This is a genomic window from Vibrio porteresiae DSM 19223, assembly GCF_024347055.1.
Classification (GTDB): domain Bacteria; phylum Pseudomonadota; class Gammaproteobacteria; order Enterobacterales; family Vibrionaceae; genus Vibrio; species Vibrio porteresiae.
In genome coordinates this window covers 230,687-288,357 of record NZ_AP024896.1, presented here as the reverse complement: position 1 = coordinate 288,357, position 57,671 = coordinate 230,687, and the positions used below count along the sequence as shown (strand labels likewise).

Below are 57,671 nucleotides of genomic sequence, written 5' to 3'. Positions count from 1 at the left end.
TCGTCATCTTGTTCACTCCACTGTTGAGTGCAAAGAACAAAATTTCTCGCTCAAGTATTCTCAGTGTCGTTGTGGGCTTTCTCGGTCTAGTTTCGCTTTTTGCACCAGATATAATAGAGGGTAATAGCTCGTTAAGCGTTTGGGGCCCCTTATCTATCCTTGCTGCATCTGCCTCTTTTGGTGTCGCGCTTCTCCTACTGGTTAAATGTGGAGACGAGCACCCACTCATTGTGGCAAGGAATGTGTTAGGCTCCGCTAGTCTACAAATATTACTGATATCCATAGTTACTGGCGCCCAAATACCAAGCCATCTAACCATAGATTCAATGCTATCTATCACCTACTTGGGCGCAATGTGTGCCGGAGTGGTGTATTTCCTGTATATGATTCTTATCTCTGAAGCAGGGCCGGTATTCACCTCACTCACCAACTACTTAGTACCCACATTCGGAGTTCTGATCGGTGTTGTGTTTGCTCACGAGCAGGTAGGACTAAATACTTGGATTGCGTTGGCGATGATACTTATTGCGGTAACATTTAATCAAGGGAACGGCGGCAAAGCAGAAATCGAAAAAGTTAAAGACTAGTAAAGATATTCTTTGAAAAAAACAGGTTCATGGCGGCTTCCAGGAGAAACCGCCTCGCTCGTTAAAAATAAGTAATCTGTATTTCGATAGTAATATTCCATCCGTTTTATTGACTTTGTCTTGTTGCTTATCCCTTCAGGGGTACTGGTAGCTCAGAGTATATTTTGGACAAAAACAGGTCAGAAACATTACCGTAGCTGGGATATTTCAGATAATAAAATGGATGCAAATATTTTTTAAATAACAGCTAATTTTCGTCGACCGAAAAGTATTATAGATTTCCAACTCCACCATCAATCAATAGCTCAGATCCAAGCATGTAAGCTGATTCATCTGATGCTAGAAAAACGGCTGCTTTTGCCAATTCAAGAGGTGTTCCCAAACGTTTCATAGGAACCAGTTCTTTAACCTGATTTATTAGCTCAATTTGTTCACTTTTAGGCAAACCAAATTTATCAAAAGCATCTGTCTGAGTAGGTCCTGGACTAAGAGCATTGACTCTAATACCAAGATGTTTCAGTTCTCCTGATAGTGTTCTGGCAAGTGATATCAACGCGGCTTTACTAGCAGAATATACACTACTTTTCGGTAGCCCAATTTGGGCTGATACACTACCGCAAAGAATGATAGATGCCGAATCAGATAATAACGGCAATAGTGAACGAATTAAAAAGAAAGGCCCTTTTAAATTTGTATTTATAACACGATCGAAACTCTCTTCATCCCATTCTTCCAAGGATTTGTGGGTAACATCGCCAGCATTGATATAAAGTATATCTAACCTCGGAAATACAGACTTTATTTTTTCAGCCAACTGGTATTGCTGCTGGATATCAGACGAATCATTTTGAATAAGGATTGTATTTTCTGCTAACTCACCTTCAGCTTTTACTAAGCCCTCGGCACTACGTCCTGTGATTGCAACGCTGGCACCTTCTAAACAAAACTGTTTTGCCGTTTCCAGACCTATACCAGCGGTCCCTCCCGTTATTAAAGCGTATTTATTCTTTAATCTTAATGACATTACATCTCCTATTGTTTTTCGTCATTCTGGAGAGCATTATTGGATCTATAGTTTCAATTGTATAGTAGGTACCAAATGGATACTAAAGAGAAAAATGAAAATAGTACTTTTATCAATAAATCTTCATGCCCGATGGTGGACTTCGTAAATATTGTTTCAGGGAAATGGGCGATCCCAATCCTATACAGATTAATAATCACTAATGATTTAATACGTTTTGGTGAACTGCAGAGAGCAATAGGTTCAATTACACAAAAAGAACTTACAAAGCAATTACGTGCTTTTGAAAGCTTGGGCCTTGTTAAAAGAACAGTCTATCCTGAGATGCCTCCTAGAGTTGAATATTGTGTTACAGATTTAGGGATGACATTAAAGCCAACACTAGACTCACTCGCGAACTGGATGACTCAATATCGAGATCAGCTTACCTCTTAACCAATATGACGCTGGGAATAAATAATTCAGGGTTCAAGTTGATTAACTTCTTGTCGAATGAAAAATTGCCTTGTCAACGACGCTCGACAGCCTGAGTCACAACTCACCCATTGCAACGCTTTCGTGTGCTGCTGATGGGCATTCAATACGGCAACATCAATAAGCTATTAATAGAACATCAAAACGCAGTGGATGTTCTGCTCCACTGCTTGTATTACTTAGGGTGACAACTATGTACTATATCTATGTTCCGCACTAACGCGGTTTACTAATACCAAACTGATTTAATGTGGGCGACACCGTATGATCAAAGTCGCGTCGCTCACGTCGTTTCTTAGCTTTATTCTTAAAGAAACTGACCAGTTCTGAAATACCAAACCCGATACTGACCGCAGCGCCAACCGCCCACCCCACTGGGCCTGCCACCGAACTAATAGAACCTGCTAACGCTGCACCGGCAGCTTCCCCAGCCACCGCTGCAGCTGCGCGCCCTGCTAATGAGGCAGCCATACGCACTGCAAATTTGGCGCCTTGTTTGGCAACAAATTTTGCGCCTTTTTTGATCGCCATTTCCTTTAATCGGTCCAGCGCCGCATTACCATTATGGTGTTCTGCGCCTTGAATACCTATCGGTGTCATATTGGTCTTCCCATTTAATAACGCCTTTAGGGTAGTATCGTTAATTGCTCCCTGCATCTGCGAATTAACACCCGCGTTTTGCAGCGCTTGTTGAATCACTGCGGTTTGAGGAATGCCAATGCCACCTTGCGCCGTTTTCGATAGAGCATCATCCATATACGCCAATGAGTTCCAATAAGAGTTGAGCGCCTGCTCTGGCGAGGTCTCTTTTTGTGTTGCCAATTGAGTTAATAGCGTGCCGTCACTAATTGAAGTAGCAGTACCTCGCAAAGACTCTGCCAAATCGGGATAAAATGCGACGATATCTGCCACACCTAACTGTTTTCCGGTTATGTCCTGATAGAGCTGCACATCATCATGAAAATTTTCCAAAGCCGCGGTGGCTTGTGTTACATCAGCAGCTTGCCCTTGCTCGTTTCTCAGCGCTTCACGTAATCCATCTCCCGTTAAAACTTGAGTCTTAAGATGGTGGTTTACACTACGGGATAGGTCAGCGGATGAGTTGATGATCTCCTTTTTGCTGATTTTGCTCTGCTGCTCCAAATAGCGTTGAGCATCCTTATCGTTCTGTAACTGCTCTATTTTTTCATTGAGTTCCTTTTCTGTTTGTTCAGTATTACGAATCGACTCGCCGGCGATAACGTATTGCAGCGTGCGTTGCAGTGTCACTAATACCGCCGCTTTTTCTGCGCCACTGTATTGATTAGGTTGCTCAAAAATATCTTGGTTTAATTTGGATGTATCGACTTTATCAGCAGCATTTGCCATCGAAACATAGGAGATAAAATCATTAAACTCCGCGCTGTTGGTTGGGGCAACCTTGTCAATAAAGGCGGAATAATCGGTAAGATCAAGCAAACCATCACCGCCGTGGCGTGCCACATCTTTACCATTAAGGCCCATATCTTCCAAGGTATTGAACATACCCGGCTTGCTCCATAAACGAGCTGCATCGGTAAGTAATGGCGAGAGGTCGGGATTATTGTTTGAATCCGATAGAGTTTTGAGGTCGTCAATATTCGCGTACTTGGTGTCTTGTTGATCTTTAACGCCCGGTTGCTTGAGTGCCGAAGCCGAACGGGTAAGCGGATCGTTAGCATACAAAAGCGCCGAGGAACGGACCAAACTTAAACTTTGCTCATCCGCATCGGGATGTTTCTGTTGATAATCGGTCACCATCTCACTGGCCTGATTCGCTCTCTCTTTCATGGTCCCAGCAAACACTTTAAGGTCTTTATCAGAGAGTGAACCATCAGCCATGACATGGCGGTTATCGCCCGCTCCTGCTCGTGTTTCTATCGCAGTAAATAGCGCTTGGTTGGCATTGATGTATTCAAGCGCTTTGGCTTTTTGTTCATCGGTGCCTTCGAGTGCTAACTTGGCCGCCGCATACGGGCGATTTAATACCTTTTCAGCAGCTACTCGCTCACTCTCCGGTAGATGGCCGACCATACTCCCCCAACGCTTTAACTCATCGGCACGACTAAACTGCGAATTATCAATCGCAGCTAATACCGCAGGATCAGTAGAACTAATAGAGTTCAGTTTCTCCGTTGCAACATTGGATGACACAGGTGACGCTGCCGTAATACCGGCTAATGGCATTGAGGCTACGTTGCAACGAGCGCTAGATTGCAAGAGAGCATCGCAATTTTGGCTGCTTTCTTGCAGCTTTGACTCACGTTTCTTGAACAAGGAGAAAAGCGCTGGTGATTGCCCAAGCCAATCCATTTTTTCTGACGGATTTGGCTCGTCTAAATGGCGCGTGGTCGATGCGCCGAATTGGATTCCATCCCCTTTAACTGCTGCCCTAGAAGCACCAATTACCGGTGGAGTTTGTGTGAGTGGAGCGTCATTGAGCCCGCTCGAAGCCACCACATTACTATCGATTCGCACAATATTGTTTCCCTATCATCTGAATGAATTCATCTGGTGAATTGGTCACCAATATTCTCTGAGTAGGGAAAGGTTCTTTAGGGTTCCTTAAAACGCGCGAACTAAGAAAAGTGGATTGAGAAAACTCTAGTTGTCAGACGTAATTTCACCCAAGCCCATCACTTGATAGTGACGTTCGACAGCCTGAGTCACCGCTCCCCATTGCGACGCTTTCACGCGTTGCTGATGGGAATTAAATGCGGCTGCATCAATAAACTCTTCATACACATCAAAACGCAGTGGGTTATCAGCATTTTGTGTCACTTCAAACACCAGACAACCTGCCTCTGCGCGGGTTAGCGCTTTATGAACCAGTAACTCTTGTTGAACTACTGCCAAATCATCTGCAGGCACTATGATGTACCCACTTAAAACTACTTTATCCATATGTTGCCTGTCCTTATAAAAGTGCTGATTGAAATGGGAACTTGGTGTGCCACATTAGTGGTTTAGATAATACTGAGATGAAAAATAAAGTGAAGGGAAATAGTGAGTTACAGGACAATACTTTAGTTAAATAAGCCTTGAGAAGTTTTATACACCGTTTAAATCAGCGATTAAAACACTGTATTAATAATCAGTATTAGATTACCATTACTACCGAAATCTACCGGAGAAAAAGGATTAGTTATTCCATGAAAGAGTTCAAATTGAACGGATGCAATACACGTTTGCGCTACCACGATCTGCCAGGTAACGATACACCTATCCTTTTTATTCACGGACTTGGATGCGCATCTTCGTTTGATTATCCACAAGTCGTATCAACTGGTGGTTTAGAGTCTCATCGACGGATACTAGTCGATATGGTTGGATCTGGCTTTAGTGATAAGCCCGAGGATTTTGATTATTCCATTGCTAATCACGCCAATTGTTTGGCACAACTGATCAACCATTTAGGTTTATCAAAAGTGATCATATATGGGCATAGCATGGGGGGCGCTGTGTCGATTTCATTAGCCAAGCAAATCTCAGATCGGGTGCAAACTCTAATTCTCAGTGAAGCCAATCTCGATGCTGGCGGTGGCTTTTTTAGTCAACGAATTGCGAGTTTTAGCGAAAGCGATTTTCTCCATTCAGCCTACACAAAGATCATCCAAAAAAGTATTGAAAGCGGCAATACAGAATGGGCAGCAGGTCTTTCAAATAGTCTTCCCCTAGCCATTTATAAAAATGCACTCTCGCTAATTGCCGGAGAACAACCGAGCTGGCGTGAGACTTTCTATGCTTTACCCGTCTCTAAAACCTATATTTTTGGCAGCAATAGTTTGCCAGATCCTGATGCTGAGATATTAGCAAACCATAAAATCCAGATTGAAATCGTCCCAGGTGCAGGACATTCAATGGCTTGGGAAAATCCAGAAGGCTTAGCGCGGGCTATTAAGAAGTCGATTGTTTAGTTGACTATTATCGGTAGCAATAAGTGTCCCAAGCTCTTGGGTCACTTAGTTCGAAGGGCACAGACTATTAAACATCACTCTGTGTCCAAAACTGTCATTTCTGTATTTACTTGGCGTCTGATTAAACATCTTTTTAAATGCGTAAATATAAGCGGAGTCAGAACCGTATCCCAACTCAAGTGCAATATCTTGAACAGTTAAGTTTGAATCAAGCAATTGTAACGATAAAACCAAACGCACATGCTGTCTCCACAATGAAAATGACTGTCCAAATTCATTCGCACACAACCTCGATAAAGTTCGTTCTGATGCACCTACCTGCTTAGCCCACTCCTTCAACGTAAACGACGTATCTGGCTGTTCTTTTAATTGACTAAAAATAGCTAAAAGACGCTTATCCCTAGGAATTAATAACGGAATCTCATAATTGGGAGCTATCACGATTTGATCTCTGAGCACCGTCAGTAAATTAGTGATACTTGAATCAGAAGATGAAGTGCTACTTTGTTGAAAAAGTAGCAATATCAATTCTTTGATAAAGGGGCTTACCAGACATGATTTTGGCTGCGCAGGATAATCAACAGATTGATTCGGATTTAGGTAGATGGCTAGAAACTCAGTATCGGTTATCGCTTCAGACTTATGAATTCGATCTGATGGGATAAATAGCATGGCGTTATGAGGAACTACAGTACAAATATCATCAATATTCGATTGTAGTAATCCCTTTACAGGAAACACTATTTGATGCCAAGAATGTTCATGCCAATCATCTAAGTAACCCGCGGTCATAAGCATGGCCTTCGTCAAAAATTGACGCTCTGGTAATGTTTTGATCAGCTCATTAGCTAACATAGTTGGCGACTTATCGATGTTTTATGTCTCATAGTATAAATAAGGCCAAAGCAAATTAGTATAGGATTGTTGTTCATTTCAGCATTAGAGATTGCAGCATGCACATTCACTTTATTATCCATGAGGCATTTGAAGCTCCAGGAGCATACGAGACTTGGGCTAAACAACGGGGGCATTCGCTCAGTTTTACTCGTGTTTATTCTAGAGAGGCTCTCCCACAAGACGTCCAAAACATCGATTTTCTCATCGTAATGGGAGGCCCTCAGTCACCATCAACAACGTTAGATGAGTGTCCTCACTTCGATGCTCATGCCGAACAAGAATTGATATTAAAAGTCATCAATGCTCAAAAAGTGGTTCTTGGTATCTGTTTAGGTTCCCAACTCATCGGTGAAGCGCTTGGCGCTCAATATGATCACAGTCCAGAGAAGGAAATAGGGAAATTTCCTATTACTCTGACAGAGGCTGGGTTATCTCATTCGCTATTTAGCCATTTTGGCTCAACCTTGGCAGTAGGTCATTGGCATAATGACATGCCAGGACTTACTCCAGATGCTGAGATAATAGCTTTCAGTGAAGGTTGTCCAAGACAAATCGTCGCCTATCGTGATTGTGTATTTGGATTGCAATGCCACATGGAACTGACTAAAGAAGTGGTCGAACTACTGATTGAGAATGATGACTTTAGTGATATAGAACAACATCGTTTTGTCGAATCACCAGAAACATTGTTAAACCATGATTATGAAGAAATGAATCAAGTACTTTTTACTTTCTTAGATAAGCTCGAATTGCTCTATTTAAATACGAAGTAATAGTGCATTCACTGCGAACTGCAGCGGCAGAACGTTTATGAAAAACTTCGCCTGCCGTAGCAGTAACCACAGCGGCCATAATATTGGTCGCTGTGGTGAGATGGGTAATTAGCTAATGACTTTCACGTCAGTTTTCGGCACGCAGCAGCAGGCGAGCACCATACCTTGTTCGCGCTCATCATCAAACAGGGCGGCGCTATCAGATTGAGTGACTTCCCCTTCCAATAGTTTCACTTTGCATGCGCCGCAGAATCCAGCGCGGCAGCTATTTGCGACAGGAACGCCGGCATTTTCTGCTTGCTCTAAAAGAGTGTGTTGGTTATCGCCTTTAAATGCCACGCCGTCGATCTCAAGTTCAACAGTGGCAAAAGGCTCGCTGGTTGAGGTAGTAATCCCAAATGCTTCTTGATAAATATCCGCATCTGCAACACCTTGTTTTTGCAGAAGGTTACGCGCTTTTTGCATAAACCCATCTGGGCCACACATGTACACTTTACGTTGGTCTACATCACGAATTTGTTTGAGATGAGAAAGCGACAAACGCCCTTTTAGGCCAAACCAATCCATCGGCGCTTGAGTTAAACACAAACGAACTGAGAGCCAATCATGATCATGGTTAAGCTGTTCAAGCTCTGCGCGGCATGGAATATCTTCAATCGAGCGACATTGATGGTAGAACACCACATCGGTTTGATTACCAGAATCGACCAAGTAACGCAGCATTGAGAGCATTGGCGTTACGCCGCTACCAGCAGAGAGCAGTAATAGAGGTTGCTCATTTTGCTCTTCAAGATGAAATGCGCCCGTTGGCATTTGCGCGCTGAGCTTATCGCCTTCGTGCAGATGCTCCACCAGCCAGTTCGATACCATGCCACCATCAATGCGCTTAACAGAAATCGCTAAACGATCAGGGCGAGATGGCGAAGAAGACAAGGTGTAGTAACGCACAATCGATTGACCATTGAGCTCCAGTTCAATTGGCAGATATTGCCCCGGAAGATAACTTGGCACTAAGCCACAGCAAGGCTCAAACCAGAAGGTAATAAAGTCGCGCGCCATCTCTTCACGCGCGACGCAGCGCAGTGATATTCCAGAGCGACCGTGGTCTTCATAAACCTCTTTGTCTTTGTATTCGAGCACTTCAATCACATCGCCCGCACTGATGCGGCCTTCATTTTTTGCCACCAAGTTTTGGCCAAAGAACACACCGCCCTGCTCATTGGCACGAAACTGCGACAAGGATCGAAGTGGTTCTTTGTTAGCACGAAAATCGCCTTTCACCACATCCACAGTAGTAAGAATACAGCGTTCACAAGGCTTAACAGCTTCAAACTCCACTTCACCAATACGAATGCGTTTCCAGCTGTCTTCAGCAAACGGTTCAGTGCCGCTTGCCACAAGGTTGGTGCGAAATTGATCCATACTGTGAACTTCACTGCTGCGACGGTTTAGCTCATCCAATGAGGCTTGGCTAATAATCAGCAGCGGATAACCATCGGCGAAACTCACGTTATTCCCGACTTTTTCACGGTAGCGATTGGACTGTTCACCGCAAAACAGCAGCTCGACGTTAACACCTAGAAAATCGCTAAACCAATCATTGGCATCATCGGTGGTGGTATAGGCAGTAAAGGTGTCTTTCCAAACCGTGGCGTTTGCCTCTTGGCGTTTGAAATCGGTATAACGCAGTGACAGCGCAGCTTTGCCGGGCGCGGTAAACATCAAACCATCAGGCATTAACATTGAACGAATCGTTACCATTTGCGGGTATTTGCGCGCCGTTACCATCGAACCATCACTGAGTGCCAGCATGAAACGTCGGTCAAACGTCAAACCTTGACGCTCTACCCAAGCATTAGAAAGGGATATTCCCCCTACGGATTTCACTGGATAAACATGGATATCGGATAACGTGGCTAACGACATGAACAACCTACCTGTAATAAATGGTGACTGACTGATTTTATTAAAATAGAGAGAAAGTAAGGGAGTCCTATTCCTCACTTTTGAGCTTTGGCAAAGTACCACGAATTTATGAGAAAACAACCCATAAGCCTGCTTGCATCGCGCAATTTCATTGGGATTTGATACACAATAACAATTAAAGGATGCAATCGGTTACCATTTCCTCTATCATCCTGTCGCCTAAACGTAAGCGTTTGCGTCGCAAGGCAAACCTTAGGTGCAGGCTCCTCAATTTTAAACTTTTGTCGGTGGGAGCAAACTATGACAACTCTAACGATCACTCGTCCAGATGACTGGCACGTTCACCTTCGTGATGGCGAGGTGCTTGGTGATACCGTTCGCGATATTAGTCGTTACAACGGACGCGCGTTAATCATGCCAAATACTGTTCCACCCGTCACCACTACTGAGCTGGCGCACGAATATCGTGATCGTATTATGGCGCATGAACCAGCAGCGCATTTTCAGCCTCTGATGACACTGTATCTCACTGATAACACAAGTCCTGATGAAATCCGTAAAGCCAAAGCTTCTGGCATCGTTGTCGCTTGTAAACTCTACCCTGCTGGTGCCACAACCAACTCAGATTCTGGCGTAACCTCTGCTGAAAAAATCTACCCTGTTCTGCAAGCAATGCAAGAAGAAGGCATTTTGCTTCTGGTTCACGGCGAAGTAACCACTAACGAAATCGACATTTTCGACCGCGAAAAGATTTTCTTAGAGACCGTTCTCGCACCTATCGTGCGTGATTTCCCAAATCTTAAAGTGGTACTCGAACACATTACCACCGCAGAAGCAGTGAACTTCGTTAAACAAGCCAACGACAATGTTGCAGCAACCATTACCGCGCACCACCTGCTTTATAACCGTAACCACATGTTGGTTGGCGGAATTCGCCCACACTTCTACTGCTTGCCTATTTTGAAACGTGCTACTCACCAGCACGCGCTTGTGGCGGCGGCAACATCAGGTAATAAGAAGTTCTTTGCGGGTACTGACTCAGCGCCACACGCTAAAGGTCGTAAAGAGTCCGCTTGTGGCTGTGCTGGTTCTTACACCGCTCACGCAGCATTAGAACTTTACGCTGAAGTGTTTGATAAAGAAGGTAAGCTGGACAAATTAGAAGCGTTTATGAGCCACAATGGCCCAGACTTCTACGGTCAACCACGTAACCAAGATACAGTCACGCTTACCAAAGCAGCATGGGATGTGCCAGCCACCATGCCATTTGGCTCAGACATCGTTGTGCCAATTCGTGGCGGCGAGAAAATTGAGTGGACGGTAATTGAATAATCTCAGTACAAATAACCGGTCAGCGATAAAGCTCATTGATAATGCTAAAAGGAGAACCGAAAGGCTCTCCTTTTTATTTATCAATAATTCAATAGTTAGCGATAACTATACAAATACTCTGCAACCATTTCAGCATTAGCTAACGTCGCAGTTTCAAACCCATAGTACTGACCATATTTGGGGCGAAGCTCTTCTGTTGCCAGTCGAGAAATTTCACCATACCAAGCAGGTAGCATCACTGTGTGTGCGTTGATCTGATCCATTTTCACACCGAAGCCGAACGGTACTTTTTGCATTGCATTGGCGACAGCCGATTTCAAATCGGCAATAAACTGTAGATAAAAAGCAAAGTCTGCATGAGAACCAATATTGCCATGCCCACCACTAAAATACGTCCAATCTAACCCATTTGCTTGTTCTAGGTTTTGTACTAAAAATGTGAAGCGCTCTGAGCCGCCAAAATTCCAAAATGGAGGTTGGTCTGGATTAAGTAAATCAGGAGCATGCAGTACATGTTCGCCGACCAACAACCACGCAGAATGGTCATCTGTATGGGCAGCATGTTCAAAACCATACATTTGTACTGTGAGGTTCTCGAATGTAAATGAACCATTTGGCCAAGAAATGACTTTCGTTGGTCGGGGCAATTGACTATCAAGCAGCTGCATTTTGTCCGCTGTTGCTTGGGACGCAATAATCTCAGGCTTTGTGTTCTGTGTCTTTACGAGTAACTGTAAAAGCGCTGCGGTAGAACCAATATGGTCACCATGATCATGTGAGTACACTATGGTATTAATTGGTTTATCCGTTACTTGCCTAATCGCCTGCAGAATTTTGTCAGCTCGTTCTTCTAGAGGGTCAAACAGCATTACGCCTTTATCACCCACATAAAATAGCGTGGCGTAAAACCCGGACTCATACCAATAGGTTCTTTGCGTTACACGCTGCAAAACATAAGGTGTTTTCATATTCAGGGTAAATAAGTTTGCCACTTTCTCTCCAGGTGTGAGTACCTGAGTCGATGACGGTGTGACATATTTCGCGTTCACCGTTGAAGGCGCTTCTTTTACTGCACCCATCGCATTAGCAGAGAGAGCCAACAATCCAGTAAAAATAACTGAATAACCAAATCTGGGGGATTTTCTCATAACAATAACCTTATAAATCTGAATGTTATAACGCGTGTCACTGTATAGAGGTTATTACTTTTGATAAATTCCATTCCAGTCAATTGATTATTGCGTGGATTGAAATAATGGATCGTTTAACCGCTGTCGAAGTCTTTATTGAAATTGCAGAAGTGGGGAGCTTGACCAAGGCTGCCGAAAAACTTGGCATGTCTACAGCGATGGTGAGTCGCTATTTATCTTCTATGGAAGAATGGTTTGGTACCCGATTATTGCATCGAACAACACGAAAGATCAGCTTAACTGAAGCCGGATTTGCTACTTTGCCGCAATGTAAAGAAATACTATTCAGCGTTGAAAACGCCAGAAACATCGCTCAAGAACACAGCAATACGCCATCTGGAGTATTACGGGTGGCCGCTTCAGGAACCTTTTCAGATGCCCAACTAGGAATGGCGCTGGTCGATTTTCAGCATTTGTATCCAAATATTGATATCGTCCTTCATGTGGGCCATCACCTTGATAGCCTTGTTGATGACCGCATTGATTTAGCCATCAGAATAACCAACACTCTCGATGAAAGCTTAATTGCTCGCCCGCTAGCCAAATGTTATTCCGTTCTATGTGCAGCCCCGAAATATATTCGCAAGCATGGGGTTCCACGTAACTTAGAAGATTTACGTAACCATTACTGCATCACCAATAGCTCTGGCTTTCATAGAAATTATCGTTTCATTCGAGGTAAAGATGTCATTGAAATTCCGATCAACCCACATTTTCAAAGCAATGAAACTAATGCTATTTGTCGAGCCGTATTAAGTGGGGCAGGCATAGGCATGCTCCCCACTTTCTATATCAATGAGCGAATTACGAACGGAGACTTAGTACCACTATTACCCCACGAACAACCCGAAGTTTTAGGTATTCACGCTGTCTACTTATCTCGTCAATATCAGCCACTAAAATTGCGCCTATTAGTCGATTTTTTGGTGTCCCGATTTGGTGGAGATATAGCCCCTTGGGATAAATAGTTATGATGAATTCGCTCAAATATCTATTTATATCGAGCTGCAGGCTCATCTTGTTTTAAACCACCGAGCAGCGCCATACGCGCAGCCTGCAGTTCATCCCAACACTCTGGTGCGTGTAATGGTGGAATCGTCACAGTCTCTTTACGATCAAAACCAACTAAGGCGGCATCCACCAAATCTGCAACTTCCATCACTTCTGGCAACGTATTCACATCAATACCTGAGTAAGCCCAAATATCGGTGCGCGTTGCCGCAGGCAGAACCGCTTGAACGTAGACGCCACTTGGCGACAACTCTTGATGCAGGCTTTGCGACAAAAACTGCACATACGCTTTTGATGCTCCGTAAAGCGTTGCGCCAAACTCTGGCGCTAACCCTACTATCGAGCCAATATTGATGATCGACCCTTTGCCTTGTGCAACAAAGCGTGCAGCGACTGCAGCTGCTAATTGGGTTAAAGCATTAACGTTTAATTGAATCAGTTCACTAATCAATTCCGGTGTTTGCTGCGTAAAATTGCCACGTTGAGCTAAGCCCGCATTGTTCACCAGAATCTCAATCTGTGTATCGTTTTTAAGCTTTTCAGCCACACGCGCAATATCAGCCGCGAGGGTAAGGTCCGCTGGCATAATTTCCACGTTAACACCGGTCTCTTCACGAATATCCGCCGCGACTTGCGTCAATTTTTCTTCGGAACGAGCGACAAGCACCAGTGAATAGCCACGTTGAGCAAAGCGTTTAGCATAAGTAGCACCTATGCCGCGAGAGGCCCCAGTAACAAGAACTTTAGTGACTGAGTTATCTGTTGTAGGTATGGTTATGGTAGACATAATGACTTCCTTTTTTTAGATTTCAATTAGATTACGATCGAAATCCAAAACACTCAAGTTTTGATGATGAGAATAATCTATATATACTGTAAGCAGATTTTTAGTAAGGTTTCCCAATGAGAGTATCTAAGCAGCAAGCGGAAGCAAACCGCGCCCATATCGTTGAAACATCAGCTAAGCTCTTTCGGGAAAATGGCTATAACGGGATTGGCGTTGCAGATTTAATGGCAGAAGCGGGATTTACTGCTGGCGGCTTCTATAAGAACTTCGCCTCCAAAACCGATTTGATGGTCGAAGCCACCGCACTTTGTTTTGAGCGAACAAAAGAAAAAAAGATAACACTTAATAAAGAAGAGTTCATCAAACGCTATTTATCACCAGAGCATCGTGATAACACCGGAACTGGCTGTGTATTTGCCGCGCTTAGCCATGATGCTGCACGTCAAGACGATTCAGTTAAGACATTGTTTGAAACAGGATTAGAAGCGGTGATCCAATCTCTAAGTGTGAATAGCCCCGCTGAACGAGAAAAAAATATCGCTCTTTTTTCTCAAATGGTGGGCGCAATTACGTTAGCGAGATCTTGTCCTAAGAACTCGCCTCTTGCCGATGAAATCTTGACGGCTTGTTTACATCAGATTTTCGGTGAAGAGAAAAGCAGCGAATCAGCAGCACCCGATGAGGAATAACGTCGTGCTTAGTACCACTACTTTGCGTCTAATGCTAGACTGTGCCCTCGTTTACTCAGTAGTGGAAAGGTAGAGTTATGAACCCTATTATTGCGATGTTAAAAGAAAACAATATTAGCGACGCACAGATCAAAGAGGTGTTTGTTGCATTGACATCAAATCCTCTAGCCGCAATGGCTACCATCAGCCAACTTGGTTTGCCACAAGAACAGCTCCAACAGTTAATTGGTCAAGTAATGCAAAACCCAACCTTGATTAAAGAAGCCGTAACTGAGCTAGGTCTTGATTTTTCAAAAGTGGTTGAAGCTCAAGCGAAAATGCAAAAATAGTTGGGTTTATCCATTACCCAGAATGAATAAAAGCCGCTCAGTGCCTGACACTGAGCGGCTTTTATATTGATAATTATGCTCTTAAGCACAGCACTTCTTGTACTTTTTACCGCTGCCGCAACTGCATGGGTCATTACGGTTTGGCGTTTTTTCGAAAGTGATAGTTTTTGGCTTATTTAATAGCGTATCCAATTCAATGGTGTTCTCTGCTTGATCCGCATCGACAACCACATGCGCCACGATTGAGTGCTCAGCAACCAAAGCTTCGATCTCTGCTTTACGCGCTTCAGTTTGAACAACAACATTGATTGGCGCTTCTTCAGTGCCTGCTTTTACATCACGATTTACGTTATAGCCAGAACCGACGTAGTTTTCTCGAGGATCGATACGGCCTTTAAAGAATAATTTGGACATGTGCAACTCACTGATAGGTTGGAGTGGTGTAATTGGGCAGCGATTATACGGGAGTTTAGCAATTGATAAAGAAGTTCCTATCATCTGCCCGCATTAACGATAGAAAAACCACCGGCGCTGACTATTGCCCCCTTGATGAACACTGAGGCACTCAGCCATGCGTCACTATGTACCAAGATAATGGTCATGGAGAACAGGCAAACAAAAAGCGCCACTGGGGCTCCTTACTAAACTCTCACGGTAAAACTCACCACAGTGCGGTTAAGACTTTCTCACTAACAGCCCCATTGCTTCAACGTGGTCGGTGTGCGGGAACATATCAAACCATTTCATGCGTTCAAGACGATAGTGACTCATGCCTTGAATGTCTTCTTTCATGGTATCTGGGTTACAGCTTGAGTAGATGATGTACGGTGGTGCTAGCGCTTCCAAACGATCGGTTAATGCTTTGCCCAAACCGCGGCGAGGTGGGTTAACCAGCACCACTTGCGGTGCTTGCTCTTGTCCTTGCGAATATTGTGCAGAATCGAGAGCGGCAAAACTTAAATTCGTTAGCCCCATTTGATTGGCAGAATATTGCGCGCTGGCAATCGCCTCTGGTTCGATTTCAATACCAGTAACTGAGGTGTCAGGGCTAGCACAATGCAACGCAAAGCCGCCCACACCGCAGAACAGATCCCACATGTGATTCGGTTTGATTTCGCGCACCCACTCACGCGCCGTCGCATACAGTTGCTCCGCTACTTGCGGGTTAGTTTGGAAAAAGCTTTTCGGGCGAATCACGAGCGGAACGTCATTAAACGTTTCAGTAATGCTCTGTTTTTCGGTTAGGAAAATCTCTTCATCCCCTTCCAAACGCGCCATATGCACTGGCTGGATGTTAGCCGAAATCACCTGAATATTCGGAAAACGTGCTTGCAATTCCGCTAGATTATTTTCAATCCGAGGCAGCGCTTGGGTAGAGCGCAGCACAAAACGCAGCATGTATTGCTCGGGTTTTTGCGCTTGCGTCAACAGCAAAAATTTCAGCTCGCCTTTCTTTTTAGCAACGTTGTAAGGGGGAATACCAGCGCGACGAATCCAATCTTGTAGATAGATGAGGATCTCTTGCATCGGCTTGGGGTACAAAGGGCAGTCGACCAGCGATAGTGCCTCTTTACCTTGAGTGGCAGGTAACCCCAAAATTGGCTGATGCGCAGCACCCGATACCACCATTTTTGCTTTGTTGCGAAAGGCACTATCAGCACTTGCTACCGGCTTTAACCACGTAATGCTGCTGGATTCATTGTCATTTCCCTTATCGGTATCGAGGTGAGCCCATGAGGAAAACTGGATTTTCAGCTGTTGATCTTTACGCTCAACCTGCTCAGCGTAATCGGTCATGCAGTGATGACAAGAAGAACAACGTTTTTGAATGAAATGTTCGCAATGCATAGTGTGTCTGGTAGCTAAATGAATATCGGAGATGGCTTGCTGTGCTAGCAAGTCAACAGTGCGGTGCATAATAATGGAAGCGGCGCTTGAAGTCACACTTCATTGCAGCTTAATGAGCAAATAGAACCCAAACAAAAAGGAGAGCTGCGCTCTCCTTTCAATGGGTAATGATAGTAAAGATTATTCACTTCGCCCATGACGAGCCCAGTTCACCAGATTCATCACCGCTACCAAAATGCAGCCAGCCAACAAACCGATAATGCCATTGAGTAGCGGATTACCAATCGCGTCAGCACCAGGAAGAGTTTCAAAATGCCCCAGCAGCGCTTCAACACCGTGGTGTAACATCGGCACATTGTGCACCACGATGCCACCACCGACCAAAAACATGGCAATTGTGCCAACCACCGTTAGCAGTTTCATTAATTTAGGCGCAAAGTTAATTAGGCCTTCACCAATCACCGAAATCACGCCTTTACCTTGAGAGCGACGATTGAGGTAGAAGCCAAGGTCATCAAGTTTAACAATCCCAGCCACGATGCCATAAACACCAATGGTCATGATGAATGCGATAAAGCTAACCACAATCAGTTGATCAAGAATATTGGCGTCACCTTGCACTGTGCCCAGGGCAATCACAATGATCTCTGCAGAGAGAATAAAATCGGTACGAATCGCGCCTTTCACTTTGCGATTTTCGTACTCTTTCATATCGACATTTTCGAGCTCGGCGACCTTCTCTTCGATGGAAGGCTTAGATTCGTGGCTGTGAAACAGCTTTTCAATCACCTTTTCCGAACCTTCAAAACAGAGGTACAAGCCGCCTAACATCAACATAGGCATAATGAGCCAAGGGGCAAAAGCACTAATGATAAGTGCGGCGGGTACTAAAATGCATTTATTGCGCAGTGACCCTTTTGCCACCGCTAGCACCACTGGAATTTCACGTTCTGCAGAAACACCCGACACTTGTTGCGCGTTGAGCGCTAAGTCGTCGCCTAATACCCCTGCGGTTTTCTTTGCTGCCACTTTGGACATGACTGCAACATCATCGAGCACTGTTGCAATATCATCTAATAGAGTGAGTAAACTCGCACCTGCCATACTGAAATCTCATTATCGTTGTTTATATTTTGCGGTTGTCCAAGAAAAAAGCCTGCCATAAGTGGCGAGTCATCCTTCAAGTTCGCTTAATCTATCATTAACTCACGAGTGAAGTCAGTTGTTGCGCAAAAATTTCACCGAGTTCTCACGCAAGGGAAGATTGCACTTGAAGGCGGCTCTCATTACTCTTGGAACATGGTTTCTCAAATTGGAACAAATATGTCTACTCAATCACACTGTTCTATCGGTCAGCCTGGGGTTCCTTGGGGTGACAATGAGCGTTTGCAATGGCGCGCACAAACTCGTATCCATCGTGAATATCAAGCGGAAGTAGTGCCAAAGATTCAAGCACTGGCGCAGCATTTCGAACTCTCGCAATACGGCGCGCTTTCATACGATGTCGACCGCTATCCTCTGTTTTGCTTGAAAACACGTCAATGGGATAACAACAAGCCAACCGTGTTGATCACCGGTGGAGTCCACGGTTACGAAACCAGTGGTGTGCATGGTGCGCTGCAGTTTTTGGCAACCGAAGCGAAGCTGTACGAAGCGCATTTCAACATTGTCGCAACACCTTGTGTCAGCCCTTGGGGATACGAAACCATCAATCGTTGGAACCCCAATGCGCTTGATCCAAACCGCAACTTTGTCGCTAACAGCAAAGCAGAAGAGTCAGCGGCTTTGATGGCATTAGTGGCTCAGTTACCACAGCCTGTGCTGGTACATATGGATCTTCATGAAACGACTGACACCGACGAAACCGAGTTTCGCCCTGCCCTCGCCGCGCGTGATGGCATCGCATACGACGCGGGCACCATACCCGATGGATTTTATACCGTTGGTGATGAACAAAACCCGCAGATCGAGTTTCAAACCGCGATTATTGAAGCAGTGCGCAAGGTAACTCACATTGCCCCAGCTGACGAACACAATGAAATTATTGGCTCATCAGTGGTTGCAGATGGTGTCATCTTATATGACATGAAAAAACTTGGCCTGTGTGGCGGCATCACTACCTGCCAATACGGTTCGACCACCGAAGTCTACCCAGACAGTGACAAAGTAACCGATCAAGAGTGTAACGACGCACAAGTGGCAGCAGTAAAAGGTGCACTTGATTACGTACTTGCCCAGTTATAACAAGCGGTTCTTATATTGCTCCGGTGTTTGGCCGGAGTATTTTTTGAACATCGCAATAAAGGGGCTGGCTTGGTTATAGCCCAATGTCAACGCCACCTCTTTTACCGAATGGCCGCTACGCAGTAACTCCATAGAATAGAGATAACGCACCCGCAAACGCCATTCAGTGAAACTCATCCCCAACTCGGTCTGACAACAGCGTGCTAAAGTACGCTCAGTGGTATGTACCTGCTCTGCCCATTGTGCCAATGAGGTACTGTCGGTAGGATTTTCTTCCACTTCCGCCAAAATAGGCGCGAGATATTTATGATGGCTAGACGGCAAAAAGTGGTGCTCTGTTTCCTGAGTGGCTAATTGATCGAGCAACACTTGCACTAAACGAACGTCTTGGCTCTCTTTAGCGATATTGATATTGCGCTGGCGAAAATCATCCACAATAGCAGAGGCGATGGCGGTCACTTTAATCAAGCTCGTTTTGCTTGGAAACGACTCGGTCATCGCCGTGGCGATATTGATTGAACAGTACGCCAAAGGCTTACGGTTGTAACTTTTATGCCTAACTCCGGCCGGAACCCAAATTGCCAAATGCGGGGGAGCAAGGAAACGCGTCTCTTCCACTTCCATCTCTAATATGCCGCCAGAGATAAGCTGCACTTGTCCCCAAGGATGACTATGAACTCGAGTCTCCGTATTGGAGAGAAACGCTTCGAAATTCATAAATACGTCTGATGGTGGCTGCTCGATCCCTAAAGAAGGATGTACATGACGAAGATTTTTTTTCACCTTTTGTCTTCCTATCGCTCGTAATGTCTGTTTAGAGATACATAGTATTATAAAGACCTGTCAAACTTTGCGCTATCCCATCTTTACCCCGGTCTTTTCATGATTTATCTACTTCCATTACTCACGGTTGTCATTTGGAGCGGTAACGCCATTGTGAACAAAATGGCCTCCGTTGCGATTGAGCCAGGAGCGATGAGCTTTTATCGCTGGGCACTGGCGATCGTTATTCTCACACCTTGCTGTTTACCTCATGTGATTCGTCAATGGAAGGACGTAAAGAAACACTTACCACAGCTGGCGATGCTTGCTCTACTGGGTATGGCATTAAACCAGTCGCTTGGTTATTACGCAGGATTAACCACGAGCGTTTCCAATATGGCGCTGATTTCATCGCTGGTTCCGCTTTTTAGCGTTTTCGCCAGTGTGCCTTTGCTCAAAAAACGCATCTCTACACTAAGCATTGTTGGCGCGACAATATCGCTGCTCGGCTTAGCCTATATGCTAGGCAAAGGCGATATGTTCTTCTTCTTACGCCAAAAATTGGCGCAAGGAGATGCGATGATGTTGGTCGCTGCTTTAGTCTATGCGTTTTACTGTGTGCTACTGAAAAAATGGAAGATGCCATTTGGCAACTGGACACTGATTTATCTGCAAGGCCTTTGCGCTCTCGTGATGTTGGCGCCCTTATGGCTAACCAGCAAACATCTGTTGCCTTCAGCTCAAGCGGTGCCACTCATTGCTTACGCGGGTATAGCCGCATCCGTCATTGCTCCTTGGATGTGGGTTAAAGCCATTGATGTATTGGGCGCTGATTCCACAGCCATGTTTATGAACTTACTGCCGGTAATTGCTGTGGCACTGGCTGCCGTGATGTTGGGCGAAACCGTGCACCTTTTCCACGCTGTCGGTGGCTTTATGGTGATTACGGGTGTGGCATTATCACAAATCAAAGTGAAACGTCGCACCACGCTAACCGTACAACCTGTCTCTCACGCCTAAATCAGCATCTTGGTTAAACGTGTGTGTTACGCAACGCAATACGACGTAACGCACACCCTACTTGCTAAATCATTAAGAACAGTTTGAATTTCAAGCGCTAAGCCGTACACTTGTAACGGTTTCAAGTTAAGGGAAGCGCCGTGAAAGCAATTAAACGTCACCAAGAGATCATTGAACTCGTTCAAGCTCAAGGTTTTGTCAGTACAGAAGAGTTGGTCGATAAGTTTCAAGTGAGTCCACAGACGATTCGCCGTGATCTCAATGAGCTGGCTGACGCGAACAAAATTCGTCGTAACCACGGTGGCGCCACCATTGCGACCAGTTCGGAAAACTCTTCTTATCACACCCGCCAAGTGCTGCTCCTCGAAGAGAAACACAAAATCGCCAATGCCTTAGTGGAACACATTCCCGATGGCGCGACTTTGTTTATCGATATTGGCACCACCCCCGAAGCGATTGCGCGCGCGTTAATGACGCGTCACCACAATCTGCGCATTGTTACTAACAACTTAAACGTCGCGACGCTGCTAATGAGTAAGCCAGATTTCAGTATCATCTTGGCCGGTGGTGAAGTACGCAATAAAGACGGTGGAGTAACAGGCGAAGCAACGCTCGATTTTATCTCTCAATTTCGCCTCGACTTTGGCATATTAGGTATCAGTGGCATTGATTTCGACGGTTCACTGCTGGATTTCGACTATCACGAAGTGCGCGTCAAACGAGCCATCATCGAAAACAGCCGCAGTGTTTTCCTCGGAGTCGACCACAGTAAATTTGGTCGTAACGCCATGGTAAAACTCGGCACTCTCGCCGACATTGACCTCATTATCACAGACAAACAACCGCCCAAAGAGATCGAGTTGTTTGCCCGCGAACATGAAGTGAATTTGTTGGTGGTGTAACGCCCCAGCCCACGCGATTCATCGTCATTTCCAATACCTTGCCTGCGTTTAACGCGGTATCCCTGTGTCTAAACATCAAGAATCTAGCGGATATCTGGTGGATTGATGCGAATCTACGCCTCATTTCTTATTTGCATATATACTGAAAATAACGTGTTAGTTCAGGGGAATAGCTATGCAACATGGAAGTCGAGATATTACGCTGCGCTTTTTGGCCGAGCCTAGCGACGTGAATTTTGGTGGTAAAGTGCATGGCGGTGCCGTCATGAAATGGATTGATTTGGCGGCTTATGCCTGCGCCGCCGGTTGGAGCAAGAAGTATTGCATTACCGCTTATGCTGGAGGCATTCGCTTTGTCGCTCCCATCTTGGTTGGGAGCTTAGTTGAGGTGAATGCGAAGATCATCTACACCGGCAACACCTCTATGCATATCGGCATCGATGTGCAAGCCAGCGATCCGAAAGAGGTTAATCAACAGCTAACAACGCACTGTATTGTGATCATGGTGGCTGTCGATGAAAACGGCAAACCAACACCTGTGCCCCAATGGAACCCGGTCACTCCCAATGATATTTTCTTGCGCGAATCGGCCATCCGCTTAATGAATATGCGTAAAGAGATTGGCGAAGAGATGGCCGCTCACGTGAAAAAGCCGTGATCGAACGCGGGCTCAATCTAAAGCCGCAACGGTTAGTAGAATCAACTTGGCTAGGTAAGTGAATGACGGGCAACAAAATACTGTCATCTAAATTTAATAAGTCTTTGCTCTAATTCAACAACCTAGATAGAGACACCATAGCCAAGAATGACAACAACTGTGAAAGTGACCTTAGCGGAAACGAGCCTTGCTGACCCTAAGGCTATTGAGTACCAATGGGTACGAGCTCTTTATGTTGAAGGTTACGAACCTTCACAAATTAACCATTACATTCGCACCTGCTTTGGCGGTGATGCCCACTTTGCCGACCTGTTTCGTAAAGTCGCCTTGTATGAAGAGAGTACTGTTGTGTTGCTACAACATCTGCGGACACTCTTTTGACATTAGGCTCTCGAAAACCGATCGTTGCTTGGGGTAAAGTAGTACCCATTCACGAGTAGTTTAGGATAGAACGATGCGGTTTAGCTTTAATACCGAAGATGCCATTCAAGTCTGTGTTGGCGCTTTTGCCCTCGCCGTTCCAGTGTCGTTCTCTCAAGAAGCCTGGCAACTAGGTAACACGTTACCGTTAGCTAATTTGCTGCTGTTAATGGTGTTATCTCTCTGCTTTTTAAGCGCATTTGCCTACCAAAGTGTTTTTCAATCTAACATTCACCATCGATATCCCGTGTTCTTTTTTCGAGTGATTATTGCTTACTCAATTGCCGCAATCGTGGTGGCGCTGGTTCTACTGTCGTTAGACAAATTGCCTTTACTGAGTGAGCCCATCGTCGCTTTAAAACGGATTATCGTAATTAGTATGCCAGCCTCAATGGGTGCCATTGTGGTTGATAGTTTTGACAAGGAATAATTGAGAATTGCCTATGAGTACAACCCTAAGTTTACGTGCTTTAGAACGTGGTGACTTACGCTTTATCCACGACTTAAATAACAACCGCAACATTATGGCGTATTGGTTTGAAGAGCCTTACGAGTCGTTCGACGAGTTGGAAGAGCTTTACAACAAGCATATCCACGATAATGCTGAGCGACGCTTTGTGGTAGAGAACGAAAACAAAGAGCTCGTAGGGTTAGTGGAACTGATTGAAATTAACTACATTCACCGTAGCGCTGAATTCCAAATTATTATTGCACCGGACCATCAGGGCAAACGCTTTGCGACTACGCTGATCAACAAAGCGCTCGACTACTCATTCACTATTTTGAACCTGCATAAAATCTACTTACACGTTGCGGTGGAGAATGAAAAAGCAGTGCATCTCTATGATAAATGTGGTTTTGTCGAGGAGGGGCATCTGGTGCAGGAGTTCTTCATTAATGGTCGCTATCAAGACGTTAAGCGCATGTACATTTTGCAAAACGACTACCTTAACCGCATCAGAAACAACTAGCTTCATCTCTTTGCATTGACTACTGAATGGTTATTAAGCCAATAAAAGAATAAAAACACAGCGATAAAAAAACCGCGCTTTAGTGATAAAGCGCGGTATTGGTCAACATGATTACCAGGAAGGAAACAGCGATTTGGCAATCAGTCGACGAGCATCGAAGAATCATTAAGGGTCAACGCCCCTCATCTTCCGAGACCACCTCACATTTAGCGGGCAATATCTAAGCGATCTTCCGTCACACCGTTAATGCGAAACCATCCAGCGATACTGTAACGCTGCGCATGGCTAACACACACTTCATGCGGAAACTCTTCCGACAAGAACACAATCAATCGCCCAGCTTGAGGTGCAAGTGTATCAATCAACCTATCTTGTTTATCGTAGATTTTAAGCTCGCCACCGTTTTCCTCCGTCCAATTTTCATTTAGATAGAAAACAGTCGTCAGTCGACGGTTGGTATTACCTTGAAAAGAGTCGTAGTGTTTTTCATAGAAATCACCGGCTTCGTATTTAGCAAAATGCGCTTCGTACTCAAACAAGCCTAAGAAAAATTCACGGTTCACTTGCAGTCGAATCTGCTCCATCCTTTCGAGATAGTCCTGCACTGGCAGACCCATATCGGTCTTCAACCACTGAATTTTGTCACTACGACGTTCACTATCACGATGAGCGTCATCATTACGGCCAATTTTAGCTTTATTCCAATTGGCAGGAATGGTCTCACGTAACTCACGAACTTGTTGCGTCGTCAGGAAATCATCCCAAACGTACCAACCTTGATCAGCAATAGCAGTCATCAGTTTATCTAACGACATACTTTACACTCCAAAACGACGAAAAAGCGGTTTATAGCGAGCGTTAAGCCTCCCCACAACTCGTAACCATAATCCTATTGACAAAAATTACTAATCGAAATTTTGAAACAAATTAGTTCCATAGAATCAAAGTGTTATTTGTCAATAAATCAAAGGCGTTACGCGATGTTGGAAATTAGCGACAAATTAATTTTTCTAGGCGAGGAGAATGGCCTTTAAAAATGGTTTTAAGCTGGGCTATCAATAACTCAGCAGTCGCTAACGCATCGATCCCTGCCGAATGAGCGGTGTAATTCGGTAACCGATAATCTGCGCGCAAATCACTGAGCTGTAAACTGGTATGAGCGTGAGTTTTTCCAGAAAAAGTGAGCTCTTTCTCAATCATTAACGTATCCACCCACAAGCAAGGCAGGCACTCAAAACCAAAACGCGTTTGCATATAGTGATCAATAAACGCTTTCTCGATGGAAGCGCCATGCACCAAGGCCACTTTACCCGCGAGTTGGGCAAAGAGTTGATCCATCGCTTGGTCAAGTTCGATGCCGTTAGCTAACGCATGAGGCGTCAATTGATGAATCTCAGCCGAGCGGGCATTAACGTATTCAGTGTGACGCACAAACAGCTCTTCACTGGCGCCAATATCAATGGTTTGCTGAGCTAAAGGCACCCAACCGATACTCAAAATCTGATCGTGTTGCGCGTCCACACCTGAGGTTTCAAAATCAAACGCCAACAGCGACAATTCACCGATAAACTCCTTCACATCGGGTAACGGCGTAGCAAAAAAATGGGCTAGCCCCTCTGGCCAATCGCCTCTTTGTGCTCCCAACTCATGGTATTGGTAAATACGGTGAATAGGACTGAAATGACGTTTGATTGCTTGTAACATAGCTACCCCTTCAAGAAGCGCAGTTTCGCGACATCTTGTAACTCACTGATGATTTTGAATGCATCTTTTAAATGCTTACGTTCAAAGCTACTAAAACTATCCGGTGCAATATGATTGTCTGGTGTACGGCCTTCTTTGAGAGCCTGCAATTGGTGCTGAAAACGAACTTGAGTGATGAATTTGTACGCGCCAATAATGTTCTGGCAGCTGTCATCCGACATTGCACCATGGGCTGCAGCGTACTGAAAACGCTCCTCCGTCCCGGTCATGGAACCGCCCGCCGACAGCGAGAAAATACGGGCTAAATCGATGATCAAGTTCAGCGCATATTTTTTGATATTCAGTGTCTTACTGTTATCGCCGCCTTTTTCGAGCACTAAGTTGTTGAAGATGCCCAACGGTGGCTGGGTATCGATGGCATCTTTGACCAAGGCCGGTAAAAACTGACTGCTTTTTTGCAAGCAATCATGCAAGTGACGCTGCATTTGATCCACCAGCTCAGTATTGCCATAAATCGCACGAGTTTCTAAAAAGACACTGATACTCAAAAGCTTATTGTATTCAGGGCTCGCTACCCATTTACGGTAATACTCTTTCCAAACACTCAGTGGTTGACACCATTTCGGTGAAGCGGCCATGTATTTGCCATCACACAGCGGATAACCGCAGGCTTCTAAACCATTACACACCCGCATAGCAAGATGGCGGAAATAGAGTTCATATTCTGGCTTCATCTCATCAGACAGCACTAACGCACTGTCTTGATCCGACAACACATGTACTTCATTACGCGCATGTGAACCGGCCACCACCCAAGCATAATCACAAGGCGCAGGACCGAGCAGCTCTTCGGTAATTTGCAGCAAACGGCGCGTAAAGGCGTCCATGATCATTGACATCACGCGACCTTGAATTTCGGCGCTGATGCCACTTTCTACTAGCGATTGGAAAATACTGATCCGCTCTTCTTTCAACGCGGCTAGCGCTTCGACCGTGCTCGCGTATTTGATTTTCTCAATCAAAAACAGCGCTTGAGTTTTATGGTTGTGCACAAGATGGGAGGTTGTCAGTAGGCCAACCACCTCTTTGCCTTTAACCACAGGCAAGCAGCGAATGTTGTATTGCAACATCACCGAGATGGCTTGAATGACTTTGTCATCGGCGTGGATCAATTGAGGATTCAGTGTCATCACCAATTTTATGGGTGACGCGGTATCCACACCTTTCGCCACGACAGAGCGTGTCATATCACGATCGGTGACGATCCCAACCAACTCACCTTGATCCATCACCGCTGCACAAGAACTATGGCTACGCTTATCGTTTCCGCACATCAGTTCCGCAACGGTACGAATCGGTGTTTCAGGATCGACTATAGTGATGTTTTCACTGGCGATCTCTTCAACACGACGATAAAACAGCCCTTTCTCTTCTTCACGGCACGCGTAATCCACCGCAGACGTTAAACGGAATTTCGCTTGAGAAGCAAAATAGTCGGCGAATTCAGGATGTCGCTGGCAGATATTTTGCACTTGCTCATGGGGGATGAGATAAAGCAGCGCGTCTTCAATCGCCTCAGCTTGGTAGCCATCTTCGGAATCTTTAAGCGGATCTAAAAAAGTGAAACCAAATTGGTCTTCCGCCCCTAAACGAGCACGTAACTGCCCATCGCGGCGACGCTGTTCGATAGCTCCGGTGCGAATAATATAGAGGTATCGGTCATGACAAAGCGCACTAAATTCAATCCGCTCACCTTTGGCAAGATAACGTACTTTCACCTGCCCTGATAACGCGAGCACCATCTCTTGTGGCAACTTGTCAAATGGGTCCAAGCGAATTAGAAAATCATAAATATTAGGGGTTAACGAGGATCCCAAGATAATCTCCAAATCAAAACAGCGTTTCAATAAAACCAATATTACAAAAAAAAGCAGCGGTAAAGCTGCTTTCTTTCTCACATTTCTGTTATGCCGGATAATCGGTATAACCCAAATGTTCAGAGACATTACGACCTGCATTTTGCAGCATGGCTACGTATTCCCCTTTACGCGATTCTTCAAAGCGAATAGTTGGGAATGACATAGAAATAGAAGCAATGATGTGTCCGAAACGATCATAAATCGGCGCAGCGATACAGCGCAGACCCGGCTCTTGCTCTTCATTATCTTCTGCGAAGTGTTGCTGACGAACCAGTTTTAGCTCTTCTAGCAATTCGTCCACATTGCCGTGGGTACGTTCAGTGTGTTTGATGAACTCAACGTCTTTCAAAATGTTGCGCACAAAACTTTCATCGCGCTCAGCCATCAACACTTTACCGATAGCGGTACTGTACAGTGGGTTACGACGACCAATACGAGAATACATACGTAAGTTGTATCCTGAATCGATTTTGTGGATGTAAATAATGCTATCGCCATCGAGCGCACCTAAGTGCAACGCTTCGTTGGTTTTATCAGCAATAAGCTGCATCTCTTTATTCGCAAGGCCGACTAAATCCACGTATTCCAGTGACTTAGATCCTAGTTCAAACAGTTTTAAGGTCAGAGAATATTTATCCGCTTCCCCTTCTTGTGCAACAAAGCCCAAGGTTTTCATTGTTTGTAAAAAGCGGTAGGTGGTCGCCTTGGACATCATCAGACGTTGTGACAACTCTGATACGCCAATCTCTTTTTGTTCACCCAGAGCTTGTAGAATACTGAATACCTTCATTACCGACGATACGGATTCCGGTTGTGTTTGTTTTTCCATTCTCAATCCCCTTATCTAACTTAAGCCATTATAGCCGCTCAAGATTTACGTACCACTAATTTTAAAAAGGCTTTTCATATTTTTGAAACCGCTCAAATTCAAAATCAGAAAAAGCAGATCGGAATCAAGATTTATAAAACAGCTTTTCAAAAAAAATTGCCAAGCGTTTTTTTTTGTCTCATGATGACTTCAACAAACGAGACGACGAGAGCAACGTTTGTCTTTTTACCAGTTAGCTACCATTGAGGATAAAAACTATGGTTCTTGAAGCATTCAATCTTGAAGGCAAAGTCGCTATTGTGACCGGCTGTGATACAGGTCTTGGTCAAGGTATGGCATTGGGCTTAGCTCAAGCAGGTTGTGATATTGTCGGCGTCAACATTGCCGAACCAGTTGAAACAAAAGAAAAAATTGCTGCTACAGGTCGTAAATTTCTCGACATCCGCGCCAACCTTATTTCTCTTGAAGATGTTCCATCTATCATCGACCGCGCAGTGACTGAATTTGGTCACATCGACATTCTGATCAACAACGCAGGTATCATTCGTCGTAACGACGCAATCGACTTTAGCGAAAAAGATTGGGATGACGTAATGAACATCAACGTCAAATCTGTGTTCTTTATGTCTCAAGCGGTAGCGAAACAATTCATCGCTCAAGGTACTGGCGGCAAAATCATCAACATCGCTTCTATGTTGTCTTTCCAAGGCGGTATCCGCGTTCCTTCTTACACTGCAGCAAAAAGCGGCGTAATGGGCATCACTCGTTTGATGGCCAACGAATGGGCACAACACAACATCAACGTGAACGCAATTGCCCCTGGATACATGGCAACCAATAACACAGCAGCGCTCCGTGCTGATGGTGACCGCAGCGCAGAAATCCTAGATCGTATCCCAGCCAACCGTTGGGGCTTACCTTCTGACTTGGCAGGTCCATGTGTGTTCTTGGCATCATCTGCTTCAGATTACGTAAACGGTTACACCATCGCTGTTGATGGTGGTTGGTTGGCTCGCTAATACCAACTAAAAAGCAGTTAAGGAACCGATAGTGACCCTATATGAATTTGCACAAGCTCTTGGTTTTGTGAGCTTTGCACTGGGAATTTCCACCTTTTACCAGAAGAATGATCGTCGGCTAAAAATTGTTATGTTGATTTTTAACCTCAATCATCTGGTTCACTATCTGTTGCTCGGCTCGATGGTTTCCGCTCTCAGTATCGGACTATCGGCGCTAAGAACGGCGAGCGCGATTTATACATCGTCAAAATGGGTTGCCGCGCTCTTCGTTATCGGTGGTATCGCCTTCGGGGTGTCTATTGCCGATGATTGGTGGGATTTATGGCCAGTAGTAGGCACTACTATCGGGACACTGGCCATTTTCACCCTGCAAGGTATCCCAATGCGTCTCGCCTTTATGCTTGGCGGAGTGTGTTGGTTAATTAATAACATTTTAGTGGGTTCGATTGGAGGCACTCTGCTCGAAACCACATTACTTTCAGTTAATTGCTTGACGATTGGTCGCATACTTCGCGACAAGAAGCGTGCTCTGGCAAGCCAAGCATTGTGAGCATAAGAGGAACACCATGTTTGTATTTAACAAAGACATCAAACTCGACGACTTAGGTGATGGCGTATCACGTAAAATTCTAGCCTACAGCGATAACATCATGTCGGTAGAAGTGCATTTCGAGAAAGGGGCAATTGGCCCTATGCATAATCACCCACATGAACAGCTGACCTACGTCCTTTCAGGTTCGTTCAAATTCACCATTGGTGACGAAACGAAAGTGGTTAACGCCGGCGACGTTTTATACAAACAACCTAACATCATGCACGGTTGTGTGTGTTTAGAAAAAGGGGTGTTACTCGATAACTTTACCCCAATGCGCAAAGATTTTATTCAATAGCGTTCGCGAGATATTTGATAACAACAAGGCGATGTTAGCGGATACGGCTTTTGTATCACTCATATAAGCAACATCGTCGATTAGTGAATCCCTTTAAAACGCGGCTCATCCCGCAGGAGAAAACGGTTATGAAAATTGCACTTATGATGGAAAACAGCCAAGCGGCTAAAAACGCAACTGTATTAAAAGAGCTCAATACAGTAACTGAACCGCTAGGCCACGCAGTTTACAACGTGGGTATGAGTGACGAACAAGACCACCACCTGACTTACATCCACCTAGGTATCATGGCAAGTTTGCTATTGAACTCTAAATCAGTTGATTTCGTTGTTGCTGGTTGTGGTACAGGACAAGGTGCAATGATGTCTTTGAATATCCACCCAGGAGTTGTTTGTGGTTACTGCCTAGATCCATCTGACGCTTTCCTATTCAACCAAATCAACAACGGTAACGCTCTATCTCTTGCATTTGCAAAAGGTTACGGTTGGGGCGCAGAACTGAACGTTCGTTACATCTTTGAAAAAGCGTTCACTGGTGAACGTGGTGAAGGTTATCCAAAAGAACGTGCAGAACCACAAAAACGCAACGCTGGCATCCTGAACGAAGTGAAAAAAGCCGTTGTGAAAGACAACTACCTAGACACATTGAAAGCGATGGATCAAGAGCTAGTGAAAACTGCAGTAACTGGCCCTCGTTTCCAAGAATGCTTCTTCACTAACTGCCAAGTTCCTGAAATCGCAGAATACGTGAAATCATTACTGTAATACGCATAAAAGACGAATCCCTCCGATGATTCGTGTTTCCCAGCCAGCCGAAAGGCTGGCTTTTTTCATGGGAAAGATTAGAGTTGCAAACGTAACGATTTGAAAAGACAGGGAGACATTACAATGTCTGAAACGAGTATCCCATTTCACTCCTTAACTCAGCTCAATTTGCCCGCAACCATTTATCCCCTTTGGCCTCAGCCATTGCATCACGCCACACTCACCCCGCTTATCATTGAGCGCGGCGATGCACACTTACCGGATCGCCTGCTGACTCAAGTCATTACTCCTGAAATGGCACACATTGCACCCGAGCAACCCAATGGCATTGCCATGCTCATTTTGCCCGGAGGCGGCTATACCCGCGTTGCTTGGGACAAAGAAGGGATGGAGACGGCGTATGCCATGGCAAAGGTCGGTTACACCTGCTTTGTCCTTAACTACCGAATGCCTGGCGATAACCACCCACTCGGAAGTTTGACAGCTTTAGCCGATGCCCAACGTGCGATGCGGATGATTCGCGCTAAATCGGCGCAGCTTGGCATTAATCAGGTGGTGATTACTGGCTTTTCCGCCGGCGGACACCTAGCGGGTTGGCTGGCAACACAAGCGGATCGCGAATGTTATGCAAAGCAAGATGAGATAGACCAGTTCAGTGCTCGCGCAGACCTTGCCGCCCTACTCTATCCAGTCATCAGTATGGATCCCAGCATTACTCATTTGGGTTCACGTCAGCAGCTACTTGGTACTTTGGCCGATCAAGCACTGCACCCTGAATTTTCCGTTGAAACCATGGTTACTCGCGAGACACCACCTTGCTTTTTACTCCATGCCAGCGATGACCCATCGGTCAGTGCCGATAACAGTGTGGTGATGTGGCAAGCATTAAAAGCTCAGAAAGTACCGGTTGAAATGCACATTGTAGAGGAAGGCGGACATGGATTTGGCTTGAGAAAGGCACAGGGGTTGCCGGTTCAAGCGTGGCCACAGTGGCTTGATCGCTGGATCCGACAACATCTGTTGAATAATAACTAGTAGGTATCTGAACTTAGGAGTGTTGTTCAGTAAATGCTGGGCGACGCTCTGCGTAGCGTTCAAACCACCACGACCCCAACATCGCCAAAAATAGCACCACAAAACTGAGCACCAATGGCGCTTTAAAACCAAAGTATTGAGAAATCACGCCCATTGAACTGGTACCGAGCATGGTGCCAACCAACATCGAGTTGGTGTAAAAGGCAGACGCCTTACCAATTGTTTTAGGTGCGTAATCTTGCATAATAGTCACGCCAAGGCCGACAAAAATACCAAAGAACAACCCATTTAATAGCTGCAGCGCAATACAAATCGCTAAGTGATCAGTAAAGAACATCCCAACATAAAACAGCATGCCAAAACCGTAGCCGATGCGCATCATAGGTAACTTACCAAATTTTTGCGACCAACTTGCTGCGAGCAACATCACTGGAATTTCAACCGCAGCGGTGATGCCAAGTAACATGCCAGGAAAGGCGGTAGAGAGCCCCATATCGCGCGTTAAAAACAGCGGCATCGACGTTACATAAATACTGTTAGACATATTCGCCATCAACATAATGATGCCAAGTAACCAAACTTCTTTAGGCAGCGCTGGCGCTTTAGGCTTGTCGGCTGCTTTATCGTGTGCTGGCGCTTGTGGCTCTTTTAACTGCCATAGCACCAACACAATCACCATTAATGCCACAAAGGCCGAAAGATAAAAGTTAGAGCGAAAACCAAGGCGATCAACAGAGAAGAAGGCAACTGGTGGACCAACAACCCACAACAATGAAACTGAAGAGCGCATTTGCGAATTCAATTTGGTGCTGCTTTTACCCGTAGAGTCGGCATAACGACGAATGATGGTGAGTATTACCGGAATCGATGACGAAGCCAGTGGCATAATCACACAGCCCACAATCAATACATGCCAAAAATTGCGCGATAACGCAAAGCCAGCTGACGCAGCAACAATGCCGCACAAAGATAAAACAACCAATAATTTGGCAGAGACACCTTTATCAATAAAACCAGTAATTTGTTGGCTAAACAGTACCGTCATACCTGAAGTAATCACGGTGTAAACGCCGATCAAACCAGGTTCAACATTCAGTCCATTGACCAAATAAAGACTCATCACTGGCAGAATCAGAGCAAAAGCTAAGGCGGTTAGACCGTTGGTACAAAACAGGACCGTCGTCTGACTTTTCATGGAACAACCTATAGTGGGTAGAAACAAATGTGATAGCGCGCAGAAAATGCGCACGCCTAATGTCGCTCAAAGTAGGGCCAATAACAAGTGCTCTAGGCGACAAATCCTTGGAAAAATCCCGCCATTGCTCCTCATTACCGTCCTCCATCAAACGTCAATTCTGTGAAGCACAGCGCCCCTTTTTCACAATCAAGACGACTGGCAATTTGAATTGGCGAAATTGCAAAGGTGACCGAAAACGGAAATAGCGATGATAGCTAGGTCAAGTCACCCAACGGATTCTAATAATTGCACTTAAGTGCCCCGTCGTGACCGCTGTATCACTCTCTACTCTACAGGAGGATTTATGTCCCGAACTTACTTATCTTGGCTGATTTGTACTGCTCTACTGGTACCACTTAGCCAAAGTGCTCAAGCGCAAACAGTATTGAAACTTGCCTACGCTGAAAACAGTCAACCGGTGAAAGAAGCATTGCAATACATCGGCAAAGCGGTCGCAGAAAAAACCAATGGCGAAGTAACTATTCAATACTTTCCTGACAGTCAATTAGGTGGGGAACGTGAATTAGTGGAGATGGCGCAAGTGGGCGCAATCGACATCACCAAAGTCTCCTCTGGATTACTAGAAAGCTTCTCCCCCCTCTACGGCGTATTTGCTCTGCCATATCTTTTCCCAAGCGAAGAGCGTTTTTACCAAGTGATGGACAATAACGATGTGATGAAAACCGTTTATCAGTCCACTGCTGCACAAGGATTTACCGGTGTGGCTTGGTATGACTCTGGAGCACGTAACTTCTACATGACCAAAGGTCCAGTGAAAACATTGGCTGACCTCAAAGGCAAAAAGATTCGCGTGATGCAGAGTGAAACCTCGATTAACACCATGAAACTGCTCGGCGCTTCCCCTATCGCCATGAGCCAAGCGGAAGTCTATACCTCGCTGCAACAAGGCATTATTGATGGCGCAGAAAATAACGAATTCGCAATGACGATTGCTCGTCACGGTGAAGTTGCCAAGTACTACTCCTACGATATGCACACGCGTATTCCTGACATCGTCGTGGTCAGTAATCTCACCCAAGCCAAACTCGCCCCCGCAGAATACCAAGCGCTGATGGAATCGATTAAAGAGTCAGAAGCCGTCGAGAAAGAAGCGTGGCAAAAAGAGATGGATAAAACCCGTAAGTTGGCCGAAAGCCAATTTGGTGTGCAGTTCTATCACATCGACCAAACCCCGTTCAAACAAGCGGTGCAACCTATCTATGACCAGCTAGAGCAGAAACCAGCCGTTTATCAGCTCTATAAAAAGATCAGCAAATTGACTCAATAAAACGCTAGGAGAGGCAACTCTCCTATTTGTGAGGTGATTTATGGATATCATCAGAAAATGGTTAGATAGAACCATTGAATTTTTTTGCTGTGGGCTCACCGCCATTATGGTGGTGGTCGCCTGCTGGCAAGTGATTAGCCGTTATGTTTTTAACGCGCCAAGTACGTTTTCCGAAGAGTTCTTACGCTTCTCTTTGGTGTGGCTATCCGTTATCGGTTTAGCCTATGTCGCTGGACGTAAAGAGCATATCGCGCTCACTCTGTTTTTGGATAAATGCCCAGACAAACTTAAAACCTATTGGAACATTCTGATTCAAATCGTGTTTGTCTTTTTTGCCGGTTACATCTTGATCGTTGGTGGCTGGCGCGTCTCGCACAATGCGATGATGCAGATTTCTCCAGTGCTGCAAATCTCGATGGGGAAAGTCTATTACGCTCTCCCCTTGGCTGGCGTCATTACCATCGTTTATTCCGTCATGAATATTGTCGATATGATCAAAGAGATTCGTCAGCAACGCGAAAGTCATACTAAGCAGCCTCATATGGCCGGAGGTCGTTATGATTGATCCTATGATAGCTGCCAGCTTACTGGTGGGGTTGTTTGTTGTCTTGCTGGTATTAGGTACGCCGATCGGGCTCTGTATCGTGATCTCATCTGGTGCCACCATCATGTTGGTGCTGCCTGCCGATATTGCGATGTTTACTACCGCGCAAAAAATGTTCTCCAGTTTGGATAGCTTCGCGTTACTCGCCGTACCCTTCTTTATCCTATCCGGGGTAATAATGAACAACGGAGGTATCGCGACTCGGTTAGTGAATTTTGCCAAGCTCTTTACCGGACGAATCCCAGGTTCACTCTCTTACACCAACATCGCTGGGAATATGATGTTTGGCGCAGTGTCTGGCTCGGCCATTGCGGCTTCGACTTCGATTGGTGGGGTAATGATTCCGATGAGTGCCAAAGAGGGTTACAACCGTAACTTTGCCTCTGCGGTGAACATCGCATCAGCGCCAACAGGCATGCTGATTCCACCGACAACGGCGTTTATTTTATACGCTCTTGCCAGTGGTGGCACCTCAATTGCGGCGCTGTTTGCCGGCGGTTTTGTGGCAGGGAGTCTGTGGGGTGTCGGCTGCATGGTCGTGACTTATGTGGTCGCCAAACGCAATAATTACACCCATTTCTTTGCCTTACAAAAAGGCATGGCGTGGAAAGTGACGCGCGACGCTATCCCAAGCTTATTGCTGGTGATCATCATCGTCGGTGGGATTGTTCAAGGGATCTTTACAGCGATAGAGGCTTCTGCGGTTGCAGTGGTCTATACCGCCTACCTCACCTTGATTTTGTACAAAACACTGAAATGGAAAGACGTACCAAACATTCTGATCCAAACCGTTGTAATGACCGGTGTCATCATGTTCTTACTGGCGACCTCATCTGCCATGTCATTTGCCATGTCGATGACGGGCATTCCAACAGCATTGAGTAACATGATCTTGGGGATCTCCAGCAGCCCTGCCGTCATTATGTTGATCATTACGGTGTTTTTATTGGTGGTCGGAGCGTTTATGGATATCGGTCCTGCGATCCTCATCTTCACCCCCATCCTGCTACCGATTGTACAAAAAGTGGGAGTTGACCCAGTCCATTTTGGCATCTTGCTGGTGTACAACCTGGCGATTGGCACCATCACGCCACCCGTGGGAAGTGGACTTTACGTCGGCGCGAGCGTTGGCAAAGTGAAAGTGGAAAATCTGATTAGGCCCTTAGCACCTTTCTATGCCTCGATTATCGTCGTGCTACTGCTCATTACTTATGTTCCTGAATTAACGCTATTTCTACCAAGACTCCTTGGTGTTATGTAATTTACTTGTGAGGATATTATGACCATATTCCCTGTAAAACAGAGTCCATTACTCCGCCGAGTTGAGCGGACACATGCTCGCCAAGAGGTGGTGGATAAAATCGAATCGTTGATCAATAACTTAATCAATATTCAAGACAAAACCGGCGAGTTTCTACTCCATCTTGATGACGGCCGCACCATTGATACCAAAGGCTGGGCCGGATGGGAGTGGACCCACGGGATTGGATTGTATGGGATTTATCGTTATTACCAACTGACCAACGACATAGGCGCTCTTAATATTATCGATGAGTGGTTTGAAGATCGGTTTTCGGAAGAGCAAGCGACCAAAAACGTGAATACTGTCTGTCCATTTCTCACCTTGGCTTATCGCTATGAAGATACTAACGACAGAACGCTACGCCCTTATCTAGAAGCGTGGGCCGATTACGTGATGTATCAAATGCCCAGAACACAAAGCGGCGGCATTCAACACATTGTTTATAACAGTGAAAACCACCAGCAGCTTTGGGATGATACCTTAATGATGAGCGTTCTGCCGCTCACCAAAATCGGTCAGATCCTTGATAAACCTGAATACGTAGAAGAAGCCAAATATCAGTTTTTAACCCATATTGAATATTTGATGGATCGCGAAACTGGGGTGTGGTTCCACGGCTGGACCTTTGATGGCAACCATAACTTTGCTAATGCTCGTTGGGCGCGCGGCAACAGCTGGGTCACAATCGCTATTCCGGATTTTCTTGAACTGCTTAACTTGCCAGAGCATGACGCCTACCGTCGTCATTTATTGCATATATTAAATCGCCAAGTCGAAGCACTCGCCAAATACCAACAAGAGAGCGGATTATGGTGCACTCTGCTCGATGACGCGGAATCCTATGTTGAAGCCTCATCCACAGCGGGCTTTGCTTACGGCATTTTGAAAGCGGTGCGTCTGCGCTATATCGATGAAAAATACGCAGCGATGGCATATAAAGCGGTTGATGCTTTAATCAGTGATTTTATTAATCCATCAGGAGAATTGATTAATGTGTCCTTTGGCACAGCGATGGGTAAAGACTTAAATTATTATCGTCAGATTCCTTTAACATCTATGCCTTATGGACAAGCAATGGCCATATTGTGTCTCTCCGAATATTTACGTACTTATATTTAGCAAAATAAATAAATCAACGTAAGAAAAAGAGAAAATGTAAGGAAATAGGAAAAAAGACTTAATGACTGAGCGACAGCCATTTTGAACATTGAGGGGCTATTTGGTCTGATCATATCAAATTGAACATAAGCCTTTGGTTTTCAATTTGATATACCCTACATACATCAGCCCTTTTGACAAACCTCGAAAACAGCTTGGCCCCTAAGGGATAAGGTAACTTATCCCTTCTTTTTATAACTCTTTAATTGTTTTGAGTTATTCTCAGTCTTGCGCACAAAAAATACTCTTTTTCAACCACCCGTAAATCATCTTACTGTTTTGCTCACGCTCATGACTAAATAATTTCAAACAAGATCACAAGGTGCAAATCGAGTTGGTTAATTAATTATGATTATCGATCGCAGTCACTATATTTAAAATCCAACTTTAATAGATTTTAAAATACTATACCAACAGGTTTAAAATAATGTTTCATCTAAGTAGTGAAGAATTTTTTTTAAGTTCTGATGCCACCGTATGTACAGAAGTTAGAAGCCCTCAGCCTAATTATCCTGAGCACTCTCATGATTTTCATGAGTTGATCATTGTAAGCAAAGGGGCGGGTCAACATGTGCTGAATGATCATGTCACTAACTTGGCGCAAAACTACATTTGCTACATTTCACCCAAAGATCGTCACCTATTCGATCAAGTCGAAAATCTCTATCTTACGAACGTGCTCTATCGTAAAAATCTCTTAAGCTATTCACCCTTGTTAAAGCAGCTTTTGCCTCATGGCCCTAACGACTCGCCCAGTTGGTATATTTCTACCGAAACCATGCGCCGCGTTCAGCCTTTGTTACAACAGCTCAGTAATGAGTGCCGTAGGCAAACCATTGACGCCAAAGTGATGACAGAAGTGCTGTTTCAGCAACTGGTGGTTGAACTTGCGCGCGGACGCTTAACCGCTCGTTCCAATAACGAAACCGACAATAAAATCCTTAATGTGATCGACTGGATTCAGAACAATTACGCAGAGGAGATGAGCGTGGGCGACATCGCTGAACAATTTCACCTCTCTTCACGTACGCTCAGTCGCCATATTAAGCAGGTCACTAACCTCTCTTTTAACAACTATGTGCACCGTGTGCGAATCAACCATGCCATGAATCTGCTTAGCTACTCTGACAAGTCAGTCACAGACATCGCTTTCGAAGTGGGTTACAAAGACAGTAATTACTTTAGTACTAAGTTTAAGCGCTTCACTAAGCAAACCCCTTCCGACTTTCGTTAATCTCCCAAGAGACTGTTCGAGCGCAAGCGCTCTTTTCTTCAATCTAAAGATCTAACTCACAAAATAAATGAACCATTGTTTTATTTTAATTGTGTAATTTTTTTATTAGCGTAATAATCGCGCTTAGAGAGAATTAAGGAGAACTGCCATGAAAGCAAATCGCGTCGCCATCATCGGCGAATGCATGGTTGAACTGCAAAAATCTGGCGATACCGTTAAACAAAGTTTCGGTGGTGATACGCTCAATACCGCAGTGTATCTATCACGTTTGACCTCCCAACACGGGATAGAAACCTCCTACATCACTGGCTTGGGTAAAGACCCTTTCAGTCGTGAGATGCTTGAGGCGTGGCAAAAAGAGAAGATTAATACTGACCTTGTACGCATTTCTGAGACCAAACTGCCTGGGATGTATGCCATTGAAACCGCACCAGATGGCGAACGCAGTTTCTACTACTGGCGCAATGATGCAGCCGCTAAATTCTGGTTACGCGATATTGATATTCTCCCACTCGCCAATGAGTTATCTCAATTTCAATGGATCTACTTAAGTGGCATTAGCTTGGCGATTTTGCCTGAAGAATGTCGCGAAAAATTGTTTGATACGCTACTGCTTTGCCATCAAGATGGCGTGAAAATCGCGTTTGATAATAACTATCGTCCAAAACTTTGGGATAGCGTTCAAACAGCGCGTGATACCTATTTGAAATTTATGGCACTGACCGACATGGCCTTTTTGACTTTCGATGATGAAGTGATGCTTTACGGTGACACCAAAGTTAACCAAGCCATCGAACGTGCGGAATACTGTGGTATTAAAGAAATTATCGTCAAACGTGGCGCAGAACCTTGCCTTGTCGTTAACGCAGGCGAGCGCGACGAAATCGCTGCAACTAAGGTAGCTAAAGTCGTCGACACCACTGCCGCAGGCGACTCATTTAGCGCTGGTTATTTAGCAAAACGTTTAACCGGTGGTACACCCCATGAAGCAGCTCAACTTGGTCATCAAGTTGCAGGTACCGTGATACAACATCGTGGCGCAATTATTCCGCTCGATGCTATGCCTCATCTTTAAAGGATAGTGAACTATGAAATGTTTTAACGAACAACTAAGCAATATTAAAGTTGTGCCAGTCATTGCGATTAAAGACGCAAACAAAGCGGTTAAATTGGCTCAAGTACTAAGCGAAAATGGCTTGCCATGTGCTGAAGTCACCTTCCGTACAGAAGCCGCTGTTGAAGCCATCAAACACATTCGTGAAGCTTATCCTGACATGCTGATCGGCGCTGGTACAGTTCTAACTCCACAACAAGTTGACCAAGCCATTGAAGCTGGTGCCGACTTTATCGTGAGCCCAGGCTTTAACCCAACCACAGTAAAATATTGCCAACAACGCGATATCACTATCATCCCTGGGGTTAACAACCCAAGCCTTGTTGAACAAGCGATGGAAATGGGCCTAAGAACATTGAAGTTCTTCCCAGCAGAACCATCAGGTGGTGTGGGCATGCTTAAAGCAATGAGTGCTGTTTACCCAGTGAAATTTATGCCAACCGGTGGCGTAAGCCCTAAAAACGTAAAAGATTATTTAGCATTGCCTGCCGTTATCGCTTGTGGCGGTACTTGGATGGTGCCAAATGACCTGATTGACAACGAGCAGTGGGACGAACTTGCCGCTCTTGTTAAACAAGTCGCCGAAGTGATCGCGTAGGGCGAACACTTTGACGAAAGTCGAAACGAAGATCTTTTGTTCTTATTAAACACGTCATCATGAGTGTTGTTAGCCCGTATAATCCGCGATATACGGGCTTTTTTTATAAGGACAGGCACCACAACCTTCCATTCTGCGAACGCTGACTTACAGGGACAGACGCTTCAATTTTCAAACCTTACAGCACTTTCTTACAAGGACAGGCACTTCAATTTCCACGCCGACACTCCCTTGCGGGCACTTACGGGGACAGGCACGTTAATTAAAAATTTAAGAAAGTATTTGCAGTCTGATACAATGCCGCCATATACCACTAAAGTAGAATATGAGACGTGAAAGTATCAAAATCAGTCAGCATTTTCATCGCCACATCGATGTTATTAATATCATTATCAACTAATGCAACCCAAGCTGAAAAAGCAACAGCAGACTTTCAGCGAGTTCTGATGACCCCTCTGGTTGCAGCGTTTGTCAAAGCCGATTGCAATTTCCAGCAGTTGGAGAAAAATTCTAAGCCGGTGATAACGAAAAAATGCGTCAAAGATGTTATTGCTATTCGAGATAAACTGGTTACTCCAACGACGAAGTAACACAGGTGTTGTTCGTCAATCGGTCTTAAATACTGCAGTATTGAATCAATAATTTAGTCAAATAGTTCTAATAGCATGTTTGAATTGTGCTTGAGTCCATATGTGGACAGGCACGCCAATTCCTTGAACTCACTCGCAGCAAAGTCGCACCATACTCGCCTTGCGCTGTCATTATTTGCACACTCAGCATCAAGCTAATATTAACGAGCACCCTGCTGATGACCATAGCCAGACGCCAACAAGTCGACCTCACTGTTACGCCTTATTATCACTGCGTTTCCCGCTGTGTTCGACGCTCTTTCTTATGCGGTCAAGACCCTCTCACCAATCGCTCTTATGAACATCGCCGCGCTTGGCTGGAAAAGCGGATCCACCAACTCGCCACTATCTACTGCATTGATATTTGTGCTTATGCGGTGATGAGTAATCACTATCATCTGGTCGCACATATCAATAAAGAAAAGGCTCTGGCGCTATCCGATCAAGAGGTTATCGAGCGTTGGTCACAAGAGCACAAACTCGATCCTTTTATTACTCGCGTACAAAACATGAAACAACCTAATCATCTGGTACTGGAACAATACCATCAGCTTATCGAAAGCTGGCGTGAACGGCTTTACTCACTAAGCTGGATGATGAAAGAACTCAATATGAGTATCGCTTGTTTGTCAAATAAGGAAGACGAATGCACGGGGCATTTTTGGGAAGGGCGTTATAAGTCTCAGGCCCTGCTGGATGAAAAAGCTTTATTGGCGGCAATGACGTATGTCGATTTAAATCCAGTACGAGCCAAAATAGCCAACGCGCCTGAAAAGGCCGAGCACACGTCACTCAAACTGCGCATTGATGCCTTGCAACAAAACCAGCCAAATCCCGCATCACTCTTGCCTTTCGTGGGTATTCAAGAGCAAAAGCAAGGCTTGCCGTTTCGTTTAATAGATTATCTCGAATGGGTGGATTGGATTGCCAAAACAGTGGTTCATCAAAATGCAGAGGTAAAAAACCAACCGCATCTAATCCAACGGTTAGGTATTGATGGCAGTGACTTTTTCTCTGCTTGCACTCAGATAGAGAAACGCCGCTGCCTGTGGGTAGGAACCCCCGATAACCTTAGTAACGCAAAGGTCAGTTTGAACAAGCAGCGTATTCAAGGAGTCGCGGTGTAGTATCAGCTAGTGATAATGAGTCATCGCGTGTAACGCATCTTCCACCAGTTGATCCGATAGGTTTTCCAATCGCTCAGACAGGCTATTATCAAATTCCGCCAGTCCGATACTGATGGATACTGGCTGGTTATGAAATTCAATATGATCTTGAATTTGATGATGAATTCTATCTGCTACCATCTTTGAAGATTGATGATTGCAGTTATACAGCAGCAACGCGAATTTATCTTTATCAAAGTGCGATAACACATCGCTATCTCGGGTGACCTGTTTAAGCAAATTAGCACTGGCTTTAACTACGATATCTGTCTCTGAAGATTCCATTTCATCAAAACGATCTAAACTAATCATCGCAATACACACTGGCATTTTCTGTCGAATCGAAATGCGCAGCAGCGCGTTTGATACCTGAATAAACAAATTGCGATTATACAAATCGGTCAATGGATCATAGATGCCAGAGAGCGCAGAATGACTGTTACTGCTCAACATCGATTCATTCAAAGACATACCTTTCTTACTCCTCTACCTACTATCGACTAAAGCATAGTCGAAAAATGCCTCGACTTCGGCTCAAGTGCTTGGCGTCTATCAAATACAGCGATGTTTCAGAGCATTTCTTAAATAGCGTGCGGTATATCTTTAAAGTGCAAACAAAAACAGCCCACCGAAGTGAGCTGTTTTATTTGTGGTGCCTTTCCTTTTATCGCTGCGTTTTATTGCTTATATCGCGCTTACAGCGCCTGTCCTCTCATAAAGCTGCCTGTCCTCACAAGTGTGGACGAAGAGGAAGCTATCGGGTGGTTGTGGTGCCTGTCCCGATAAGGGTAGCTAACGGTTTCAACGTTGGTTGCGTTTGAATGTCTTGCAACACTGTGTGGGCAACCATGTTAGCGCCGCGCAGTTGGAAGTGCGTGGTATCTGGTTTGGTTAAGCTGCCAGAGCGTCCTTCGTAGTAAGGATATTTATCTGGGTTGATCGCCAGCCACAACGTTTTCCAATCCGCAGACTGGTCGGCCAAATTGATCATCTGTTTTTGAATATCAATCAAAGGCACCCCGTTTTTCTCAGCAGTTTGTTTAACGGTATCCGTGTAGCTACCAACAAAAGCAAAGCCCTTGCGTGCATTTTGTTTAGTGACATGTTGCACTGGGTTCAGTGGCAAGCCATTTTTATTGGCTCGTGGTAACGATGTTAAAAAGACCGGATGCATCTGATGTTCTTTGGCAAACGCAAGGTACTTCTCAAGGTTATTTTGCAATGACATCTCTGGATGACCAGCCGGATATTGCGGTTCACCTTTGGCATTGTTTGGATAAGTACACAAGTTAGCCACGTCGATTGGACCACGACCTGCTTGAGAAGCATCGCATTTTTCATCGTTATGACTGAACTGAATGAACAGATAGTCACCTGGTTTAACGCTTTGTTCTAAAAGGCTTAACCAACGACCATTCATATAGTCACGAGAACTGCGACCAGAACGAGCAGCGTTCACCACCATAACGTTCGGGTTGTTGCTCAATAGAGAGTTAAATGCCTGTCCCCAGCCAGTACGAGGGAACACATCAGGTTCATAGTAAGACGCGGTTGAATCCCCAACGATGAAAATGCGAGTTTTCGCTGTTGCCAAACGTTGCGCAGTGCTACCTAGCTGATCACGGTCCAGATAGTAGATAGGATTACTATCTAAGCTAATCAATGGCTTAAATGCCAAATCGGTTAGTGTAGTGCCATTTGCCAACCCTGTTTTGGTATCGTAACCACGGTTATGTAGCACCTGCTGAGCCAATGCCGCCATGACTGGATGATACTGTGCTGGGTAGCTGACAGGGTCTAAAGCTTGCTCACCTTTCAGTCCATAATGGCTAAGTAAGCTGTGAAACGCTTGATCGAAGTGTTGATTTGCCTTCACCCACTCTTGATGAGATAACGCAGGCAGTTGTTTGGCTTCGGTTAACTCTTGAGGACCAAGCAAACCTTCTTGTCTTGCCAGTACAGAAGCAATCAAATCTGAGAAGGGGTTAACGTTACCTACTGTTACGCCATTATTATTCACATCAGCCACCACTGCCGCTGCGCAAATAGAGCGTTTAGATGAACTGGTTAAACACGATGTGCCACTGTGATCGTCAACGCTCACCAACAACGGCGCTGTCATCCCCGCAATGCTGGCTTGATAATGCCCAGAGCGGTCGGTTTCTGTTTGTACTACTTTGCCAAGGCTATCTTTGATGGTCACTTTGGCTGGGAACGTCATGGTGTTATGCAGCACTTCTCCCTGCAATTCACTCTTAGCTGCTAACGAAATCTCTGGCTGCCAACCACTGAGGACCGCTTCATCGGTATATTGAGCAGCTTGTGTTTGGGTCAGTTGAGGACGCTCATCACTGGCTTTCGCCCCTTTACCTTGGCTACCAAATTCCCAGAAGCGCGAGTCTTTTGGATAAAACCACACGGTTTGATTTTGTTTATCATGGCCGCTCATTTTGTCCCAACCATAAATATGGTCGTCCATGGTACAGTCGATAAACGTTGAGTTACCGATGGCATTCGGGTCAGCATAACGACCATCGGCAAAGGTAGTGGTAGGATGCCAAGGACGGCCTAATCCATAACTGTTGGCAGGAACGCCAGCTTCTTTGGTCAAATGGCAATTTTTAAACACCAAACCAAACGGAGTTTTTATGTCAGTTGCTGGCGCGGTAATGTAGCCTAAAGGTTCTCCTGGAGCCGCATCAGAACGTTGACGAGCAATAATATCGCTGTCTTTAATCAGCGCCGTACCAAGCCCGAAAATGAAATCGATATTGCCCGCGATTTTGGATTGGTCAAAGAAGCTGCGCCCAGCGCGGACATACAAGGTATCTTGATAACTCACTAAACTGACATCTTTAAATTCAGCGCGATCGCCATGGTTAGACACCAATAGAGCCACGGCTTGCGGACTCTTGATTTTGGTCGGGTCACTCTCTTTTTTCGCTTGGTTAGCAGGGTAATCAAAACTGTTTTCGATGGTCAGTGAACGCGCCTGAAAACCTTTAGCATCAATGCTGACCGTACGGCTACCAAAAGTACCGAACTTTTTACCATCAGGTCGCAGAGTCCCATTGGCGGTGGCAGCTTCAATGACGGTACGATCTCGGTCTTGACCAATCAGATAAATATTGGGTCTCGTGACTTCGAGCTTTTCTTGATAGACCCCGTTACGAATGTAGATAACGTAAGGTGAATCCCCATCCGGTGCATGATCAATCGCCGTTTGTATTGAGGCGTAATCGCCAGAACCATCTGGTGCGACAACCACATCATATAGAGGCACTGCGAATGCGGAGGAAAAACAGAGCATGGTGGCAGCACCAATCCCTAAAGTAACCCGATTTATTTTCATTCTAAATGTCCTTGTAAAGAGAGCGTTCAAAGCGGCAGATTTAGCCCACCGCTTGATCGTTATTAACGGAAATAGGCGACCTGACTTTGGAGCTGATGGGCCTCTTGCTGCAGCGATTGAGCACTTTGCACCGTCTGCTGACTGGTCTTCTGATTTTTCAAATTGAGATCGTTGATATCACTGGCGTTCGACGCCACCAGTTGGGAAACATTCGCTTGTTCTTCCACTGTCGCCGCAATTGCCTGAGTTTGATCGGTAATGGTATTGACCTGAGAAGCAATCGCGCGAAGCGTCTCTCCCGCTTGCTTGGATTGATGATAAACATCATCCGCTTGTTGCTGACTCTGCTGCGTCAACTTCACTGTTTCTTGCGTCGAATGGCGCAATGTTGTGATGATCTGTTCCACGTTTTTGACTGAGGTTTGGGTACGGTGCGCTAAGGTGCGCACCTCATCAGCCACAACCGCAAAGCCGCGACCTTGCTCACCAGCCCGAGCAGCTTCAATCGCTGCGTTAAGAGCCAGCAAATTGGTTTGTTCGGCGATTTCGCTGATCATTGTGGTAACTTGCTGAATTTGATGGCTATTGCTGTCTACCACGGTAATCGCTTGATAGGTCTGTTCCAGTTGATGATGGAGCTGCTCCATCGCAGCAGAGACCGAGCCGACCAATTGGCTGCCAGCATTAATGTCTTGATTGGCTTCCACAACACTGGCCACTATGGTATCGACCTGCTGGGCGACTGAGTCGGCAGAGGTCGCCATCTCTTCAATGGCTGTCACCACCTGCTCTACCTGCTGTTGCTGCTCATGAGATTGCATCAAATTGCGTTTGGCATCTTGCGCGACATCGGTGGACTGCGTTTCGACCGCCACACTGGATTTGCGAATTTGCTCAACTAAGCCAGCCAAGCGCTCAGCCATTTGACTTACGCTGTTAGAAAGCTGCGTCATCTCATTATTACCCGCATCGGCTTCACGAGGAATCACCACGCTCACTTCGCCTTGCTCTAAACGATGCATGTACTGGGTAATCGTGCGCAGCGGACCAAGGAGACGTTGGATTAACCACGTCATCACCCCATAAGTCGCTATACCGACAGTGACGGCAAATCCAATAATAAGCCACAGCAAGTCGCGGCTCTGTTGGGTCACTTCATTCATCCAAGTGCCACCGACTAACAGCCAGTTCCACCCTTTCACTGCGGTGTAAATAACAAAACGTTGCTCGACACTCTGACCATGTTTCGTCTCAATGGTCAGCAGTCCGCGAGAAGAATCTGCCAATGTAGCAAAGGGCTGATGGCCATCTGCATCGACAAATTGAAAGAAGGTAGTTGCACCACTTAGGGAACCCAACAGAAATTCGCCGTGAGTGGCCTTATTACGATCCACAACCAGCGTATCACCGGTTTTCCCCCAATGAATTTCTTGTAAAGAAGCGAGAATTTGTTGAGTGGCTTTTTCAACTGACAGCGCGACCGACAGCACACCAGCTGGCTGTTTCTGTCCATCTAATAGTGGCTGGTAATAAACAAGAAAGGCTTGCCCAGCATGAGTTTCCTGAGCAACAAAAGGTTGACCTGCCGTTAAGTTGCTGTAGCCAGCAAAAGATTGACCCAATACCGACTCGGTATCGCTGCTGCTTGTCGCTTTTGAGCTGCCCGCAATCGCCACCCATTCGGAACCAGAACGTGAATAGAGCTGACCAATAGCGCCAGTATCGGCGGTAAAGGTATCGAAAATATCGTGATTATTAACGAGAGGTAAGCCGTATTGCTCGATATTGCGAATCGAACGACCGGCATAATCAACAGAATCGGTACTCACTTCCAACCCAGCCAAATAACCGTTACGTAAAGTGGAGTTGAGAACCTTAGTCGTTGAAACATAAGCGTCGTACTGCCCCGCAACCGTCGTTGCGATGGCATCTAATTTGGATTGCTGCTCTTGATACGTTTGAGTTAACAGCGCTTGCTGCGCATTGTGATACACCAAAGAGGCGATGACAGCAAAGGCGATGGTTAAACAACACAACATACCCAGTTTCAGTTGCAAACCGACACTACGTTTACGCAAAAGATGTTTCATTTAGTTGTCCTCAGTGAAATGGCAAATTCACCACGGGATATGTCATGAGTAACAATGAAAAACGTCGCAAAGTCAGGCTCTGTTGCAACTGCAAGAGCAGAGCCTGATTTGCTTAGCTTAAGATGACTAACTCAATTTATTGGAAGACAAACGCGCGAATATCGTCGATCGCTTCTGCACCAGGGTTAGTCGATTTTGGATTAACACGTGCTGCTTTTTTCAATGATTCAACCCATGGGCCTTGCACAGGATTACCTTGCGCATCAACTGTCACACCATTGTTGATAAAGCGGTTGTTCTTCAGACTATCGCCATTTACGACATCGTTGTATTCGCTGGTCACGAAGAAACGATAAGATTGGTCATTATCAAACGTACCTTGCTTCACGCTCGCAGAGTATGGGCTCTTACGGAACAAGAAGTTAAAGCGTTTGTTGTCGATAGAAACGTTGTTTTCCAGAATCAGGGCACCTGGGTTAAAGTTGTCGGTAAAGCCATCCATATTGTTGTGGAACGATAGGCTGTTTTTCACCACATGAGCGACAGGTAAACCTTCACCACCGAGTTTAAAGCCGTTACCACGTGTGCCACCTTTCGCTGCCACTGTCATGGTTTCACCATTCATATAAGCAACAGAGTCAAGGATAGTTACTGCACCATCTGGGCCATCTTCCACTTTGTTGAACAGGTCAAAACCGTCATCAATGTTATGGTGAGAAATACAACGAATGAGAGTGTTGCCATCACCAACACGCATCTTGACTGCAAAGCCATCCGCGTTGATCTGCGCTTCATCCATATTGTTGTAACTTTCACTGTCACTTACGGTGTTGTAACTTGCCCACAGCGCACGACCTACGTCACCATCTGAGGAGATCTGGAAGCCAGTATCAGGTGAGTTATGGGTTTCCATATGATCGAAGTTATTATGGCTACCACTCACGATGGTACGTGCGCCATCGACTTCGATATTGGACACATTCCAGTAGTTGGCATCGTGTAGATACGTACCAGTAAAGCGTACATGGTCTCCGGTTGCTTTAATGGTTTTCATTTTGTCAGCAGTACCGCTGGCTGAAACAGGGATCGTCAAGGCTGGATAGTCACCATCGGCCACTAAAATCGTACCGCCTGGAGGAAGAATATTGACCGCTTGTTGTAAAGTCAGCGCGCCATTCGTTCCTTTCGGATTGACTTTGAGCGTCATTGGATCGGCTTGTTTAACCTGAGCCACTGAGTAGTGATAACTGATCGTTTTAAGATCAGGTCCTTCGATTGGTGTGAAGGAAACATCAAACTTAGTCTGAGCTTGTTGAAGACTGGTGTTGTAATCAAACATCTCGCCAGCAGTGACCAACTTGTCTTTCACTAACCATTGACCATCTTGTTGCACCCCAAATTTGCCGGTGTAGTTGGCACGAGCTTGCACAGTGTAATCAGCAATCGGTGATTGGTCTGGAGACGCTTGTTGCAGCACTGGCGCAACCAATTTGGCGTGATAACGTGGTGCATCCACAGTATTGGCTTTACTCAAATCCAATTTCACATTGGTCACGGTGATTTTTGCGTTACGTGAAGCAAAGAAGCCAACGTATTGATGTTTAGCATCTTGCATCTGAACGATATTGGCATTCGCCCCTTTCACTGGGAAAGTTTTGCTCTCTTTGCCATTGCTGTAACTCACTTCGTAACCTGAATCGGTACGAGTCAGCGTCATGTGGTAGCTTTGACCTTTACCGTAAGGAACACCTTTAACATATTCATTATGGCTCATACGGTTACCGGCAGTACCCCAAGGTTGATAGATACCTTCGCGGTAATTGCCGTCCATATTCACCAAACCGTTATTGGCTTTCTTATTGGCACGAATCAGGTTCATCACCATGTTGGACGCCGCAGGAAACTCTTCTTCCCCTTCCGGTTGAGGATTCATACGAGGTTTACCCAGAACATCTCGCACCATCAAACCAGCACCTTCTTGGCGGTTAGGCGTTGAGCCTGTTTCTGGACCCAGTTGATCTAGTGTCACATCAGCAGAGAGCGTGAAGTTCACATCGGTAGGCAATTCAGTGTAGTAGAACGTACCGCCGTCATGAGAGTTGGCTAACTTACCACCGCGACTCTCGATGGTAAAACGAGACGCCACAGGACCTGGCTGAACCAATTTACCATCGACAGTGACTTGGTTAGTACCGACTTTCTCCGGCAGAATTGTGGAACCAAAGTTCATGTCGGTTGATTGACCAAACGTAATCGCTTGCCAAGTTAATGAGTCACTGTGAGAAATCACTTGATCGGCTTGAGACGCGCACCCACCCAAAGCCAGAATGGAGGCGATAGATAACGCGATAGGAGTTCTTTTCATATTTCAAAATCCTTGAACAAAAAAAGGCCTATTTCGACGGCAGTCTCAAAATAAGCCTTCAGTGGACGAAAGTAAGACATCAAGATTAGAAGCTGTATTTCACACCAACACGCACACGAGGACGCCATTTATCGTTTTGAGAACTACCTTGATAAACGTAATCACCGGATTTGTAAGGAACAAAACCAATTTCTGTAAATGGATGCCAACCGCTGTCGAAACCTGTGTATTCACCAGTAAAGTTCACTTCAGAGAACCAGTTTTGGTGGTCTTTCCAACGTGGACCAGATGAATCAGGGTTGAAGGTATAGTCGAAGCTACCACCTAACTTCCAAGTATCGAAACCGCCGTAACTCGCAGCAAAAGTCCAGCGGTTGTAGTGTGAGTTGTCACCATCCACTTTGTTTTCATAGTGGTAACGATGACGGAATGAAACTGACCAATCTGGGTTCACTTTGTAACCTAAGGTCAAGTTAAATTGATGCCCCACTTTGTCGGAACTAGACTCCCATTTGTATTGAGGAGTTAAGCTCCAAGCATCATTTAACTTATATTGATAACTCACGTTAGCTTGTTGACCGTTGCCTTCTTGTTCACCAAACGCATCTTCGTTGTCACTTTTCCATTTCGCTTCAACTTCGAAGCCGACGCCATTTTTAAAACGATTACTTACCGCGATACGGTCAGCTTGTTTTGCAGATTGGCCGTCGTAACGAGGCGTGGTTTCATGACGAATGTTAATGGTGGTTGCATTGGCGGCAACACTGGTCATAGCCAGTAGGATAGCTGAGGTTAAGATTTTAGCTTTCATATTGAAACACCGTTTTGTTTTATTAGATTCACGGTGGACAACCTAACTCTAACCCAAAGCAGAAGAAAGTTGCCAAACAACATTTTGTGATCTACGAAACGATGTTTCATTTATATTTTTAGATTTGTGTGATCAAAATAAAATAACGCCATATTTAAAAATAAAAATGAAATGGAAATATTTAATTCAGTTCCTTACAAAGTAAAAAATCCGAATATTTAATTCATAGCTAGAACAAAATACCATAAACTAAACACAAAATTTATACCTTTATTTTTCAATATCTTATATTTTATAATTTATGAAGTTTTAACTAGATCACTTATATAATCGTAAAAATTTGACGTAAATCAATGTAAATAATCCTCAGTAAATGCACATCCAATATCGTTTCAAAAATATTGAAAACATAAAAAGAAACGATGTTTCATATTTTTATTTAAAATATTTTGAAAATGAGTTTTCAGATCACAATTATGGTAAATAGCAGTGGAAATAAACTTTTCTCGTACGTTTAATGTTCAGCAGAAACCAGAGAGTGGCGAGGAAGAGTGTATTCAACTCTCAGGTAAATCACCTTAACTACGAGGACGAGAAAATGTATGAAAGTCGTAAGCTTGGACTGGCATACCTATCCCCCTACATTCTGGGGCTGATAGTGTTTACTGCCTTTCCATTTGTTTCGTCATTTTTGATGAGCTTCACCGACTACGATTTGATGACCGCACCTAAGTTTGTGGGACTCGAGAACTATCGGTATATGCTCACCGAAGATGACTTATTCTGGAAATCAATGGGCGTTACGTTCGCGTACGTTTTCTTGACCATTCCAGTTAAACTGGCTTTTGCGTTATTTATTGCGTTCATTCTGAACTTCAAATTGAAAGGGATTGGCTTTTTCCGTACCGCCTATTACATCCCTTCGATTTTGGGGAGCAGTATTGCCATCGCAGTATTATGGCGTGCCCTATTTGCTATCGACGGCGTGCTAAACGGGTTGCTTGGATTCATCGGTATTGATCCGGTCAACTGGTTAGGCGAACCCGCTTTTGCTCTGTTTTCCATCACACTGCTGCGTGCTTGGCAGTTCGGCTCAGCCATGGTGATCTTCTTGGCTGCATTGCAGAACGTACCTCAATCGCAATATGAGGCAGCCATGATCGATGGGGCAAGCAAATGGCAAATGTTCCTGAAAGTGACCGTACCTCTAATTACACCGGTGATTTTCTTCAACTTCATTATGCAGACCACTCAAGCGTTCCAAGAATTTACCGCTCCTTATGTTGTGACAGGCGGTGGTCCAATGAAATCGACTTACTTGATCTCGCTGTACATTTACGAAACCGCATTCAAGTTCTTCGATATGGGCTACGGCAGCGCACTCGCATGGGCTCTGTTCATCGTCGTTGCAATCTTCACCGCTATCACCTTCCGTTCATCCAAATACTGGGTGTTCTATTCCGGTGATAAAGGAGGTAAATAACATGGCTACTACATTAACAGCACAGAATACGACTTCTGAAAAAGAGAGCCGTTTAGAGAACGACCGCACCATTCGTCGTGAAAAGATCAATGCCTTTATTCGCTATACCGTATTGATCATCGTGGGTGTCACTATGCTTTACCCACTGTTTTGGATGTTTTCCGCATCCATGAAACCGAACCATGAGATTTTCTCTTCGCTCAGTTTGATTCCACATGAATGGAGCTTAGAAGGGTTTATCAACGGTTGGAAAACCGGTACTGAATTTACCTTTGGTCACTACATTATAAATACCTTTGCTTATGTGTTGCCAAAAGTACTCTTTACCGTAGTGTCGTCTACCATCGTAGCTTTTGCGTTTGCGCGCTTCGAAATCCCTTGGAAAGGATTTTGGTTTGCTACCTTGATCGCGACCATTTTGTTACCTCAGTCCGTCTTGTTGATTCCTCAATATTTGATGTTTCGTGAGATGAACCTACTCGACAGTTACCTACCACTGTATTTGCCAGTTGCCTTCGCAACACAAGGGTTCTTTGTGTTCATGTTGGTGCAGTTCTTACGTGGTGTACCTACCGATATGGAAGAAGCAGCCATGATTGACGGTTGTAACTCTTTCCAAGTTCTGTGGTACGTGGTGGTGCCTGTTATTCGTCCAGCCATCATTTCTGTTGCTCTGTTCCAGTTCATGTGGTCAGTCAACGACTTCCTTGGTCCATTGATTTACGTCTCCAGTGTTGAGAAATACCCAATCGCTCTCGCACTGAAAATGTCTATCGACGTCACTGAAGGAGCTAAATGGAATGAGATTTTGGCAATGGCTTCCATCTCTATTATTCCGTCCATCATAGTCTTCTTCATGTCACAAAAATACTTTGTTGAAGGCGTAAGTAACAGCGGTATCAAAGGCTAATTTTTCGGAGTAACAACAATGGCTGAAGTGAAATTTAAACAACTTGAAAAAGTGTATTCAAACGGTTTTCGTGCAGTTCACGGTATTGATTTGACCATTAGAGATGGTGAGTTTTTGGTAATTGTTGGCCCATCAGGCTGCGCAAAATCCACCACTCTTCGTATGTTAGCAGGCCTGGAAAGCATCACAGGTGGCGAAGTGACCATCGGCGGCAAAGTCGTTAATAACTTAGCGCCTAAAGATCGTGGTATCGCCATGGTGTTCCAAAACTACGCCTTGTATCCACACATGACGGTAGAAGAAAACCTGGCATTTGGTCTGAAGCTGCAAAAACTGCCAAAAGAAGAGATCCACCAGCGTGTGCATGAAGCGGCACGTATTTTGGAGATCGAAGAACTGCTTGATCGCTTGCCTCGTCAACTTTCTGGTGGTCAGGCACAGCGTGTTGCCGTAGGTCGTGCCATCGTGAAAAAACCGGATGTGTTCTTGTTTGACGAACCTTTATCTAACTTGGACGCTAAATTGCGTGCATCAATGCGTGTGCGTATCTCTGATTTGCACAAACACCTGAAGAACGAAAATCGTCCTGCAACCGCGGTTTACGTTACCCATGACCAAACAGAAGCAATGACCATGGGCGACCGTATTTGTGTGATGAAATTGGGTGAAATCATGCAAGTCGACACCCCAGAAAATCTCTATAACGCTCCCGTCAACATGTTCGTAGCTGGCTTTATCGGCGCTCCAGAAATGAACCTTATTGATGTCGAGTTGAAAGAGCACGAGGGTAAATTGGTTATCAATATGGATGGTCAACACCTAGTCATCCCTGAAGAAAAAGCGGCGTTAATTCGCTCGCACCAATACAAGAAAACCGTAATGGGTATCCGCCCAGACAACATCACGCTGGCGTTAACCGACGAAGCATTAGCTCACGAACAGATCATTGTGGGTGATGTTATTCGTATGGAAAACATGGGCCATGAAGTGTTCGTCTATTTCCGCATCGGTAATGACGAATTTACTTCTCGTGTTCCAATTGATGATGTCAAAGCCAAACTCGATATGAAATTACAAAAAGGGGTTAAATTCATTTTCGATATGAACAAAGCCCATGTGTTTGATAAAGAAACAGAAATGAATATCTCTCTGAAAAAATAAACGCGCTTGGAGACGCTATTATGATGAAACGTACCTTACTTGCTACCTTAACTGCATTGGCTTTAGGCTCAATTGCTAGTAGTGCTTACGCACAAACCGAACTGCGCATGTCTTGGTGGGGTGGTAACTCCCGCCACCAAGCCACTTTACAAGCGCTAGAAAAATTTCATGAAAAATACCCAGACATTGTCGTCAAGGGCGAATATACCGGTTGGGATGGTCACCTATCTCGTCTAACCACGCAAATTGCCGGTAATACCGAACCTGACGTAATGCAAACCAACTGGAACTGGCTGCCTATTTTCTCGCGTGATGGCGAAGGCTTCTACGATATGTTCCAAGAAAAAGATGCACTGCAAGTGAATCAGTTCCCAGCTCAAGCCATCAAGATGACCACCGTCAGTGGCAAATTGGAAGGTCTGCCTGTCAGTATGACTTCTCGTGTCTTCTACTATAACAAGGACACTTGGGCCAAAGCAGGATTGGCTTACCCAACTAACTGGGACGAGCTGATGAAAGCCGGTCAAGTTTTCGAGCAAAAACTGGGCGAGGATTACTACCCACTCGTGATTGAAGCACGTGATATTTTTGCAATGAACCGCTCTTACTACATTCAGAAATTTGGCAAAGACATCATCAACCATGATACCAACATGCTCGATTTCGATAAGAAAGAGATGACCGACTTCTTCCAGATGTATGTGGATCAAGTGAAAGGCCATGTTTTCCCATCAACTAAAGAGTACGCATCGTACGGTAAAGGTAACTTGTATGAAATGCGCCCTTGGATTGATGGCCGTTTTGGTGGCTTGTACATGTGGGATACCGCAGTGCCTAAGTACTCCGATAACCTACAACCACCAATGTCTTTGGAATTAGGTCCATACCCAATGGTGCCAAATGCGACAGACGCAGGTTTGCTTGCACGCCCTTCAATGATGTTCTCAATTGGTCGTAATACCAAACATCCAGAAGAAGCGGCTAAATTGGTCAACTTCCTGCTTAATGATCCAGATGGTGTGAAAGCACTTGGTTTGGCTCGTGGTATTCCTATGAGTCACAAAGGCCTAGAAATTTTGAAATCAAGTGGTGAAATCGATAAGGCAAGCTTGTCCTATGAAGGTTATGCACAAGCGCAGCAACTGCCTCAAGTGATCACCCCAACCACCTACACTGACAACGCCCAGTTGATGGAACTGTTCCAAGAAGAGATGGAACACCTTGACTACGGCCAATCAACTCCTGCGGACTCTGCGCAAAACTTCTTGCGCCGTGGTAACCGCGTATTAGCGAGAATTGCTAAATAACCTCCCCACGCCACCGGTAGCAATACCGGTGGCATTTTTGCTGTTATATCTCACCTAATTACTATTTATTTCATTTAGTTAGGTGAGATATATCAACAAGAAAAATTGACTCTTTGACGCTGCGTATTTTGAGGTTTGTTATGTCATCACGCCATTCCAATTTGCCACTTCTGGAAAGCTACTATCAACGAGTGCTTGAACTCGCTCGCTCTACTCAATCCCCCTTACTGGCCGATGGCTTAGATTGGTTAACCAAGCAGCCGGTCAACTGGACCTACCCAGATGGTCATCAAGTGCCAATGAGTAACTTTGCCAGTCAGCAAAACTTTTTACGTGGCCTTGTTGCCCTTTCCATCGTGACCAAAGATGCCCGTTATCAAGAGCAAGCCGATGAGATCACCCACTATTTTCTCAACCATTACAGTGATGCCCAAAGTGGTTTGTTTCATTGGGGCGGTCATCGCTTTGTCCACTTAACCAAGGGCAATATCGAAGGGCCAGCCTCCAAAGAGTGCGTCCATGAACTTAAACACCATTTCCCATTCTATGACCAGTTACACCGCATTGACGGCCCTTTAACCGAGCAATTTCTAACCGGATTTTGGGCAGCCCATGTACTGGATTGGGACTGCCTCGATCTCAGCCGTCATGGTCAATATGGCAAAGCGGTGATTGGCAATCCGTTCGATACTCATCGTCCTCATGCGGTGGTCGATCCGAAACGTTGGCCCGAGCTACCTGAAACCATTGGTTTGACTTTTGTGAATGCGTCAACCGACCTGATTTACGCCGCCTGTCACTACTATCGTTACACTGGTGACAAACAAGCCTTAGTATGGGCGAAACATCTCTATCACCAGTTTGTATTAGCTCGCCCACCCAAAACAGGGATGCCGGTATATCAATTCTCGTCACCTAAACAGCGCGAGCCGATTCCAGAAGATGATAACCTCACGTTTTCTTGGTTTGGTGATCGTGCCAAACGTCAATTTGGTCCTGAGTTTGGCGACATTGCGCGAGAAGCAAATGTGCTGTTTCGTGATAGTTGGCCAGTGGTCGTGGATAACCCACTCGCCATTTTGGAATGTGCTCGCATCGCCCAAGATCCTGAATTAGCTCAATGGGCAATTGATGGCATCACCGCCTATTTTGCGCACGCTTGGGATGAAGAACAAAATGAGATTATTCCGATGTGGAATACCGGGCTGGATATGACTGGCTACCAATTCCAACGCGATGGTTATTACGGCAAAAAAGGCACGGTGTTACAGCGCACCCCAACGGATCCGGCTTATTTATTAACCTTGGTTCGCGCCAGTCATCAAAGCGATGATCCGAAACTGCGTGAGCTCACCAGTGCTATGCTCAAACGCTTCGGTTTAGGGACTTTGGATCCACAGACCTTACAGGTCAGCGACGTTGCGACAGAGACTTCCCTTGCCTCGGCTTACTTGCTACTGGCACTGATTGAATTAGCGCTACCGCATCAGGATCAACAATTATTGTATCTATGCGATCGAATAGCAGACAATCTAATCAAAGCGCATTATCATGACGGCGCGTTCCGCCCAAGTGCCTCACATCGATTCGTTCGCCTGGATGATCCTATCCCCTACGCCCTGTTAGCACTGGAAGCAGCCCATCTGCAGTGTTATTCACAATTACCGGTGGCCATATCCAAAGGCGGATATTTACATGGTGAAGTACAAATTCATCATGAGATCAAAACAGTCTACGACTACGATGTCATATATAACCGAACCGACAGTGAACCAGCCTAATCTATGAAGTACCTTATTGCTCTTTGAGTGCCAAATAAGAGCTTCATCAGACAGAGAATTGGGGACTCTGCGCTCGGTCTGATGGAGGTACTTTGTTTAAATTTCCACGTTCCGGCAGCCAAGCTCTTGCTTCTGCGTCTG

Annotated in this window: 56 protein-coding genes (2 of these 56 running past the window's edge); 35 read left to right on the top strand and 21 right to left on the bottom strand. The window is 45.2% G+C overall.

Going from position 1 to position 57,671, the window contains the following annotated elements:
- Positions 1-587, top strand: partial view of a DMT family transporter gene (locus OCV11_RS17900; RefSeq protein ID WP_261897386.1) — the 3' portion only. 307 nt of this gene lie to the left of the window's left edge; only the last 587 of its 894 coding nucleotides appear in the window; its start codon lies beyond the left edge, outside the window; it ends in the stop codon at positions 585-587.
- 271 nt (positions 588-858) lie between these two features.
- On the opposite strand, the gene OCV11_RS17895 is transcribed toward OCV11_RS17900, so the two are convergent.
- On the bottom strand, positions 859-1,611 hold the full coding sequence (locus OCV11_RS17895) for an SDR family oxidoreductase (RefSeq protein ID WP_261897385.1): 753 nt from the start codon (positions 1,609-1,611) through the stop codon (positions 859-861).
- A gap of 75 nt (positions 1,612-1,686) precedes the next feature.
- Here OCV11_RS17895 and OCV11_RS17890 point away from each other — a divergent pair, with 75 nt between their 5' ends.
- Entirely contained in the window at positions 1,687-2,046 is a 360-nt protein-coding gene (locus tag OCV11_RS17890; protein WP_261897384.1) for a winged helix-turn-helix transcriptional regulator, read from the top strand.
- Between the two features lie 255 nt (positions 2,047-2,301).
- On the opposite strand, the gene OCV11_RS17885 is transcribed toward OCV11_RS17890, so the two are convergent.
- Together OCV11_RS17885 and OCV11_RS17880 are read right to left on the bottom strand one after the other, a co-directional pair.
- The gene (locus OCV11_RS17885; RefSeq protein ID WP_261897383.1) at positions 2,302-4,581 is read right to left on the bottom strand and encodes a type III effector HrpK domain-containing protein; all 2,280 of its coding nucleotides are present in this window, start codon (positions 4,579-4,581) and stop codon (positions 2,302-2,304) included.
- Positions 4,582-4,707: 126 nt separating this feature from the next.
- Positions 4,708-5,007 carry a putative quinol monooxygenase gene (locus OCV11_RS17880; RefSeq protein ID WP_261897382.1) on the bottom strand — a complete coding sequence of 100 codons (300 nt, stop codon included), beginning with the start codon at positions 5,005-5,007 and terminating at the stop codon, positions 4,708-4,710.
- A gap of 248 nt (positions 5,008-5,255) precedes the next feature.
- On the opposite strand from OCV11_RS17880, the gene OCV11_RS17875 reads away from it, so the two are divergent.
- Positions 5,256-6,020, top strand: a complete 765-nt coding sequence (locus OCV11_RS17875) for an alpha/beta fold hydrolase (RefSeq protein ID WP_261897381.1) — start codon at positions 5,256-5,258, stop codon at positions 6,018-6,020.
- A 45-nt stretch (positions 6,021-6,065) separates the two neighbouring features.
- Here the strand turns inward: OCV11_RS17875 and OCV11_RS17870 are convergent, their stop codons facing one another.
- The gene (locus tag OCV11_RS17870) at positions 6,066-6,875 is read right to left on the bottom strand and encodes an AraC family transcriptional regulator (RefSeq protein WP_261897380.1); all 810 of its coding nucleotides are present in this window, start codon (positions 6,873-6,875) and stop codon (positions 6,066-6,068) included.
- A 98-nt stretch (positions 6,876-6,973) separates the two neighbouring features.
- Between OCV11_RS17870 and OCV11_RS17865 the strand changes: the two genes are divergently transcribed.
- Positions 6,974-7,690 carry a type 1 glutamine amidotransferase gene (locus tag OCV11_RS17865; RefSeq protein WP_261897379.1) on the top strand — a complete coding sequence of 239 codons (717 nt, stop codon included), beginning with the start codon at positions 6,974-6,976 and terminating at the stop codon, positions 7,688-7,690.
- Between the two features lie 108 nt (positions 7,691-7,798).
- Here the strand turns inward: OCV11_RS17865 and OCV11_RS17860 are convergent, their stop codons facing one another.
- Complete coding sequence (locus OCV11_RS17860; RefSeq protein ID WP_261897378.1) at positions 7,799-9,616, bottom strand: hybrid-cluster NAD(P)-dependent oxidoreductase; 1,818 nt, start codon at positions 9,614-9,616, stop codon at positions 7,799-7,801.
- Positions 9,617-9,916: 300 nt separating this feature from the next.
- On the opposite strand from OCV11_RS17860, the gene pyrC reads away from it, so the two are divergent.
- On the top strand, positions 9,917-10,948 hold the full coding sequence (gene pyrC, locus OCV11_RS17855) for a dihydroorotase (RefSeq protein ID WP_261897377.1): 1,032 nt from the start codon (positions 9,917-9,919) through the stop codon (positions 10,946-10,948).
- A gap of 95 nt (positions 10,949-11,043) precedes the next feature.
- Here the strand turns inward: pyrC and OCV11_RS17850 are convergent, their stop codons facing one another.
- Positions 11,044-12,096: an MBL fold metallo-hydrolase gene (locus tag OCV11_RS17850; RefSeq protein WP_261897376.1), complete on the bottom strand. Its 1,053-nt coding sequence runs from the start codon at positions 12,094-12,096 to the stop codon at positions 11,044-11,046.
- Between the two features lie 107 nt (positions 12,097-12,203).
- Here OCV11_RS17850 and OCV11_RS17845 point away from each other — a divergent pair, with 107 nt between their 5' ends.
- Positions 12,204-13,106: a LysR family transcriptional regulator gene (locus OCV11_RS17845; RefSeq protein ID WP_261897375.1), complete on the top strand. Its 903-nt coding sequence runs from the start codon at positions 12,204-12,206 to the stop codon at positions 13,104-13,106.
- A gap of 23 nt (positions 13,107-13,129) precedes the next feature.
- Here OCV11_RS17845 and OCV11_RS17840 read toward each other — a convergent pair whose 3' ends face one another.
- Positions 13,130-13,936 (bottom strand): SDR family NAD(P)-dependent oxidoreductase, encoded by an 807-nt coding sequence (locus OCV11_RS17840; RefSeq protein ID WP_261897374.1) that lies wholly within the window; start codon positions 13,934-13,936, stop codon positions 13,130-13,132.
- A gap of 116 nt (positions 13,937-14,052) precedes the next feature.
- Here OCV11_RS17840 and OCV11_RS17835 point away from each other — a divergent pair, with 116 nt between their 5' ends.
- The gene (locus OCV11_RS17835; RefSeq protein WP_261897373.1) at positions 14,053-14,625 is read left to right on the top strand and encodes a TetR/AcrR family transcriptional regulator; all 573 of its coding nucleotides are present in this window, start codon (positions 14,053-14,055) and stop codon (positions 14,623-14,625) included.
- A 77-nt stretch (positions 14,626-14,702) separates the two neighbouring features.
- Entirely contained in the window at positions 14,703-14,954 is a 252-nt protein-coding gene (locus OCV11_RS17830) for a DUF2999 domain-containing protein (protein WP_261897372.1), read from the top strand.
- A gap of 81 nt (positions 14,955-15,035) precedes the next feature.
- Here the strand turns inward: OCV11_RS17830 and OCV11_RS17825 are convergent, their stop codons facing one another.
- The 3 genes from OCV11_RS17825 to OCV11_RS17815 all read right to left on the bottom strand — a co-directional run bounded on the left by OCV11_RS17825 (position 15,036) and on the right by OCV11_RS17815 (position 17,906).
- Positions 15,036-15,368 carry a PBPRA1643 family SWIM/SEC-C metal-binding motif protein gene (locus tag OCV11_RS17825; protein ID WP_261897371.1) on the bottom strand — a complete coding sequence of 111 codons (333 nt, stop codon included), beginning with the start codon at positions 15,366-15,368 and terminating at the stop codon, positions 15,036-15,038.
- Between the two features lie 261 nt (positions 15,369-15,629).
- The gene (rlmC, locus tag OCV11_RS17820; RefSeq protein WP_261897950.1) at positions 15,630-16,802 is read right to left on the bottom strand and encodes a 23S rRNA (uracil(747)-C(5))-methyltransferase RlmC; all 1,173 of its coding nucleotides are present in this window, start codon (positions 16,800-16,802) and stop codon (positions 15,630-15,632) included.
- Between the two features lie 180 nt (positions 16,803-16,982).
- Positions 16,983-17,906: a DUF808 domain-containing protein gene (locus OCV11_RS17815; protein WP_261897370.1), complete on the bottom strand. Its 924-nt coding sequence runs from the start codon at positions 17,904-17,906 to the stop codon at positions 16,983-16,985.
- Between the two features lie 219 nt (positions 17,907-18,125).
- Here OCV11_RS17815 and OCV11_RS17810 point away from each other — a divergent pair, with 219 nt between their 5' ends.
- Positions 18,126-19,046 (top strand): M14 family metallopeptidase, encoded by a 921-nt coding sequence (locus tag OCV11_RS17810; protein ID WP_261897369.1) that lies wholly within the window; start codon positions 18,126-18,128, stop codon positions 19,044-19,046.
- On the opposite strand, the gene OCV11_RS17805 is transcribed toward OCV11_RS17810, so the two are convergent.
- A complete protein-coding gene (locus OCV11_RS17805) occupies positions 19,041-19,829 on the bottom strand; it encodes an AraC family transcriptional regulator (RefSeq protein WP_261897368.1) in 789 nt (262 codons plus the stop codon). The two genes, OCV11_RS17810 and OCV11_RS17805, sit on opposite strands and share 6 nt — an antisense overlap.
- 99 nt (positions 19,830-19,928) lie before the next feature.
- Between OCV11_RS17805 and OCV11_RS17800 the strand changes: the two genes are divergently transcribed.
- The 6 genes from OCV11_RS17800 (at position 19,929) to speG (ending at position 23,779) form a co-directional block, all read left to right on the top strand.
- Positions 19,929-20,828 carry a DMT family transporter gene (locus tag OCV11_RS17800; RefSeq protein ID WP_261897367.1) on the top strand — a complete coding sequence of 300 codons (900 nt, stop codon included), beginning with the start codon at positions 19,929-19,931 and terminating at the stop codon, positions 20,826-20,828.
- A gap of 140 nt (positions 20,829-20,968) precedes the next feature.
- Positions 20,969-21,730, top strand: a complete 762-nt coding sequence (locus OCV11_RS17795; protein WP_261897366.1) for a DeoR/GlpR family transcriptional regulator — start codon at positions 20,969-20,971, stop codon at positions 21,728-21,730.
- Between the two features lie 175 nt (positions 21,731-21,905).
- The gene (locus OCV11_RS17790) at positions 21,906-22,388 is read left to right on the top strand and encodes an acyl-CoA thioesterase (RefSeq protein ID WP_261897365.1); all 483 of its coding nucleotides are present in this window, start codon (positions 21,906-21,908) and stop codon (positions 22,386-22,388) included.
- A gap of 147 nt (positions 22,389-22,535) precedes the next feature.
- Positions 22,536-22,769: a hypothetical protein gene (locus OCV11_RS17785; RefSeq protein WP_261897364.1), complete on the top strand. Its 234-nt coding sequence runs from the start codon at positions 22,536-22,538 to the stop codon at positions 22,767-22,769.
- Positions 22,770-22,842: 73 nt separating this feature from the next.
- Positions 22,843-23,238, top strand: coding sequence for a DUF2391 family protein (locus OCV11_RS17780; RefSeq protein ID WP_261897363.1), 396 nt, complete (start codon positions 22,843-22,845; stop codon positions 23,236-23,238).
- Positions 23,239-23,251: 13 nt separating this feature from the next.
- Positions 23,252-23,779 (top strand): spermidine N1-acetyltransferase, encoded by a 528-nt coding sequence (gene speG / locus OCV11_RS17775; RefSeq protein ID WP_261897362.1) that lies wholly within the window; start codon positions 23,252-23,254, stop codon positions 23,777-23,779.
- Between the two features lie 206 nt (positions 23,780-23,985).
- On the opposite strand, the gene OCV11_RS17770 is transcribed toward speG, so the two are convergent.
- The 4 genes from OCV11_RS17770 to kdgR all read right to left on the bottom strand — a co-directional run bounded on the left by OCV11_RS17770 (position 23,986) and on the right by kdgR (position 28,231).
- Positions 23,986-24,594: a 2OG-Fe(II) oxygenase gene (locus OCV11_RS17770; RefSeq protein WP_261897361.1), complete on the bottom strand. Its 609-nt coding sequence runs from the start codon at positions 24,592-24,594 to the stop codon at positions 23,986-23,988.
- A gap of 175 nt (positions 24,595-24,769) precedes the next feature.
- Positions 24,770-25,483 carry an exonuclease domain-containing protein gene (locus tag OCV11_RS17765; protein WP_261897360.1) on the bottom strand — a complete coding sequence of 238 codons (714 nt, stop codon included), beginning with the start codon at positions 25,481-25,483 and terminating at the stop codon, positions 24,770-24,772.
- A gap of 2 nt (positions 25,484-25,485) precedes the next feature.
- Positions 25,486-27,360: a DUF294 nucleotidyltransferase-like domain-containing protein gene (locus OCV11_RS17760; RefSeq protein WP_261897359.1), complete on the bottom strand. Its 1,875-nt coding sequence runs from the start codon at positions 27,358-27,360 to the stop codon at positions 25,486-25,488.
- 88 nt (positions 27,361-27,448) lie between these two features.
- The gene (gene kdgR, locus OCV11_RS17755; protein WP_261897358.1) at positions 27,449-28,231 is read right to left on the bottom strand and encodes a DNA-binding transcriptional regulator KdgR; all 783 of its coding nucleotides are present in this window, start codon (positions 28,229-28,231) and stop codon (positions 27,449-27,451) included.
- Between the two features lie 257 nt (positions 28,232-28,488).
- On the opposite strand from kdgR, the gene kduD reads away from it, so the two are divergent.
- The 5 genes from kduD to OCV11_RS17730 all read left to right on the top strand — a co-directional run bounded on the left by kduD (position 28,489) and on the right by OCV11_RS17730 (position 31,939).
- Positions 28,489-29,250, top strand: a complete 762-nt coding sequence (gene kduD / locus OCV11_RS17750) for a 2-dehydro-3-deoxy-D-gluconate 5-dehydrogenase KduD (RefSeq protein WP_261897357.1) — start codon at positions 28,489-28,491, stop codon at positions 29,248-29,250.
- Positions 29,251-29,278: 28 nt separating this feature from the next.
- A complete protein-coding gene (locus tag OCV11_RS17745; protein WP_373332843.1) occupies positions 29,279-29,800 on the top strand; it encodes a YgjV family protein in 522 nt (173 codons plus the stop codon).
- Positions 29,801-29,816: 16 nt separating this feature from the next.
- The gene (locus OCV11_RS17740) at positions 29,817-30,140 is read left to right on the top strand and encodes a cupin domain-containing protein (RefSeq protein WP_261897355.1); all 324 of its coding nucleotides are present in this window, start codon (positions 29,817-29,819) and stop codon (positions 30,138-30,140) included.
- A gap of 128 nt (positions 30,141-30,268) precedes the next feature.
- Complete coding sequence (locus tag OCV11_RS17735) at positions 30,269-30,904, top strand: RpiB/LacA/LacB family sugar-phosphate isomerase (protein ID WP_261897354.1); 636 nt, start codon at positions 30,269-30,271, stop codon at positions 30,902-30,904.
- A 123-nt stretch (positions 30,905-31,027) separates the two neighbouring features.
- Positions 31,028-31,939 (top strand): alpha/beta hydrolase, encoded by a 912-nt coding sequence (locus OCV11_RS17730; RefSeq protein ID WP_261897353.1) that lies wholly within the window; start codon positions 31,028-31,030, stop codon positions 31,937-31,939.
- 13 nt (positions 31,940-31,952) lie between these two features.
- Here the strand turns inward: OCV11_RS17730 and OCV11_RS17725 are convergent, their stop codons facing one another.
- The gene (locus OCV11_RS17725) at positions 31,953-33,134 is read right to left on the bottom strand and encodes a sugar efflux transporter (RefSeq protein ID WP_261897352.1); all 1,182 of its coding nucleotides are present in this window, start codon (positions 33,132-33,134) and stop codon (positions 31,953-31,955) included.
- Between the two features lie 346 nt (positions 33,135-33,480).
- On the opposite strand from OCV11_RS17725, the gene OCV11_RS17720 reads away from it, so the two are divergent.
- The 9 genes from OCV11_RS17720 to OCV11_RS17680 all read left to right on the top strand — a co-directional run bounded on the left by OCV11_RS17720 (position 33,481) and on the right by OCV11_RS17680 (position 42,231).
- Positions 33,481-34,464 carry a TRAP transporter substrate-binding protein gene (locus OCV11_RS17720; protein WP_261897351.1) on the top strand — a complete coding sequence of 328 codons (984 nt, stop codon included), beginning with the start codon at positions 33,481-33,483 and terminating at the stop codon, positions 34,462-34,464.
- A 40-nt stretch (positions 34,465-34,504) separates the two neighbouring features.
- The gene (locus OCV11_RS17715) at positions 34,505-35,029 is read left to right on the top strand and encodes a TRAP transporter small permease (protein ID WP_261897350.1); all 525 of its coding nucleotides are present in this window, start codon (positions 34,505-34,507) and stop codon (positions 35,027-35,029) included.
- Positions 35,022-36,329 carry a TRAP transporter large permease gene (locus OCV11_RS17710; RefSeq protein WP_261897349.1) on the top strand — a complete coding sequence of 436 codons (1,308 nt, stop codon included), beginning with the start codon at positions 35,022-35,024 and terminating at the stop codon, positions 36,327-36,329. Before OCV11_RS17715 ends, OCV11_RS17710 begins: the two co-directional genes overlap by 8 nt.
- Before the next feature lie 18 nt (positions 36,330-36,347).
- Complete coding sequence (gene bglB / locus OCV11_RS17705) at positions 36,348-37,490, top strand: beta-galactosidase BglB (protein ID WP_261897348.1); 1,143 nt, start codon at positions 36,348-36,350, stop codon at positions 37,488-37,490.
- 466 nt (positions 37,491-37,956) lie between these two features.
- The gene (locus OCV11_RS17700) at positions 37,957-38,763 is read left to right on the top strand and encodes a helix-turn-helix domain-containing protein (RefSeq protein WP_261897347.1); all 807 of its coding nucleotides are present in this window, start codon (positions 37,957-37,959) and stop codon (positions 38,761-38,763) included.
- Between the two features lie 148 nt (positions 38,764-38,911).
- Positions 38,912-39,838: a 2-dehydro-3-deoxygluconokinase gene (locus OCV11_RS17695; protein WP_261897346.1), complete on the top strand. Its 927-nt coding sequence runs from the start codon at positions 38,912-38,914 to the stop codon at positions 39,836-39,838.
- Positions 39,839-39,851: 13 nt separating this feature from the next.
- On the top strand, positions 39,852-40,475 hold the full coding sequence (locus OCV11_RS17690) for a bifunctional 4-hydroxy-2-oxoglutarate aldolase/2-dehydro-3-deoxy-phosphogluconate aldolase (protein ID WP_261897345.1): 624 nt from the start codon (positions 39,852-39,854) through the stop codon (positions 40,473-40,475).
- A 332-nt stretch (positions 40,476-40,807) separates the two neighbouring features.
- Positions 40,808-41,065, top strand: coding sequence for a hypothetical protein (locus tag OCV11_RS17685; protein ID WP_261897344.1), 258 nt, complete (start codon positions 40,808-40,810; stop codon positions 41,063-41,065).
- A gap of 218 nt (positions 41,066-41,283) precedes the next feature.
- Positions 41,284-42,231, top strand: coding sequence for a transposase (locus OCV11_RS17680; protein WP_261897343.1), 948 nt, complete (start codon positions 41,284-41,286; stop codon positions 42,229-42,231).
- 6 nt (positions 42,232-42,237) lie between these two features.
- On the opposite strand, the gene OCV11_RS17675 is transcribed toward OCV11_RS17680, so the two are convergent.
- The 5 genes from OCV11_RS17675 to OCV11_RS17655 form a co-directional block, all read right to left on the bottom strand.
- On the bottom strand, positions 42,238-42,741 hold the full coding sequence (locus OCV11_RS17675; protein WP_261897342.1) for a GGDEF domain-containing protein: 504 nt from the start codon (positions 42,739-42,741) through the stop codon (positions 42,238-42,240).
- 283 nt (positions 42,742-43,024) lie between these two features.
- Positions 43,025-45,622, bottom strand: coding sequence for a pectinesterase family protein (locus OCV11_RS17670; protein ID WP_261897341.1), 2,598 nt, complete (start codon positions 45,620-45,622; stop codon positions 43,025-43,027).
- Positions 45,623-45,684: 62 nt separating this feature from the next.
- Positions 45,685-47,712: a methyl-accepting chemotaxis protein gene (locus tag OCV11_RS17665; protein WP_261897340.1), complete on the bottom strand. Its 2,028-nt coding sequence runs from the start codon at positions 47,710-47,712 to the stop codon at positions 45,685-45,687.
- A gap of 136 nt (positions 47,713-47,848) precedes the next feature.
- Positions 47,849-50,077, bottom strand: coding sequence for a right-handed parallel beta-helix repeat-containing protein (locus tag OCV11_RS17660; RefSeq protein WP_261897339.1), 2,229 nt, complete (start codon positions 50,075-50,077; stop codon positions 47,849-47,851).
- An 85-nt stretch (positions 50,078-50,162) separates the two neighbouring features.
- Entirely contained in the window at positions 50,163-50,888 is a 726-nt protein-coding gene (locus tag OCV11_RS17655) for an oligogalacturonate-specific porin KdgM family protein (RefSeq protein WP_261897338.1), read from the bottom strand.
- Between the two features lie 598 nt (positions 50,889-51,486).
- Between OCV11_RS17655 and OCV11_RS17650 the strand changes: the two genes are divergently transcribed.
- The 6 genes from OCV11_RS17650 to OCV11_RS17625 all read left to right on the top strand — a co-directional run.
- Complete coding sequence (locus OCV11_RS17650) at positions 51,487-52,371, top strand: carbohydrate ABC transporter permease (protein WP_261897337.1); 885 nt, start codon at positions 51,487-51,489, stop codon at positions 52,369-52,371.
- 1 nt (position 52,372) lies between these two features.
- Complete coding sequence (locus tag OCV11_RS17645; protein WP_261897336.1) at positions 52,373-53,281, top strand: carbohydrate ABC transporter permease; 909 nt, start codon at positions 52,373-52,375, stop codon at positions 53,279-53,281.
- Positions 53,282-53,299: 18 nt separating this feature from the next.
- Positions 53,300-54,442: an ABC transporter ATP-binding protein gene (locus tag OCV11_RS17640; protein WP_261897335.1), complete on the top strand. Its 1,143-nt coding sequence runs from the start codon at positions 53,300-53,302 to the stop codon at positions 54,440-54,442.
- 20 nt (positions 54,443-54,462) lie between these two features.
- Positions 54,463-55,749, top strand: coding sequence for an ABC transporter substrate-binding protein (locus OCV11_RS17635; RefSeq protein WP_261897334.1), 1,287 nt, complete (start codon positions 54,463-54,465; stop codon positions 55,747-55,749).
- 140 nt (positions 55,750-55,889) lie between these two features.
- On the top strand, positions 55,890-57,530 hold the full coding sequence (locus OCV11_RS17630; protein ID WP_261897333.1) for a pectate lyase: 1,641 nt from the start codon (positions 55,890-55,892) through the stop codon (positions 57,528-57,530).
- Between the two features lie 92 nt (positions 57,531-57,622).
- Positions 57,623-57,671, top strand: the 5' portion of a protein-coding gene (locus OCV11_RS17625) for an EmmdR/YeeO family multidrug/toxin efflux MATE transporter (RefSeq protein ID WP_261897332.1). 1,427 nt of this gene lie beyond the right edge of the window; only the first 49 of its 1,476 coding nucleotides appear in the window; it begins with the start codon at positions 57,623-57,625; its stop codon lies beyond the right edge, outside the window.

Bases quoted from the DNA above. Each gene is read 5' to 3' on its own strand.
- OCV11_RS17850 (WP_261897376.1), bottom strand. From the start codon at position 12,096: ATGAGAAAATCCCCCAGATTTGGTTATTCAGTTATTTTTACTGGATTG.
- OCV11_RS17765 (WP_261897360.1), bottom strand. From the start codon at position 25,483: ATGTTACAAGCAATCAAACGTCATTTCAGTCCTATTCACCGTATTTAC.
- OCV11_RS17630 (WP_261897333.1), top strand. From the start codon at position 55,890: ATGTCATCACGCCATTCCAATTTGCCACTTCTGGAAAGCTACTATCAA.
- OCV11_RS17865 (WP_261897379.1), top strand. From the start codon at position 6,974: ATGCACATTCACTTTATTATCCATGAGGCATTTGAAGCTCCAGGAGCA.
- speG (WP_261897362.1), top strand. From the start codon at position 23,252: ATGAGTACAACCCTAAGTTTACGTGCTTTAGAACGTGGTGACTTACGC.
- OCV11_RS17690 (WP_261897345.1), top strand. From the start codon at position 39,852: ATGAAATGTTTTAACGAACAACTAAGCAATATTAAAGTTGTGCCAGTC.
- OCV11_RS17780 (WP_261897363.1), top strand. From the start codon at position 22,843: ATGCGGTTTAGCTTTAATACCGAAGATGCCATTCAAGTCTGTGTTGGC.
- OCV11_RS17785 (WP_261897364.1), top strand. From the start codon at position 22,536: ATGACAACAACTGTGAAAGTGACCTTAGCGGAAACGAGCCTTGCTGAC.
- OCV11_RS17680 (WP_261897343.1), top strand. From the start codon at position 41,284: ATGACCATAGCCAGACGCCAACAAGTCGACCTCACTGTTACGCCTTAT.
- OCV11_RS17660 (WP_261897339.1), bottom strand. From the start codon at position 50,077: ATGAAAAGAACTCCTATCGCGTTATCTATCGCCTCCATTCTGGCTTTG.
- kduD (WP_261897357.1), top strand. From the start codon at position 28,489: ATGGTTCTTGAAGCATTCAATCTTGAAGGCAAAGTCGCTATTGTGACC.
- OCV11_RS17800 (WP_261897367.1), top strand. From the start codon at position 19,929: ATGATTTATCTACTTCCATTACTCACGGTTGTCATTTGGAGCGGTAAC.
- OCV11_RS17720 (WP_261897351.1), top strand. From the start codon at position 33,481: ATGTCCCGAACTTACTTATCTTGGCTGATTTGTACTGCTCTACTGGTA.
- OCV11_RS17700 (WP_261897347.1), top strand. From the start codon at position 37,957: ATGTTTCATCTAAGTAGTGAAGAATTTTTTTTAAGTTCTGATGCCACC.
- OCV11_RS17875 (WP_261897381.1), top strand. From the start codon at position 5,256: ATGAAAGAGTTCAAATTGAACGGATGCAATACACGTTTGCGCTACCAC.
- OCV11_RS17725 (WP_261897352.1), bottom strand. From the start codon at position 33,134: ATGAAAAGTCAGACGACGGTCCTGTTTTGTACCAACGGTCTAACCGCC.
- rlmC (WP_261897950.1), bottom strand. From the start codon at position 16,802: ATGCATTGCGAACATTTCATTCAAAAACGTTGTTCTTCTTGTCATCAC.
- OCV11_RS17710 (WP_261897349.1), top strand. From the start codon at position 35,022: ATGATTGATCCTATGATAGCTGCCAGCTTACTGGTGGGGTTGTTTGTT.
- OCV11_RS17730 (WP_261897353.1), top strand. From the start codon at position 31,028: ATGTCTGAAACGAGTATCCCATTTCACTCCTTAACTCAGCTCAATTTG.
- OCV11_RS17670 (WP_261897341.1), bottom strand. From the start codon at position 45,622: ATGAAAATAAATCGGGTTACTTTAGGGATTGGTGCTGCCACCATGCTC.
- OCV11_RS17740 (WP_261897355.1), top strand. From the start codon at position 29,817: ATGTTTGTATTTAACAAAGACATCAAACTCGACGACTTAGGTGATGGC.
- OCV11_RS17845 (WP_261897375.1), top strand. From the start codon at position 12,204: ATGGATCGTTTAACCGCTGTCGAAGTCTTTATTGAAATTGCAGAAGTG.
- OCV11_RS17890 (WP_261897384.1), top strand. From the start codon at position 1,687: ATGGATACTAAAGAGAAAAATGAAAATAGTACTTTTATCAATAAATCT.
- OCV11_RS17645 (WP_261897336.1), top strand. From the start codon at position 52,373: ATGGCTACTACATTAACAGCACAGAATACGACTTCTGAAAAAGAGAGC.
- OCV11_RS17825 (WP_261897371.1), bottom strand. From the start codon at position 15,368: ATGTCCAAATTATTCTTTAAAGGCCGTATCGATCCTCGAGAAAACTAC.
- kdgR (WP_261897358.1), bottom strand. From the start codon at position 28,231: ATGGAAAAACAAACACAACCGGAATCCGTATCGTCGGTAATGAAGGTA.
- OCV11_RS17895 (WP_261897385.1), bottom strand. From the start codon at position 1,611: ATGTCATTAAGATTAAAGAATAAATACGCTTTAATAACGGGAGGGACC.
- pyrC (WP_261897377.1), top strand. From the start codon at position 9,917: ATGACAACTCTAACGATCACTCGTCCAGATGACTGGCACGTTCACCTT.
- OCV11_RS17655 (WP_261897338.1), bottom strand. From the start codon at position 50,888: ATGAAAGCTAAAATCTTAACCTCAGCTATCCTACTGGCTATGACCAGT.
- OCV11_RS17650 (WP_261897337.1), top strand. From the start codon at position 51,487: ATGTATGAAAGTCGTAAGCTTGGACTGGCATACCTATCCCCCTACATT.
- OCV11_RS17840 (WP_261897374.1), bottom strand. From the start codon at position 13,936: ATGTCTACCATAACCATACCTACAACAGATAACTCAGTCACTAAAGTT.
- OCV11_RS17815 (WP_261897370.1), bottom strand. From the start codon at position 17,906: ATGGCAGGTGCGAGTTTACTCACTCTATTAGATGATATTGCAACAGTG.
- OCV11_RS17830 (WP_261897372.1), top strand. From the start codon at position 14,703: ATGAACCCTATTATTGCGATGTTAAAAGAAAACAATATTAGCGACGCA.
- OCV11_RS17770 (WP_261897361.1), bottom strand. From the start codon at position 24,594: ATGTCGTTAGATAAACTGATGACTGCTATTGCTGATCAAGGTTGGTAC.
- OCV11_RS17665 (WP_261897340.1), bottom strand. From the start codon at position 47,712: ATGAAACATCTTTTGCGTAAACGTAGTGTCGGTTTGCAACTGAAACTG.
- OCV11_RS17715 (WP_261897350.1), top strand. From the start codon at position 34,505: ATGGATATCATCAGAAAATGGTTAGATAGAACCATTGAATTTTTTTGC.
- OCV11_RS17695 (WP_261897346.1), top strand. From the start codon at position 38,912: ATGAAAGCAAATCGCGTCGCCATCATCGGCGAATGCATGGTTGAACTG.
- OCV11_RS17790 (WP_261897365.1), top strand. From the start codon at position 21,906: ATGCAACATGGAAGTCGAGATATTACGCTGCGCTTTTTGGCCGAGCCT.
- OCV11_RS17640 (WP_261897335.1), top strand. From the start codon at position 53,300: ATGGCTGAAGTGAAATTTAAACAACTTGAAAAAGTGTATTCAAACGGT.
- OCV11_RS17835 (WP_261897373.1), top strand. From the start codon at position 14,053: ATGAGAGTATCTAAGCAGCAAGCGGAAGCAAACCGCGCCCATATCGTT.
- bglB (WP_261897348.1), top strand. From the start codon at position 36,348: ATGACCATATTCCCTGTAAAACAGAGTCCATTACTCCGCCGAGTTGAG.
- OCV11_RS17810 (WP_261897369.1), top strand. From the start codon at position 18,126: ATGTCTACTCAATCACACTGTTCTATCGGTCAGCCTGGGGTTCCTTGG.
- OCV11_RS17880 (WP_261897382.1), bottom strand. From the start codon at position 5,007: ATGGATAAAGTAGTTTTAAGTGGGTACATCATAGTGCCTGCAGATGAT.
- OCV11_RS17870 (WP_261897380.1), bottom strand. From the start codon at position 6,875: ATGTTAGCTAATGAGCTGATCAAAACATTACCAGAGCGTCAATTTTTG.
- OCV11_RS17735 (WP_261897354.1), top strand. From the start codon at position 30,269: ATGAAAATTGCACTTATGATGGAAAACAGCCAAGCGGCTAAAAACGCA.
- OCV11_RS17635 (WP_261897334.1), top strand. From the start codon at position 54,463: ATGATGAAACGTACCTTACTTGCTACCTTAACTGCATTGGCTTTAGGC.
- OCV11_RS17675 (WP_261897342.1), bottom strand. From the start codon at position 42,741: ATGTCTTTGAATGAATCGATGTTGAGCAGTAACAGTCATTCTGCGCTC.
- OCV11_RS17860 (WP_261897378.1), bottom strand. From the start codon at position 9,616: ATGTCGTTAGCCACGTTATCCGATATCCATGTTTATCCAGTGAAATCC.